39 protein-coding genes and 3 tRNA genes are annotated in these 54,663 nt (G+C 46.2%); 19 read left to right on the top strand and 23 right to left on the bottom strand.

Annotated elements, in window-relative coordinates:
• Positions 1-159: 159 nt before the first annotated feature.
• From QME03_RS04625 to QME03_RS04615, 3 genes are all read right to left on the bottom strand, one after another.
• On the bottom strand, positions 160-1,134 hold the full coding sequence (locus tag QME03_RS04625; protein WP_025815819.1) for a glycoside hydrolase family 130 protein: 975 nt from the start codon (positions 1,132-1,134) through the stop codon (positions 160-162).
• A gap of 249 nt (positions 1,135-1,383) precedes the next feature.
• Entirely contained in the window at positions 1,384-2,706 is a 1,323-nt protein-coding gene (locus tag QME03_RS04620) for an MFS transporter (RefSeq protein ID WP_281723621.1), read from the bottom strand.
• A 335-nt stretch (positions 2,707-3,041) separates the two neighbouring features.
• Positions 3,042-4,910, bottom strand: a complete 1,869-nt coding sequence (locus QME03_RS04615; RefSeq protein ID WP_281723620.1) for an alpha-L-fucosidase — start codon at positions 4,908-4,910, stop codon at positions 3,042-3,044.
• Positions 4,911-6,287: 1,377 nt separating this feature from the next.
• Here QME03_RS04615 and QME03_RS04610 point away from each other — a divergent pair.
• The 6 genes from QME03_RS04610 to tig all read left to right on the top strand — a co-directional run bounded on the left by QME03_RS04610 (position 6,288) and on the right by tig (position 12,658).
• Positions 6,288-6,524 carry a hypothetical protein gene (locus QME03_RS04610; protein WP_273147553.1) on the top strand — a complete coding sequence of 79 codons (237 nt, stop codon included), beginning with the start codon at positions 6,288-6,290 and terminating at the stop codon, positions 6,522-6,524.
• Positions 6,525-6,543: 19 nt separating this feature from the next.
• Positions 6,544-6,771 (top strand): hypothetical protein, encoded by a 228-nt coding sequence (locus QME03_RS04605; RefSeq protein ID WP_273147555.1) that lies wholly within the window; start codon positions 6,544-6,546, stop codon positions 6,769-6,771.
• Positions 6,772-6,820: 49 nt separating this feature from the next.
• Entirely contained in the window at positions 6,821-7,642 is an 822-nt protein-coding gene (locus tag QME03_RS04600) for a GLPGLI family protein (RefSeq protein ID WP_281723619.1), read from the top strand.
• Positions 7,643-7,649: 7 nt separating this feature from the next.
• Positions 7,650-10,205 carry a TonB-dependent receptor gene (locus QME03_RS04595; protein ID WP_281723618.1) on the top strand — a complete coding sequence of 852 codons (2,556 nt, stop codon included), beginning with the start codon at positions 7,650-7,652 and terminating at the stop codon, positions 10,203-10,205.
• Between the two features lie 181 nt (positions 10,206-10,386).
• Entirely contained in the window at positions 10,387-10,968 is a 582-nt protein-coding gene (locus QME03_RS04590; RefSeq protein ID WP_274947510.1) for a DUF3267 domain-containing protein, read from the top strand.
• Positions 10,969-11,296: 328 nt separating this feature from the next.
• Entirely contained in the window at positions 11,297-12,658 is a 1,362-nt protein-coding gene (gene tig, locus QME03_RS04585) for a trigger factor (RefSeq protein ID WP_281723617.1), read from the top strand.
• 301 nt (positions 12,659-12,959) lie between these two features.
• Here the strand turns inward: tig and QME03_RS04580 are convergent, their stop codons facing one another.
• From QME03_RS04580 to prmC, 5 genes are all read right to left on the bottom strand, one after another.
• Positions 12,960-13,817, bottom strand: coding sequence for a hypothetical protein (locus QME03_RS04580; protein WP_281723616.1), 858 nt, complete (start codon positions 13,815-13,817; stop codon positions 12,960-12,962).
• Positions 13,818-13,917: 100 nt separating this feature from the next.
• Positions 13,918-14,841 carry a restriction endonuclease subunit S domain-containing protein gene (locus QME03_RS04575; RefSeq protein ID WP_281723615.1) on the bottom strand — a complete coding sequence of 308 codons (924 nt, stop codon included), beginning with the start codon at positions 14,839-14,841 and terminating at the stop codon, positions 13,918-13,920.
• Between the two features lie 763 nt (positions 14,842-15,604).
• Complete coding sequence (locus tag QME03_RS04570; RefSeq protein WP_273112852.1) at positions 15,605-16,321, bottom strand: ComF family protein; 717 nt, start codon at positions 16,319-16,321, stop codon at positions 15,605-15,607.
• A complete protein-coding gene (locus tag QME03_RS04565; RefSeq protein ID WP_025815810.1) occupies positions 16,296-16,784 on the bottom strand; it encodes a regulatory protein RecX in 489 nt (162 codons plus the stop codon). Before QME03_RS04565 ends, QME03_RS04570 begins: the two co-directional genes overlap by 26 nt.
• Before the next feature lie 125 nt (positions 16,785-16,909).
• Entirely contained in the window at positions 16,910-17,758 is an 849-nt protein-coding gene (prmC, locus tag QME03_RS04560) for a peptide chain release factor N(5)-glutamine methyltransferase (protein WP_281723614.1), read from the bottom strand.
• Positions 17,759-17,780: 22 nt separating this feature from the next.
• Between prmC and ribD the strand changes: the two genes are divergently transcribed.
• The 5 genes from ribD to QME03_RS04535 all read left to right on the top strand — a co-directional run bounded on the left by ribD (position 17,781) and on the right by QME03_RS04535 (position 25,183).
• Positions 17,781-18,818 carry a bifunctional diaminohydroxyphosphoribosylaminopyrimidine deaminase/5-amino-6-(5-phosphoribosylamino)uracil reductase RibD gene (gene ribD, locus QME03_RS04555; protein ID WP_281723613.1) on the top strand — a complete coding sequence of 346 codons (1,038 nt, stop codon included), beginning with the start codon at positions 17,781-17,783 and terminating at the stop codon, positions 18,816-18,818.
• 1,198 nt (positions 18,819-20,016) lie between these two features.
• The gene (locus tag QME03_RS04550) at positions 20,017-20,520 is read left to right on the top strand and encodes a flagellar biosynthesis protein FliQ (protein ID WP_281723612.1); all 504 of its coding nucleotides are present in this window, start codon (positions 20,017-20,019) and stop codon (positions 20,518-20,520) included.
• Positions 20,521-20,828: 308 nt separating this feature from the next.
• Positions 20,829-22,187, top strand: coding sequence for a dipeptidase (locus QME03_RS04545; protein WP_281723611.1), 1,359 nt, complete (start codon positions 20,829-20,831; stop codon positions 22,185-22,187).
• Between the two features lie 137 nt (positions 22,188-22,324).
• Positions 22,325-24,403 carry a GDSL-type esterase/lipase family protein gene (locus QME03_RS04540; protein WP_281723610.1) on the top strand — a complete coding sequence of 693 codons (2,079 nt, stop codon included), beginning with the start codon at positions 22,325-22,327 and terminating at the stop codon, positions 24,401-24,403.
• Positions 24,404-24,565: 162 nt separating this feature from the next.
• The gene (locus tag QME03_RS04535; RefSeq protein ID WP_462675813.1) at positions 24,566-25,183 is read left to right on the top strand and encodes a methylated-DNA--[protein]-cysteine S-methyltransferase; all 618 of its coding nucleotides are present in this window, start codon (positions 24,566-24,568) and stop codon (positions 25,181-25,183) included.
• Between the two features lie 171 nt (positions 25,184-25,354).
• Here QME03_RS04535 and QME03_RS04530 read toward each other — a convergent pair.
• From QME03_RS04530 to pyrE, 5 genes are all read right to left on the bottom strand, one after another.
• Positions 25,355-25,426 (bottom strand) — tRNA-Arg (locus QME03_RS04530).
• Positions 25,427-25,513: 87 nt separating this feature from the next.
• Positions 25,514-25,867, bottom strand: a complete 354-nt coding sequence (locus QME03_RS04525; protein ID WP_281723609.1) for a hypothetical protein — start codon at positions 25,865-25,867, stop codon at positions 25,514-25,516.
• Between the two features lie 122 nt (positions 25,868-25,989).
• Entirely contained in the window at positions 25,990-26,589 is a 600-nt protein-coding gene (locus tag QME03_RS04520) for a hypothetical protein (protein WP_281723608.1), read from the bottom strand.
• A 122-nt stretch (positions 26,590-26,711) separates the two neighbouring features.
• The gene (locus tag QME03_RS04515) at positions 26,712-27,125 is read right to left on the bottom strand and encodes an SRPBCC family protein (protein WP_025815804.1); all 414 of its coding nucleotides are present in this window, start codon (positions 27,123-27,125) and stop codon (positions 26,712-26,714) included.
• Positions 27,126-27,422: 297 nt separating this feature from the next.
• Positions 27,423-28,061, bottom strand: a complete 639-nt coding sequence (gene pyrE / locus QME03_RS04510) for an orotate phosphoribosyltransferase (RefSeq protein ID WP_025815803.1) — start codon at positions 28,059-28,061, stop codon at positions 27,423-27,425.
• A 275-nt stretch (positions 28,062-28,336) separates the two neighbouring features.
• On the opposite strand from pyrE, the gene QME03_RS04505 reads away from it, so the two are divergent.
• The 5 genes from QME03_RS04505 to QME03_RS04485 all read left to right on the top strand — a co-directional run bounded on the left by QME03_RS04505 (position 28,337) and on the right by QME03_RS04485 (position 35,636).
• Positions 28,337-31,006 carry a carboxypeptidase-like regulatory domain-containing protein gene (locus QME03_RS04505; protein ID WP_281723607.1) on the top strand — a complete coding sequence of 890 codons (2,670 nt, stop codon included), beginning with the start codon at positions 28,337-28,339 and terminating at the stop codon, positions 31,004-31,006.
• A gap of 48 nt (positions 31,007-31,054) precedes the next feature.
• The gene (locus QME03_RS04500; protein WP_281723606.1) at positions 31,055-31,768 is read left to right on the top strand and encodes a GLPGLI family protein; all 714 of its coding nucleotides are present in this window, start codon (positions 31,055-31,057) and stop codon (positions 31,766-31,768) included.
• A 219-nt stretch (positions 31,769-31,987) separates the two neighbouring features.
• Positions 31,988-33,805, top strand: a complete 1,818-nt coding sequence (gene argS / locus QME03_RS04495) for an arginine--tRNA ligase (RefSeq protein ID WP_281723605.1) — start codon at positions 31,988-31,990, stop codon at positions 33,803-33,805.
• A gap of 2 nt (positions 33,806-33,807) precedes the next feature.
• A complete protein-coding gene (locus QME03_RS04490; RefSeq protein ID WP_281723604.1) occupies positions 33,808-34,278 on the top strand; it encodes an RNase H family protein in 471 nt (156 codons plus the stop codon).
• Positions 34,279-34,382: 104 nt separating this feature from the next.
• Positions 34,383-35,636 (top strand): alginate export family protein, encoded by a 1,254-nt coding sequence (locus tag QME03_RS04485; protein ID WP_273112886.1) that lies wholly within the window; start codon positions 34,383-34,385, stop codon positions 35,634-35,636.
• 531 nt (positions 35,637-36,167) lie between these two features.
• Here QME03_RS04485 and QME03_RS04480 read toward each other — a convergent pair.
• From QME03_RS04480 to QME03_RS04455, 6 genes are all read right to left on the bottom strand, one after another.
• The gene (locus QME03_RS04480; RefSeq protein ID WP_281723603.1) at positions 36,168-37,715 is read right to left on the bottom strand and encodes a YifB family Mg chelatase-like AAA ATPase; all 1,548 of its coding nucleotides are present in this window, start codon (positions 37,713-37,715) and stop codon (positions 36,168-36,170) included.
• 14 nt (positions 37,716-37,729) lie between these two features.
• A complete protein-coding gene (locus tag QME03_RS04475) occupies positions 37,730-38,815 on the bottom strand; it encodes a DUF4369 domain-containing protein (RefSeq protein ID WP_273112891.1) in 1,086 nt (361 codons plus the stop codon).
• Positions 38,816-38,880: 65 nt separating this feature from the next.
• Entirely contained in the window at positions 38,881-40,557 is a 1,677-nt protein-coding gene (locus QME03_RS04470) for a tetratricopeptide repeat protein (protein WP_273112894.1), read from the bottom strand.
• A gap of 24 nt (positions 40,558-40,581) precedes the next feature.
• Positions 40,582-40,667: transfer RNA gene (locus tag QME03_RS04465), tRNA-Leu, on the bottom strand.
• A gap of 26 nt (positions 40,668-40,693) precedes the next feature.
• Positions 40,694-40,766 (bottom strand) — tRNA-Gly (locus QME03_RS04460).
• A 645-nt stretch (positions 40,767-41,411) separates the two neighbouring features.
• Entirely contained in the window at positions 41,412-43,079 is a 1,668-nt protein-coding gene (locus QME03_RS04455) for a formate--tetrahydrofolate ligase (RefSeq protein WP_273112896.1), read from the bottom strand.
• A gap of 309 nt (positions 43,080-43,388) precedes the next feature.
• Between QME03_RS04455 and miaB the strand changes: the two genes are divergently transcribed.
• Together miaB and QME03_RS04445 are read left to right on the top strand one after the other, a co-directional pair.
• Positions 43,389-44,711 carry a tRNA (N6-isopentenyl adenosine(37)-C2)-methylthiotransferase MiaB gene (miaB, locus tag QME03_RS04450; protein ID WP_281723602.1) on the top strand — a complete coding sequence of 441 codons (1,323 nt, stop codon included), beginning with the start codon at positions 43,389-43,391 and terminating at the stop codon, positions 44,709-44,711.
• 1,363 nt (positions 44,712-46,074) lie between these two features.
• Positions 46,075-46,599, top strand: coding sequence for a hypothetical protein (locus QME03_RS04445; RefSeq protein ID WP_281723601.1), 525 nt, complete (start codon positions 46,075-46,077; stop codon positions 46,597-46,599).
• A gap of 419 nt (positions 46,600-47,018) precedes the next feature.
• Here the strand turns inward: QME03_RS04445 and QME03_RS04440 are convergent, their stop codons facing one another.
• From QME03_RS04440 to QME03_RS04430, 3 genes are all read right to left on the bottom strand, one after another.
• Positions 47,019-48,368 (bottom strand): TolC family protein, encoded by a 1,350-nt coding sequence (locus QME03_RS04440; RefSeq protein WP_281723600.1) that lies wholly within the window; start codon positions 48,366-48,368, stop codon positions 47,019-47,021.
• A gap of 135 nt (positions 48,369-48,503) precedes the next feature.
• Entirely contained in the window at positions 48,504-51,614 is a 3,111-nt protein-coding gene (locus tag QME03_RS04435; RefSeq protein ID WP_281723599.1) for an efflux RND transporter permease subunit, read from the bottom strand.
• A 289-nt stretch (positions 51,615-51,903) separates the two neighbouring features.
• Positions 51,904-52,917 carry an efflux RND transporter periplasmic adaptor subunit gene (locus QME03_RS04430; RefSeq protein WP_273263109.1) on the bottom strand — a complete coding sequence of 338 codons (1,014 nt, stop codon included), beginning with the start codon at positions 52,915-52,917 and terminating at the stop codon, positions 51,904-51,906.
• Between the two features lie 248 nt (positions 52,918-53,165).
• Here QME03_RS04430 and QME03_RS04425 point away from each other — a divergent pair, with 248 nt between their 5' ends.
• Entirely contained in the window at positions 53,166-54,044 is an 879-nt protein-coding gene (locus tag QME03_RS04425) for a helix-turn-helix domain-containing protein (RefSeq protein WP_281723598.1), read from the top strand.
• A gap of 271 nt (positions 54,045-54,315) precedes the next feature.
• Here the strand turns inward: QME03_RS04425 and QME03_RS11835 are convergent, their stop codons facing one another.
• Entirely contained in the window at positions 54,316-54,477 is a 162-nt protein-coding gene (locus tag QME03_RS11835) for a CPBP family glutamic-type intramembrane protease (protein WP_410521754.1), read from the bottom strand.
• Between the last annotated feature and the right edge of the window lie 186 nt (positions 54,478-54,663).

Here is a 54,663-nt window from a genome sequence, read left to right as displayed (position 1 = left end):
CTTACTACTTTACTACTTACTACTTTACTACTTACTACTTTACTACTTACTACTTTACTACTTTACTACTTACTCCTTTACTACTTACTCCTTTACTACTTACTACTTTACTACTTACTACTTTACTACTTACTACTTTACTACTTACTCCTTTACTCCTTACACAATTGAGTTATTCTTCACAAATTCGATAATCTCTTTTACGTATCCAAAGGCCATTCCCACCACGGTATCGGCAGCGCCATAGTACACAGCCACGCGTTCGCCGTCGCTAAGTGCAGCACAAGGGAACACCACGTTGGGTACATCGCCTTGCAATTCGTAGGGAGCAGCAGGCGCAAGCAGATAAGGACGAGTGCGATAAAGCACACGTTCGGGATTATCTTTATCAAGTAATACGGCACCCATCGAGTAACGGAAACCGTTGCATGTGGTAATAACGCCGTGGTAGAACATCAGCCAACCCTCTTCGGTGAGGAAAGGCACAGAGCCTGCACCAATCTTAGTGCATTGCCATGCGCTTTCGGGGAAAGGAGTTACTTTCATCACGCAACGATGTTCGCCCCAGTACTTCATATCAGGACTATAGCTTAGATAGATGTCGCCAAAAGGCGTATGTCCGTTGTCGCTAGGGCGCGAAAGCATAGCAAACTTGCCGTTAATCTTCTGCGGGAAGAGCACGCCATTGCGGTTAAAGGGCAAGAAAGCGTTCTCGCACTGGTAGAAACGCTTGAAGTCGAAGGTGTAAGCGATGCCGATTGTAGGACCATGATAGCCGTTGCACCAGGTAATCCAATAACGGTCGTCAATCCAAGTAACGCGTGGGTCGTACTTATATTCCGACTCTATCATTTGCGTGTTACCAGCTTCGAACACGATGGGTTCGTGATTGATATCCCAGTTGATACCATCCTTACTAAATCCGGCAAAGATATTCATCTGCACGGCCTTGTTATCGCAGCGGAAAACGCCAGCAAATCCGTCTTCAAAGGGTACTACGGCACTGTTGAAGATGCTGTTTGATGTGGGGATGTGGTAACGTCCGATAACGGGATTCTTTGAATAACGCCACATTACATCGGCGCAACCAGTGGGACGTTCTTCCCAGGGCATGATGTCTTTTAGTTCTTTCATATCTTTATGTTGCCTCTCTTCGCTCCTTGGTTTGCGGCTGTGGCGCGACAAGAGGACTTGGGAATTATGGGTAATTTATTTTACGGCCTCACCCTCAGCCCCTCTCCAAGGAGAACGGGGAGTGATATGCCTTGTTGTTGCTTTGTATATGGTTGCTGTATGGCTTTGCAAATGTTATTATATTGTTTTGTTGTAACCCTGCATATTACTCCCCTCTCCCCTTGGAGAGGGGCTGGGGGTGAGGCTTTTTTATTTCTTATCCTCGTACGTAAACGGCACAAAATAGGTGATGAGGAATGCGGGAATGGTAGCCACGAGGGTGAAAATGAAGAAATATTTGTAGCCCAGCCAATCGCTAAACGCACCACTGGCCATACCAGGCAACATCACACCAAGGTTCATAATGCCCGATGCAAAGGCGTAATGTGCCATTTGATGCTTGCCTGGTGCTATCTGTTGCATCATGAAAAGGGTTAATCCCACGAAGCCAAAACCATAACCGAAGTATTCTAAAATAATGGCTTCGCCTATGAATATGCCGTTTTCGGGTTGATACCACGACAGCAATGTGTAGGCCACAAAGGGTAAGTTGAACACGCAACACAGCGAAAACAGCGTGCGTTTTAGTCCGAAGTGCGAGATGTAATAGCCTGCCAATATCGAACCAAGCACGAAGGCGGCCGCGCCAAACGTGCCATAATACAGCCCTATTTCTTCTTCACTCAGGCCTAAACCGCCCACTTCGCGACCAGCTTTGAGGAATAGTGGCACCACTTTCATCACAAATCCCTCGGCAAAACGATAGAGAATGATGAAAGCGATATAATAAAAGATGTGGCGCTTTTTGAAGAAATCGCCCAGCACACGCACCAGTTCGTTGAGTGTTTCGGCGGCTGTCATGCTTTTTTCGGTACGCTTTCCGCCTTGAGGAAGCATGCGCATGTGGTAGAAACCCAAAAGAAGCATCAGCACACCAAGGGCCACCATCACCACCATCCAGGCTTGTGCAGCGGCGTGATGCATCACGTCTTCTGGTGCGCCTTTCACGCCTCCGTAGTGTTTGAGTAGCCAACCGGCCAACCAAACCAATCCACCCGAAGCCACAATCTTGGCTATATTGTAGAATGCACCTTGCCAACCAATAAAGCGGGCTTGGTCTTCTTTGCTCAATTCGGCCATGTAAACGCCGTCTGTGGCAATATCGTGGGTGGCTCCGCTAAAAGCGATGAGGGCCATTAGGGCGATACACACGGTGAAATAATGGGGTAAATTGAGTGCAAGACCCACAAGCGCGAAACCTGCCCCCGTAACCAACTGGGTGGTTACGACGAAGAATTTCTTGCTCCGATAGAGTTCCAAGAATGGACTCCATAAGAATTTGAAAGTCCAGGGCATCATGATGAGCGATGTCCAAAAGGTTATTTGACTGTCTTTAACACCCAAACCTTTAAACATTAGTACTGCCACCATGTTAAGAACCACGAATGGCAAACCCATGGCAAAGTACACCGAGGGCACCCATGTTATGGGGTTTTGCCTACTAACGTTGGTTTCTGAATTTGTTTGTTGCATGTTCTTATTTAATTAAGGAGTATCACTCATAACTGGCCTCACCCCCAACCCCTCTCCAAGGGGAGAGGGGAGTGGTATGCCTTGTTGGGTTGAGTTGTTGCTTTTATATTTGCTTTGTTAAGACATTCGTTGTTATCTTTATGGCCTTGCTAAGCCATTCGTTGTCGGCCTTATGCCTTTGTTAAGACATTCGTTGTTGCCTTTGTTTGCCTTGCTGTCGCATTGCATATTACGCCCCTCTCCCCTTGGAGAGGGGTTGGGGGTGAGGCCGATTGGGGTTGGGGGTGAGGCCAGTTGGTACTGAGGCTGGTTAGGGATTGGCTCTAAGGCTGTTCCTATCTAACAATAATCTGTTGCCACGCCATCTTGTCGCCTTTAAGCAAGCGAGTGGCCACCAGTTTGAGATAACGTGTTTTGATTGCGGGCAACTTCACGGTCTGGGCCACGGGGTTATTCTCGATGTTAGAGAACTCTCCACCCAACCAACGCTTCCACGTAACGAGGTCGTCTGATGCATATATCTCATAGTTAAGCACCAATCCGTCTTTCGTACCCTCTTTGGGAACATAGGTAAGACTATGGTACACGCGCGCTTCTTGCAGGTCGATGTCCACAGCTTTCGGTCCATCTTCGCCCAAAGCCAAGGTAACGGGTTCGGGTTCCACTTGCTTTTCGTTAGCCTGTGCAAGCACCGAGGCAGGCAGTTGCACAGCATCTTCGGGCAATGCAGGTGCGCAATACACGCCAATGTTGCTAATCAGCGGACAAGCTTTTGCGCTATTGATGGTGAAACGCAGACTTGTAGCCTTCACCGTGGGGAAACAAACAATGCGCTTATAGCCAATGGTGGTTAAGCCCGTTTTACCTTCGGGCGCACGTTGGTCGCGCAGTTGCACCCATTTGCCATTCACCAATGCTTCGAGCGAGAAGCTTTTCACACGTTGTCCCAGTGCGATATACTCTTGCGCCATAAAGCGATTGATGTCTGTTGGGCGTTTAAAGTTGAGCGTTAGCGATGCACGTGTAACGCCATCGTTGGTGGCCCAGTAGGTTTCGGTGCTGTTGTCGATGGCCTTTTTTGCATTATATTTGGCACTACCACCGCGCACTTGCGAAGCCTTTATGCTTGCTTTAGTGGCAAGGTTGTCTTTCAATTCGGCCTTGATAACGCGCGCCATGGCCACAGCATGAGCCGAGTCGATGGGATGTATGCGACCTTCGCGCGTAATGGGGAAGTTAAGTAGCAACGATGCATTACGACCCACCGACTCGTAATAGGTGTCTACCAGCTTGCGAAGGCTCTTTACTTTCGAGTCTTCGTTGTCGTGATAGAACCATCCCGGACGAATAGACGTGTCGCACTCTCCTGGCGACCAGTGCTTACCATTCTCCTGTCCGTGCATCAAAGTGTCTTGCGGCATATTAAACGCGTAGTCTATCGTACACCAGTTTGTCAATCCGGCGTAACCCTTCTCCGTACCAATCCAGCGCAGCTCAGCACGGTCGCCCCAGATGGCCAGTTTGGGTTGCCACTGGTGTATCATCTCAAACGTTTTGGGCCAATCATAATATGTGGCGCCATCAATCTTGCGAGCCTCGTTTGCTCCACCATAATATCCAGTACCACCATTAGCTCCGTCGAACCACACTTCGAACATTTCGCCATATTGGGTGAGCAGTTCTTCGAGTTGATTACGGAAATAAGTAACATATTCGGGGCGTCCATATTCAGGGTGGTTGCGGTCCCAGGGCGAGAGATACACGGCGAATTTCAGGCCATACTCTTTACAAGCATCGGCCAATTCGCGCACCACATCGCCCTTACCGTTTTTCCACGGCGCATTTTTCACCGAGAACTCGGTGTATTTAGAAGGCCACAAACAGAAACCACAATGGTGCTTAGCCGTAAGGATAATACCTTTCATGCCAGCCTCTTTACATGTTCGTGCCCATTGACGTGCATCTAAGTCAGACGGATTGAATAAATTCGTGTCTTCATCGCCAAATCCCCACTCTTGATCGGTGTAGGTATTAAGCGAATAATGTAAGAAAGCATACGTTTCGAGTTTATGCCAGCGCAATTGGTTGGCGTTAGGCACTGGTCCACAAGGTGCTGGCGCACTCACTTTTCGTTGTGCGCTTGCCCCACAAGTCATCGCCAAAGCCAAAGCTATGGCTGCAAATTTGTTTTTTCCCTTTAGCATTAATAAGAAGTTTAGGCAATTACGGGTTAAAGTTACAACCTTTTTTCGTAATACACCATATATTTTTGCATTGTTTAATAAAAATGAGATGTTTCTGCGCTTTTAGAACAGACCTTTAGTACTTATAGTTGTTAACGCCAGCACACACCAAGTCCCTTAAACACTATAAACCGAAAGCTAACGGGCCATTGCCTGCACCACTAAACCGCCTGTCGCGCGCTACATATTTCCCCCTCTCACCCACCGTATCAGTTTACTATCCTACTTAGTAGTCGCCACAACACATCCCCTTCTCCAGGTTAACGCCACCCACTTTAACGCCTATTGCACTAAAAAAAAGTAAGAAGCATGATGATTGAAAGACCAAACACGCCAAGAACAAGTTACTCTCCCATACACCTTATATATATAATACGCGCGCGTACGCGCGAGAGAAATACTCGAACTACGGCGGTATATCTTGAACGTTTCTTCCGAAATCTGCTATTAGGGGGAAGTGGGACCCTCGCAATCGATTTCTGCACATCAACACCTCTGACGAATGGAAGGTGCAGCCGAACCTTGCATACGCAACAAGTACGCCAGTTCGGGATAAAGATTCACTTAGAATATCTATCCGCCTTGGCTCTTTAGGTAAGCGAGTGACAGATACCATAACGATGAAACAAGTACTTGCGCCCGCCCCCTTGTCAATCGTTGTGTATTGTTGGTAAACCTCTTGCAAATACGGGCATAAGACCAATTCTCTGTTAAAATAACACAAATACCCCCCCCTAAAACGTTATTCAATGTCAAATTGCCTCCTTTTCATTAGGTTATGTAAAATAAAAGTTGTAAAATTGCAAATGTAAGTGGACAATTAAAATATTGCCATGAACAATGTGATGTAGACACAATGATATAACCAAATTTGAATCGCATGAGTAGGATAATTTTCACCATTAAGAGAAATAGACTTGTAAAAGTTACTCTAATATAGGCATTACTTACATTACCACCATGCGCTTTCAGCTTTTTGATGCGCCCATGTCAGCTTGTCACGCAAGCTTTGAGTATCACGCAAGCGAAAAAAACATTATTCACTAAACACCAACTTCGGCAGACAAAAATATCACGAAATTATTGTTAAGAGATAGGTATCTCTCAGCGGTCGAAATAAAGACTGACAATTTCAATCTGCCAATTTAATAAAACTTTAATGCGTTTGCTGATTGTCTTACTTAAAATAAGCCCAGCCAGCTTAGAAGACAAACGCGAACAGCAACAAACTTAACACAGATACCAGCTTAAATCAATCACCATTTACGGCCGAAATAATTGGCCACACACTATTAAGACTTTTAAAAACCTGCACATTTAAATCAACCAAAAAAGAAAATGAAAAAGTTATTTATTATATTTGCACTTGTTGCAACAGGTCTATCCTCACCGTTAACAGCAAAAGCTGCACATGGTGACGCACCTTTTCAGGTTGTTATTTTTAGTGATGGTCGTCGAGGATATCTACCTGCTGATTGGCCACAAGAATTCGTAAACTGGTATATCGATACTTACGAGAATTATCTTGATGCTAAGAGAATCTATGATTCAACTCCTAAGCCTTACTATTGTTAAACCCCAAAACAGAAAACGAATGAAAAGATTTATTATTATCTTAGGTTTGTTCCTTTCATTGTTTGCTGCACCCTCTTACGCCCTCAATTGGCAAGTAGTAATAACATCGGATGGTAAACTTCATAAACTCCCAGCAGATATTTCCCAAGAACTGGTTAATGCATACATAGACATTTATGAGGACATGTTAGAAATGAAAAGCAAACTTGAAGAACAAGACTCATTGCGTAAGCATAGAGAATGCTAAACAACAGGTTGCCCAAATAAAATTGGGCAACCATTAAAACCAAACAGACATGAAAACTAAGGTATTTATCATGGCTCTTACGAGCATCGTCTGTGCTACAACCGCCTGTGCACAGACCGAAAAGGGCGTATCTATCACCTATCGACTTAGCTATCAACACTATCAAGAAATAAAAGACAAGTCGCAAACGCTTTGCATTTTAGATATCGCAGGCCAAAGTTCGCGATTTTACAATCGTGATTTTGAACGAGCACAAGAGATAACGGACAGCATGCAACAGCGCGGACACAACGCCTATGAGATACGTGCAGAAAAGAAAAAGGAAGGGTTAACAGGTTTGGGAGAAAGCACCAGCGTACTTAAAAACTTCCCCGACAAAGGCAAAGTAACAGTGACCGAACAGGTTGTTGAAACGCTTTTGTATGAAGAAAACATGCCCAAATTCAGCTGGAAACTCACTAACAAAGATACCACCATACTGGGCTATAAATGTTTCGAGGCCACTACCACTTATCGTGGACGAACATGGCGCGCATTTTATACGCCCGACATTCCCATTAGCGAAGGGCCATGGAAACTTTGCGGACTGCCTGGACTGATTTTGTTCGCCGCCGATAGCCTTAATCAATTCTGCTATGAAGGTGTAGGGATGACGAACGATGTAAAACATCCCATCGCTCTCAAAACGAAGAAATACAGGAAATGCAGCGCGAAAGAAATGGCCAATATGCTTTCGTTGTTGAGCAAAGACTTGGATGAGTTTTTCTATCGACTGACGGGTGCAAAGCCGCAACATTTCGATGCTAGTGGAAAACCAACGAAACTCGACACGTCTTTTACTGCATGTTTGAAAGAAGAGTTTGACAAATAAAAGCTTCATGATGCACTTGCGAAAAATATTTGCACTTATATTCTTAACGGTGTTTTGTCTTAACGCCACGGCGCAGACAATAGGCGGACGGGTGGTTAACAACAAGGGCATCACCCTTGAAGGCGTGTCGGTAACGCTGAGAACCAGCGACGACAGGCCCGTTGCCTTTTGCAACACCAACGAAGACGGCACGTTCTCCATTGAATGGCCACAAGCCGAAACGCCAGAACGCGTGGTGTTTAGCATGATAGGCTATGCTAAAAGGTGTATTGCACTGAACAACTTTAAGCAAGGACAGGATGTTGTGCTGGAGAACGATGCCTTTATGCTGAAAGAAGTGAAGGTGAAAGCCGAAAAAATAAGGCGAAGTGGCGATACGCTTACTTACAGCGTGGCTGCATTTATGCAGAAACAAGACCGCAGCATTGCCGACGTTATCGCCAAAATGCCTGGCTTGTCGGTCTCGCCGTCTGGGCAAATTAAGTATCAAGGCAAGGCCATCAACAAGTTCTACATCGAAGGTGCCGACCTGCTTGGCGGCAAGTACGCATTGGCCAGCGAGAACATCAAGGCCAACCAAGTGAAGAATGTGCAAGTGCTGGAAGACCACCAGCCCATAAAAGCATTGAAGAAGGTGAAGTTTTCCGACCAGGCCGCACTCAACATCGTGCTGAAAGATGATGCCAAGAACGTGTGGCAAGGTGTTGTGGAAGCAGGTTTGGGCACTTCTTTACAAGGCAAGGCACAGCTGTTACGCGACGCCCAACTGTTGGAAATGCTGTTTTCGAAAAGCAAACAGAGTATCTCGATGTACAAAACCAACAACACAGGCAAAGACATTGGCCACGAAACCATCGACTACACCGCTGCAAAAGCATCGCTAAATGCGGATAATCCGCTGATTGAGAGCGTAACAATAAGCACGCCTTCAATCTCAGACCAACGTTATAACTTTAACGATACGCACGTTTTCGCTACCAACTGGCTGTTTAAAACCGCCAAAGACAACGACCTGCGGTTGCAGGTTAATGGCCTAATAGACAAAACCAACGTGACAGGACACACGCGCAAGACCTATCTCGATGCAGGAACAACGGGGGTTAGCGTTACAGAAGACGAGGCGTTGAACGAAAAAACCAACGAATGGTCTGCCGAACTAACCTATAAAGTAAACAAAGACAATCATTATTTCGCCAACGTTGCCAAGGGCTATATCGGCTTTAACCGTTCGAGGGGAGAGGCCATGCTGAACCACGCCCCCATACTTCAAAGGGCAAACAGAGACAAGAAAGTGCTTTCAGACAACTTCGAATGGATTAAAACCCTGTCCAACAACAACACATTCTCCATCAAGTCGCGTTTCCTCTACAACGAGCTGCCCTCTTCGTTGCTGCTCGTCAACGGCAGTACGGAGCGCATATCGCAGCAAAAAATAGAATGGGATGCCAGCACAGGATTTAGGCATAAGCTGCTTGGAATGTACATAACCTACAACATAGGGGCGGCCTATAAGCGCCAAAAGATGAGGCTAGACAACTTCTACACCAGCCTTAACGCCACATATACGCAAGCGCAAGTTTACGTAATGCCCTCACTTAGCTACATCAGCCCTAGCTTAAAGCTTAACGCAGGGCTAAGTGGCGAACTGCTATATCGAAAATACGGGGACGAAAGCAAGCCCACATTCCATCTCGAACCCTTTGTGTTTGCCAACTATCGGCTAACAAGCAGGTGGAGCGCGGACATGCTTTTCAGTCATGCACTGTCGCCCAACGCCTTCTCTTCATATATCGAGGCTCCTGTATTTACCAACTATTATTCGCTTATACAGGGAAAGGCGCAGCTCAACACCACCACAACCAACATGCTAAGTAACACGTGGAAGTACAACGATGTTATACGGGGCTTGTTTGGCAACCTCGGCCTTTCGTACAGTCGCACAAGCAATCTGCCGCTTTACGAAAGCGTTTTCGAAGACGGATTTTATAAAAGCAGAGCCTCGCAACACACAAGCCACAACACCAGCACCAGCATCAGCGGTGGCATCGGCAAGTCTATTGGTTGGGGTAAAGCGTCTATCGAACTTAACGCCTCGGCATCCAACACCAAATACCAATTGCTAATTGCCAAAGAGGTGGTAGACTTTACAAGGCGCGACCTGTCTACGGGTATCGCCATTGCTTACCATCCGTGGGAGGTTTTCTCTATTGAACACAAGAGTTCGTATAACACGAGCGCGCGAAAAGGCAAAAACCACGTCCTATTCAACAACCGGCAAAGCTTTCTTCACCATCGGCTTAGGCTCTATTTCTTACCTGGGAAATGGCAGATGGAACTGTCAAACGAGTTGTTCCAGAGCCAAGACAAGAGCATAAGCAACAGCTTTTTCACCGACCTGTCTGTGTCTTATCGCCAAAAACGCTGGGAGGCAACACTCATATACAACAATGTATGGGGAACAACAAGCTTGGAACAAACCTACAATGCCAACGCACAACAGATATATCTGCAAACACGCTTGCGCCCAAGCGAGTTGCTTTTTAAACTCTCTTTTTCGTTGTAAAACCTGTTCGCGGTGATATTGCACACCTTTCGTGCAAAATAACTGCACGAAAATGTTTTTGTAGACAATATATTTGTTTGGTTAGATGATATTGAGTACTTTTGAAAAGCCAAGCAACAACGCTGCCCCCTGACAGACAACTTCAAAACAAATAACATAAAAGCATCTATCTATTTAGCTTATGAAACAGCGAAAGGTCACCATCAATCTCGCTTGGGCAAACGTTTTTGCCCTAATTTTCTTTGCCTTTGTGGCATTAATCAGTTCGGCTACATGGTATGTTCTGTGGGGTACGCCCTCATTTGGAGATTTTGAGGGCAGCCTTTTAAAGGATGTAAACCCCTTGGGAGCAGCTGTGTTGGTGCTCGTTATGCTCGTTGCTGGCATTGTTGCTCACGAGCTTATTCACGGCATCACATGGGCATGTTTTGCAAAGCACGGATTTAGGAGTATTCGCTTTGGCGTGATTTGGGCAATGCTAACCCCATATTGTCATTGCAAAGAGCCGCTAACCATGCAACATTATAGGATTGGTGGGCTTATGCCTTTGATTATTCTTGGCATACTCCCCTTATTGCTTGCCTATCCTTTGAGAAGTGTGTCGTTGTTGTTGTGGGGAATAATTTTCATTACATCAGCAGCAGGCGACATACTCATGATATGGAAGTTACGTAAAGAACCCGCTTCTCTGCTAGTTCAAGACCATCCAAAAGAAGCTGGATGTATGATTTTCGAAGCAGAAATGGAGGATGATGCGACATAAGAATTAGTAAGTTAAGGCAGGTTCTAAAAATTACCTTTACTGTATTTTTAGAGCCTGCCTTAACAGAAAAATCTTTGCTTTTGATTCGTTCAACCACTCTCTGGGAAGCCTACAAAAATCATTTTTCATCATATATATTAGGTAATTACGGCAATAATAAGTAATTTTGCACTTCATTGTGGGCATGCAAATACAACTAAGGCAACTTCTGCGAGTAACAAACCGGCTATAACACCAATACAGCAGGTTGCTTAACGCCTTAGCTAAAAAGATGTTAGTAACTGCCAAACATAAACATTAAGATAACAAAACAATAAATATATAGAAGATGAAGATTTCATTTGAAAACGCCGACAAGGTGAATGGCCTGCTTACCATCACCGTTGAAGAGGCCGACTACAACGAGAAAGTGGAGAAAGCACTAAAAGATTACCGCAAAAAAGCAAACCTACCTGGCTTCCGTCCCGGTCAAGCTCCCCTAGCGCTCATTAAGAAACAAATTGGCGAACAGGTGAAGATGGAAGAGATACAAAAGTTTGTTGGCGATAACCTTTTTGGCTATCTTAAAGACAATAACATTCATTTCTTGGGCGAACCCATGCCTTCGGACAAACAAGAAGCTCAAGATTTGGCTAAACCTGCCCCCTATACCTTCGTCTTCGACATTGCTGTTGCTCCCGAATTCGAACTCGAACTGTCTGACAAAGATAAGCTCGACTATTACGAAATCACGGTTGACGACAAACTGATTGACGAACAAGTTGACGTGTTTGCTTCGCGCGCTGGTAAGTACGAACAGGTGGAAGACTACCAACCCAAAGATATGCTGAAGGGCGACATGAAGGAATTGAACGCCGACGGTAGCGAAAAAGAAGGCGGTATCGTGAAAGAAGGCGCTACGCTAATGCCCGAATACATTAAGGTTGAAGACCAAAAGAAGTTGTTCGACGGCTTGAAACGCGGTGAAGTGGTGGTGTTCAACCCCAAAAAGGCGTTCCCTGAAAGCGAGATTGAAGTATCGTCGATGCTGGGTATCAGCAAAGAAGAGGCTGCCAACGTTGATTCAGACTTTGCTTTCCACGTATTGGAGATTACTCGTTACTGCAAAGCTCCCGTTAACCAAGAATTGTTCGACGCTGTTTATGGCGAAGGCAACGTGAAAGACGAGGCCGACTTCCGCTCGAAGATTGCTGAAGGTATTGCCAACCAACTCGTTACTAACAGCGAATACAAACTGCTGATAGACCTTCGCGCTTACTGTGAGAAGAAAGTGGGCAAGCTTCAGTTCCCCGATGAGATGCTAAAACGCATCATGAAGAAGAACGTGAAAGAAGAAAAAGAGGTTGAAGAGAAGTACGAAGCTAGCGTTGAAGAACTGAAATGGCACCTTATCAAGGAGCGTTTGGTAAAAACCTACGATGTAAAGGTGAACGACGAAGACGTGTTTGAAGCTGCTCGCCTGCAAGCTCGCATTCAGTTTGCACAATATGGCATGACCAACTTGCCCGATGAAACTATTGATAACTATGTGCGCGAGATGCTGAAGAACCGCGAAACTCTCGATGGATTTGTTGACCGCGCTGTTGAAAACAAGCTGGTTGAGGTCTTGAAGAAGGTGGTTAAGTTGAAGAAGAAGAAGATTTCTCTCGACGATTTTAACAAGTTGATGGAAGAAAGCGTTAAAAAATAAGGCTTACTTTACAGGTATCGCGCCATGGCCTCCACTTTTTATAAGGTTGCCATTTAGCGAATACCAGGCTTAAATAATAAGCGGGTTTGCAGGGTTTCCCCCTACAAACCCGCTCTTTTTATTTACTCGCTTGTAGAAATAGGCAATTGCGCCAACGATTTATTGGCCATTAACTAGGCGTGCCATCCTCTTAGCATTTCAATTTTAAACCTTTATAGGCGCGCATCACGCGCATAACCAAGAACAAAGTTACCAATCTTTTGTAATCAAAACTATTTCTGCAAATAAAATGAAGCCCACATCATGGGATATAATACGCAGATTCGGTTGTTTTTTCGGGTTTAGAAAAGCCATAACCATTCCATCTGAGATAATAAAATCTCAGGTTTCCTTCGCCATAATTACGCAATCCCACATCCTTACCATTCTTTGGCAATTGGCAAGTCAAGCCCTTTATTTGTGTTAAGCATTTTTGTATGGTTACATCGGGGGTTAAAGTGCGCGTCTTAGGGTTATAATCATAGGCCACATACAAATGTGTGTTCACCTCCGAATCTTCGTAAGCCAAACTAATAATCAGCAATTTATGTCCGTCAGAGCGTGTCCATAGCGCGCTCTCTAACACCTGCCCGTTAAGGCATTCAACACGCGTCCAACCATTAGTATTATCAAAAATCACGTCGCCAGAGTTGTCATCATTAAACGCTTTGGTGGAACTTTCGAATATAACCGGTTCATCCGAATAGCCATAATTAAACTGTTTGAACTGCCCTTTTTTCTTAGCGAAATTGATAAACAGCGCTTGTGGATTGCCTTCCTTTCCGGGCCAAGCCTTGCAAAAGGCCAAAGTAAGCGTTTTAACATTATTATTCTTCAGGTCGCCAGGCAGTTCTATTCCCATATCTTTCCAGCCTTCAATCAGCTCACTGCCCCAATATCTCTCGTCAACCGTTGCTTCATCTTCCTCCTCTTCGCCACAGCAGCAGCCGTCTTGGCTCTCGTCCAAGGTATTTTTGTGCTGTTTTTGCTCATCAAAGGTATCTTTTAGACAAAGCAGCGACAAGTCTTCTCTACTGCACTTACGCTTCAATGTGCTTGCATTGGCCGTCATCACGCCTAAAAGCATCAGCACCAATGGTATTAACGATAATTTTTTCATGATAATATTCATCTCTTAATAGGTTCATTGCATGCATTTAGCAAGGCAAGAGGGCGTAAACCCGCCAGCAACAAATGCCCGCTAAGCCACATGCACAGGTTTATTTCTTGGGCAATTCGTCAAGTTTTTTGGTCACGTCCAGCATACTAACCACATACGTTTGGGCGTTTTTCTCAACTCTAATTCTCCCCACGCGTCGGTCCACCTTCACCACCTTGCAATCGGGTTGAAACGTATGACCAATCTTAGCAAATACCGAGTCGCCCTCGTTATAGTTCAATTCAATGGGTAGCAACTTGCATTTCGACTTTTCGGCCACAGTGATATGATTACCCGCATCGGTAAGTAGCAGTTTATCGCCCTGCATATTTAGGATAATAGCACTCTTCCACAGTCCGTTATCCTCAAAAGCCACCGAGGCTCCCGATGTCCATTCGCCGTTTTTAAGCACCTTAAACGAGTTGGGTTTCAATTCTTCGTTAGCATGGTTATTAGCAAATCCCCTTCCATCCGTTCGATAATCAAGGTCAAGATAGCACACCTTTGGTGTTAGTTGTTTGGTATCGTCCACCACGATGGCGCGCTGCAAGCCCTGCCCCGACTGCCACCAGGTGAGCAATACATCACCATTTTGAGCTTTCACGTCCTTAGGAAAGGGCACCACTAAGGCTTGTGGTACGTTTATTTCGCCGTTCATCCCTTCCACTGTAAGGCTATATTTCCCCACAGCCTTAACCGTATTGCTGTATATAGGCAGCAATGCTTCAGATAACGACTCGCCCCTTTTCAATGCTCCGCCATAGAAAGCAGCAGGCGAAAGCACCGTTTGACCCACCTCCACATCCTTTAATGTGAAGTCTTGGGGAAAGTCCCACGGGAACGAATCCACTGGTTCTGCACCATTGGCACGCATTGTGGCCTCCTTATTATCAGAGCCAGCAGACGTTTTCCGCTGGTTATCGCAGGCGTTAAACAAAGTGCCAATGCCCAAAGTCAGGGCGAAAATTCCAATCATTCGTTTCATATCCTCGGTTGGTTAAGGGTTATACATCATCTTTATAGTTGGCCTTACACCAACTTTTTATCGAGTGTTTGGCTTGGTAAATAAGCCATTGTGGATAGCGGGGCGGTGTTTTCAGTTTGGGTTTAAGAATAAAAAAATCGCTGTTTGATCATACGCAGATGGCATTATCAAAGTGCACCAACAACGCAAACATTCTCAATCGATTCTACACATCTCCAATTCAAGCGTTTTTTGCTAGCCACCTCAATTTAATCCACCACTCACCACACCACGTTTGTGTTGTTGTCTTGTTCTGCAATAGCGCTAAAGCCATTGTTAAGTTTTCCCGAATAGCTTCTCACTCTTTTAATTTTAGCAAGCAAACAATGAAGGCTTTCACCCTCAATGAGCCAAACGAGCAGTCTACTTTTGAAAAGACCACTACACCTCTTTATATATAGGATCGTTCTTACCAATCCTCGTCGAAGGTTCAACCGTTGTTCCTTGTGTTGCGCTGCACAGCCTTTTCACTATTATCAAGCAGCTTTTGTTTATTCTTTCAGTCGTGTTGTTCACCATGTTTCTTCAAGAACAAAACCCAATCCACCCAGCTAAAAGCTAAAAATACAGCATTGGCATTTTTAGAAATTACCTATAATCTATTATGCAAAAATAACAATTGTTTTCCAACTTATCAAATATAAGTAAAGCATTTTTATATTTTATCTACAATATAAGGTTTATATTACGCTTAAATGCGAAATAAAATATTCAAAACATAACCTCATCTTGCATGCGCAACCCCCATACAAAGCACGCTCACCTTGATATTTTTCGCATTTTGCAAGCAGCGTATGCAGGCGCAAAGAGTGGCCCCTGTGGTTGCCACATCGTCTACAAACAGTACGTGTGTGCCCGCTTTGGGTGGTTGTTTCATCAATTTGAAGGCACTATTCACATTATCGGCTCGTTCCCATCGGTCTTTATGTGTTTGTGTTTCGGTATTCACAATGCGCCGAATAAGTTTGTTTTCCACCTTCAACCCTGTGGCCAGGGCCACACCTTGCGCCAACATCTCGCTTTGGTTATATCCCCTTTGTCTTACCCTTTGCTTGGCTAAGGGCACAGGCACAATAAAATCCACGTCTTGAAAAAAGCCTGTTGGCATCAGTTCTTTGCCCATAAGCCAGCCCAGCTCTACGCCCAAATAGGGCATATTGCCATATTTCAGTTTATAAAACAAGGCGCTGACTGGTGCTGCCGCTTGATAATGCAGCAGCGCGACACACTTTTCCACCTTCACACGTCCCCAAAACAGTTGTGCCAAAGCGTTTTCATAGGGTTCGAGAGCATAGTTGGTTCGTGGCAAATGAAGGTTGCATGGTGCACAAACAACGTTTTCATGGGGTTCTAATCGGGTGTTACACACCACGCAAGCCCTGGGAGCAAGCAAGTTAACAATACGTCTCCAAGCACTAATCATCAAACAATTCGTCAACATCGGTTAGGCATTTGCGTATGGTTTCCATGTCGAAGCCGCGACTTAAGGCAAATTTCATCAGCTTCGTATTTAGTTCGTAGGTGGTGGCAGCCTTTAATGTTTTACGTTTACTATTGAGCAATGGTCGCAAAATAGCCGTAAAGTCTTCGCCATCCACCTCGTCGAGCACGGGTTTATACACCTCGCTGGGTATGCGTTTAACCATCAAAGCCTGTTCCACCTTTCGGCGTCCCCATCGGTTATAGGTTATCTTATCACGCACAAACATGCGGCAAAAACGCTCGTCGTCAATATATTTGTTTGTCACAAGATAATTTATGATGCGCTGCTGTGCATCTTCGGGCAACCCCCAACGCCACATTTTCTCGCGCATCTCGCCTGTACAATGTTCAGCCCTGGCACAAAGCGCGGCAAGTTTAGCGCGTGCTTGTTCTTCTGTTACCATTTTTTGTTGGTGTTCCATTATTCGATTTTTAGTTTACTGGTTGTTCGTTGGTTATCGTTTTGCCTATTGGCTGTTTGCTTGTTAACCCCTAAAAGCAGCCATCAAGTCCTTTTTTAAATACGCCCTTTGGCCACGCCACTCCCTCAAGCACGCGTTGCCTTCATCATTCTTTGCTTTCCGAAACAGTCGTTGCGCGTCTCTATCGCCTGCCATCCCATTTCTTCCAGCATCTTTTGCATATTCTGGTGGCACAGGGGATTGATTTCAAAAAACAGGTGTCCACCGGGTTTTAAGGCGTGCATGGCATATCGAGCAATATGCTCGTAAAACAAAAGGGGCTGTTCGTTGGGCACAAAGAGGGCCAAATGGGGTTCGTTTTCCAACACATTGGCTTCCATCTGTTGCGCCTCGCGCTGCATGATGTAAGGCGGATTGCTCACAATCACATCCCAAACAGCATCGTGTCGAGGCAGGTCAAGGGCATTTTGTTCACTAAATTGCACCTTGGCGCACAACCGTTCGGCATTATGCTTGGCAATAGTCAATGCAGCAGGCGAAATATCTATGGCCGAAACCTGCCACAGAGGCAAGTCGAGCGCCATCGTTATGGCAATACATCCACTGCCTGTGCCCACATCTAAGAGGGTTTTTGCACCACCATCGCGGGCCATTTCGCCACAAACTTGCACCATCCAAGTACATAATTCCTCGGTTTCGGGGCGCGGAATGAGCACCCCTTTCGCCACAGAAAACGAGCGACCAGCAAAGTGCGCACAGCCAAGCACATACTGCACGGGGACACCTTGCAATAGTTTATCCATCATTTTATGCAGTTTACTAGTATCATCTTGCGATAATTGTGTAACTTTGCCTGCATAAACATCTGCCAACGACAATCCGAAGCCAACGTCAAGCACCATCCTTACGATAGCCTTGGCCTCGCCTTCATCGTAAAGAGGCAACAAACGGTGCCATAGTTCGGGGTAGGTCATGGCTGCAAAAATAAGAAAAAAAATGGATAATAGCAATGTGAACGACACGGAAAAATGGTTGCCTCAAGCCGAAAAGGTCGCTATAAACGCCACCAATACGACTCAAGCCATAACCGAAACATCACCTTGTGCTGAACAAACTGCCGACAAACGCTACATGCAAAGATGCTTACAGCTCGCTAAATGCGGACTGCTTGGTGCTAAACCCAACCCCATGGTGGGGGCAGTGATTGTTTATCGGGGTAGAATTATTGGCGAAGGCTACCACGCACACTATGGAGAAGCCCATGCAGAGGTTAACGCTTTTGAATCGGTTAAGTCTCAAGACGAAGCCCTTTTGCCACAGGCTACGCTCTATGTTAGTCTTGAACCCTGCGCACACCACGGCAAAACGCCGCCCTGTGCCGACCTCATCGTCGCCAAAGGCGTGCCCCGCGTGGTGGTGGGATGTGTCGACCCCTACGCTAAGGTGCAGGGTCGAGGCATCGAAAAACTACGACAAGCGGGCATCGAGGTTGTTGTTGGTGTGCTCGAGAAAGCGTGTTTGGCGCTTAATCGCCCGTTTATGGTGTATCAACGCCACCATCGCCCCTACGTTATCCTGAAATGGGCACAAACAGCCAACGGCTTTATCGACCATCAGCAGCAGGCGTTGGCCATCTCTTCGCCATTCACCCAAATGCTTTCGCATAAGCTTAGGGCCGAATGCGACGCCATACTGGTGGGCAAAACCACCGACGAACGCGAACATCCTGAACTCAACACGCGCCATTGGTGGGGCGAAAACCCGCGCCGACTGGTGTTGCATCGGCATCAGCCCATCAACCAATTGCTCTCTAAGCTGTATCAAGACCAGGTGCAAACGCTCATTGTTGAGGGCGGTGCTATGGTGCATCGGGCGTTTATCGAGGCCAATTGTTGCGACGAGATACACCGCGAAACGGCTCCTTTCACTGTTAACAACGGCACGAAGGCCATCGACATCCCACCACATTTTGTGCTTTCCAAACAAGAAATCTACGACGGACACGTGCTAGAAGAGTTTGTTACCGAGTTTTAACCGCCCAATCGGTCGAACAAACTCTTATAACATGTTTTATATTGTGTTTGTTGCTTCTAGCACATCTTTCGGTTGCTTGTTTTCATCTTGCCTGTATTATTCTTTTGGTGCAGTGCATTTCGCCATCAAGAATAACACAGGCAATGTGCTCAACAATACATCAACTTTAAATAGTTCTTAACGCTAACGGGGCGCACAACAACGCTCACCCACAGCACAACACAAGGATGCGAACGCCAAAGTTGTAAAACTTTTCTACTAAATTTTAACATTATGAGTGCCCTCTCTGTAAAAATTCTGGGCCTTGGCTGCAAATTCTGGCGTATTTTATAAACTTATAACCAATTGGCTTTCTGCATATTACACACAAAACAGACCTAAAACACCCCTTTTGTCGCCTATAACGAGCGCCATTCATGGCAAGTAGGTGTTTGCCCTGCATACAAGGCGCAAATTGTATTTTTATGTGTGATTGGTCGAAAAAAGGGGGTTAATACTGCGTTTTCTATGTTTTTACCTTGCGTTTTGCTGCTAAACGCACAGCTAAATGCTGCTAAATGCGAGGTTAAATGCTGCTAAATGCAGGGCTAAATACAGCAAAATGCAAGGCTAAATACAGCAAATTGCAAGGCTAGATGCATAATATTTCGTGCTGTATGCAAGAAAAAGAACCGTAAAATGCTTGTTTTGCCCTGCTCAAATTGGGCGCTTTTTTCTGAAAATAGAAACGCAAAAGCATAGTAAATGGCAAAAATGGCGCTCATTTTCTCGCAAAACGTGTTTCGAACTTCAAGCATAATTGTGCTTTTACATAGCATTTAGCAGTGTTTTTTGTCTAGAAGGAGGTGAGAAGGCGCACGCACTTTGTAAATTATTTTTACCAAGATAACCATTACGCTAGCTCTTACCCTTTACTTAAGCGTAGGGCGCTAGTGGGTTTTTGCAGGCATATTGCTACAACAGGAGTAAAAATATATTGCAATCTCCCTGTATAATCTCCAAATAATATTACCTTTGCAAGCAAATTTTGTGGTCGACACGTAAGCACAAAGCCTTGTCGCGGCTTAGCAGCACCCATTGCGCCGCTACAAACGCGCAAGCCTACAGGCAAAAACGCCACCCCCTTACACCCCCCCTTAGAGCAAAGGCCAAAGCCAAATCAAAATAGACGATTAATTTAAAAATAATACATAGAAAAATGGAAAATAACAAAAAGAAAATTGCAATTGATGTTGACCAGAATTACGACCTCATGATGGTTAGACGCCTACCGGCACCACTACGTTGGGCGCTGATGTTGCCTTTGGCCTTTCTCGGCATGTCCATCGTTCACTTGGCTTATGGTGCTTTTATGCCCCGTCTGCTCACAGGCATGCACGATGAAGGTGGCGTATCAATTGTGCTCTCCTCGCTATTTATATGGTATAAATATTACGTCTTTGTTGTTGCCATGGTGGGAACAGCCCCTGTTCAGCGAGCCAAAAAACTGGCCTTTTCGTGGGTTGCTGTGGCAATAGCCATGTGCTTGTGTGCTGGCACCACCTCCATCACCTGCATCAATGCCGACGAAATAAACACCACCATGATGGCTGCAACAGCTGCTGCATCGGTGTTAGGCGCCTTGTGGGCAGTGTGGAAAGTGCGCAAAGTAACCTCCAAACCACTCGATGCCGAACAAGAACAAGATGCAACGCAAGCCTAACCACTAGCTTTATCAGCGCATCCACTTCATCTGCATAGTGCACAGCTGGCCACGTATAGGCCTTGTTCACAAGCATATAAGGGCGCAATGCACAGCCTTAAGGGCAGCATTGCGCCCTTAAGCCGTTTTTGTTAATAAATATGTAATTAGCAAAAAACACAAATAAAAGGCGTAACTTTGAAGCAATGTGGGGGTAAGGGCGTGGCACAAGGATGCAACACAAGGCCAAACGCCACACAGCACAACAACCCACTACTTGTAAAAACAATACATAACCTAACAATATTATCCCAAAAATTAATTGTAAGATGATAAAGAAGTATATTCAAGAGAACGAAGAACGTATGCTCGATGAGCTGTTCAGCCTTATCCGCATACCCAGTGTTAGCGCACAACAAGCGCACAAACCCGACATGCTACGCTGCGCCGAAAGATGGAAAGAACTACTATTGATGGCGGGTGTAGACCGCGCCGAGGTGATGCCTTCGGATGGCAACCCCATGGTTTACGGCGAAAAGATTGTTGACCCCAATGCTAAAACAGTGCTCATCTACGGCCATTACGACGTGATGCCCGCCGAACCTTTCGAACTATGGAAGAGCGAACCCTTTGAAGCTGAGGTGCGCGACGGACATATTTGGGCGCGTGGTGCCGACGACGATAAAGGTCAATCGTTTATTCAAGCTAAGGCTTTCGAGTATGTTGTGAAAAACAACTTGCTGAAACATAACATCAAATTCATCCTTGAAGGCGAAGAAGAGGTGGGCTCACCCAGTCTGGGCGCTTTCATCGAGAAGCATAAAGAACTGCTAAAATGCGACGTTATCCTGGTGTCGGACACCAGTATGATTGGCGAAGACATTCCTACACTCACCACTGGTCTACGCGGTATTGCCTACTGGCAGATTGAAGTAACTGGCCCCAACCGCGATGTTCACTCAGGACATTATGGTGGCGCCATTGCCAACCCCATCAACGTGCTGTGCAAACTCATTGCCGACGTAACCAACGAGGATGGAAAAATTCTTTTCCCTGGCTTCTACGACAAGGTGGAAGAGGCCAGCGACGACGAACGCAAGATGCTTGCAAGCATTCCGCTCGATTTGGAAGTCTACAAGAAATCTATTGAGGTAGACGACCTATTTGGTGAGAAAGGCTACACCACGCTTGAGCGCACGGGTCTGCGTCCCTCGTTCGACGTGTGCGGTATTTGGGGTGGCTACACGGGCGATGGTGCTAAAACGGTTATCCCCTCTAAGGCTTACGCCAAACTATCGTGCCGACTGGTGCCCAATCAAGACTATCAAGAGGTGGCCCAATTGGTGGTAGACTATTTCAAACGCGTTGCCCCCAAATCGGTGAAGGTAGATATCAAGTACCTCCATGGTGGTCAGGGTTATGTTTGCCCCATCGACCTGCCTGCTTATCAAGCTGCCGAACGTGGCGTAGAAATGGTGTTTGGCAAGCGTCCGTTGGCCGTTCGCTTGGGCGGAAGCATCCCCATCATCTCTACCTTCGAACGCATTCTGGGTGTTAAAACCATCCTCATGGGCTTCGGCCTAGAGTCTAACGCCATCCACTCGCCTAACGAAAACATGCCCCTAAGCATGTTCCGCAAAGGTATCGAGGCCGTGGTGAACTTCCACTTGGAATACGATAAGATTTAAACTTTGAGTAGGAAAGGAGAAAGGAGGAAGTAGAAAGTAGAAAGTAGTAAGTAGTAAGTAGTAAGTAGTACTTTACTACTTACTACTTTACTCCTTTTTCACCCTTTCCCCTTTAAAAGTTCTTTTATTTTTAAACAATGCGAAGCCCCCTCATCACCCTTTTATTATTCGCCCTTGCCTTAGCAAGTTTCGCCGCTGAACCGCTTCGCGTGGCCTGCGTTGGCAACAGCATCACTTACGGCTACGGGCTTTCGAACCCCGCAACCGAATCTTATCCAGCCCAATTGCAAACACTATTGGGTCAAAATTATAACGTGCGCAACTTTGGGCACTCAGGTGCAACCCTCCTTTCGCGCGGACATCGCCCCTATATACAGCAAGAAGCCTACAAAAACGCACTGGCTTTCAAACCCGATATAGTGGTGATACACCTAGGCATCAACGACACCGACCCACGCAACTGGCCGTTTTTCAGAGACGACTTTACCAAAGACTACATCGCACTTATTCGCACCTTTAAAGACGCCAACCCCAATGCCAAGTTCTACATCGCCAAGATGAGCCCCATATCTCACCGCCATCACCGCTTTGTGGCTGGCACACGCGATTGGCATAAGCTCATCCAGGCTTCTATCGTGCGCGTGGCTAAAAGCACTGGCGCACATCTTATCGACTTTTACAATCCGCTGTTGCCCTATCCACAAATGCTTCCCGACGGGCTGCATCCCAACAAAGCTGGCGCTGGCGTGCTGGCACGCGTGGTTTACCAAGCACTAACAGGCAACTATGGCGGACTGAAAATGCCAATGGTGTTCTCGGATAACATGGTGGTGAGACGCGAACGCAACTTTGAAGTGTATGGCACAGCCAACGCCGGACAAGTGGTTACGGGCTCGTTTGGCAACGACAAAACCAGCACCGTGACCAAAAACGATGGCACATGGCGCTTGCTCTTTGCCGCTCCACGCATGGGAAAAACCTACACCCTCACCGTAACAAGCGAAAAACGAACACTCAAATTTAAAAATATTGTGGCCGGAGAGGTGTGGCTCTGCTCGGGACAAAGCAACATGGCCTTCCCCTTAGCCAGCGACGAACAGGGCAAAGAGGCGCTCGCAATAGCAGACGACCCCAACCTGCGCGTGCTTAACATGGTGCCAAGATGGGATACCGACAACACCGAATGGTCGCAACAAGCACTCGACTCTACCAATAACCTGCAGTATATGCGCTGCAATGGCTGGCAACAAGCCACATCTAAGAACATGGGCGGCGTGTCGGCCGTGGCTTATTATTTTGCTAAAAGCCTGCGCCAAATGCTGAACATTCCCATCGGTATTATTGTTAATGCTGTGGGCGGAAGCACTACCGAATCGTGGATTGACCGCCAAACGCTTGAAGACGAATACCCCGAACTGCTGAACGACCGCTTTAAAGACAATGTGATGGTGATGCCATGGGTGGTGCAACGCATGCGAAAAAACATCGCCAAAGCTACAGATAAGTTGCAAATGCACCCCTATCAGCCCACCTATCTCTTCGATGCTGCCATCCGACCGCTTGCCCAATACCCCATCAATGGCGTTATATGGTATCAAGGCGAGTCGAATGCCGAAAACATGGAGATACACGAACGCTTATTCTCGCTTTTGCTAAACTCGTGGCGAACCAATTGGAACAACGCCCAATTGCCTGTCTACATGGTGCAATTGTCTAGCATCAACCGCCCTTCGTGGCCGTGGTTCCGCAATAGTCAGCGACAGATGGCCAACACCCTGCCCTATGTTTACATGGCCGTGAGCAGCGATGTGGGCGACTCGCTCGATGTGCATCCACGCAAAAAATACCCTATCGGCAAACGATTGGCCAACCTCGCCCTTTATCATCAGTACGATTTCAAACAGCTTACACCCTGCGGACCCAACGTGCAACGTGCCGTTGTGCAGAATGATGGCGAGGTGTGCGTGTACTTTAATTGGGCTAACAAACTGAAAACTGCCGATGGCCAAGCGCCTCGCACATTCGAAGTGGCTGGCTACGACGAGGTGTTCTACCCTGCCGAAGCCACCATTCACAACGAAGAGGTTAGGCTGAAGTGTCCACAAGTGGCCCATCCTGCTTTTGTGCGCTATGCATGGCAGCCCTTTACACGGGCCAATTTGGTGAACGGCGACGCACTGCCTGCTTCCACTTTCAGGGTGGAAGTGGAGCATTAGGCCCTAGGTCGTGAAATCTTTACTTGCCAGAACAACTTGATTGGGGCTAAACCCAACAAGCACAATAAATAACATGGGGCTGTTTTGTGGCTATACAGCGAATGTAAAGCCACAAAACAGCCCCTAACAATTTAGAAAAAATCTTGTGGATAAACTTTACTTATGCAACACAACAGCATACAACCAACATTACAGGGCGAGCAACACCCCACAATACCCCAAAGCAACATGCAACAACAGCCCATTAACAAGGCACAAACAAGCCGATTCTATCTTGATGTGCCTTCGCCCCTAGGCACATTGCGCCTTGAAAGCGATGGCGAAGCACTCACCGCGCTGCATTTTGAAGACACAAAAGCGGTGCATACAACCACGGTGGCATGGCACGAAGCCCCCCAATTGCCCCTGTTTAAAGAAGTGCAAACGTGGCTCGCACGCTATTTTGGAGGTCAAGACCCAGGTAATCGCCCACCCCTTCGGCCTCAGGGCACAGCCTTTCAGCAAGCCGTTTGGCAACAATTGCTGGCCATACCCCACGCCCAAACCACTACCTACGGCGCTTTGGCCGCACACCTAGCCAAACAAAACGCCTCGGGGCGCATGTCGGCTCAAGCAGTGGGACAAGCAGTGGGAAGCAATCCCATCAGCATAATCATACCTTGTCACCGTGTAATAGGCGCAAATGGCGCGCTAACAGGCTATGCGGGCGGACTGAAAAAGAAAGCGTTTTTGCTCAATGTAGAGCGTGGCAGTATTTCGCCACCTAAAGCGTATGAATGAAGACACAAAGAACGGGTGTTTTCGCTACGTTGAAACAAGAAAAAACAATGCCTTGCCACCCCTTATTTGCATCAGGATGGCAAGGCATTTGGCTAATTCTCTGCTTGAAGAGAGACCAAAGGGAGAAACCTTTAGCAGAACTTCATCTTTAAAGAGTTTGCTCGCCCTTTGTACTTCCACCGGGAATCGAACCCGGATCAAAGGTTTAGGAAACCTACGTTCTATCCATTGAACTATGGAAGCCCTAAATGAATGTGGTGCAAAGGTACGTTAAAAGACGCACAATGCAAAATAAAACGCCACTTTTGTTGAGGTTTGCGCCATAAAATGCTACATATTCGACATGCCGTGCAACAGGATTACAAGGCCATAAAATGCACAATAGAGTGCAGCCAATATCAATGCGACAAGTTTTATGCGCCTACTTTTGCGATAAGGGGCAAAGGCAAACCACAAAGCAGACAAAGGAAGGAGTGCAAGTAGAAACAAGCCCTTGGCCGTGGCTATGCTTGTAGCAAACGAGAGCAAGAAAAACACCAGATAATAAGCAAAAGCAAAACCAATGGTTAGGCGCACGGCCTTATCCCCTTTGGGTTTAGACAGCAAGGCGTAAGTGGCATAGATGATGGCCAGGAGCGACACCCAAACCATGTCGCACATAAAGAAGAGGGTGAAATTGTTCATTGGTTCTGATTTTAGAGGATGACCTCGTTGTGTGATGGTCAATTAAGACAGACAAGTAGGGATAGTTAGATAAGTTCTATAGAATAATCTATAAATATGGTGGTAGCAACAGTTGGCATGCGTTAATTCACCGCCAACACGCCATAAGGGCCAGTAGTAGAGGCTCGATAACGCACCAATTTGCTACCTTGAGCACCTTCGGCCACGTTTCCACCCGTCGAAAGATTGTATTTGCGATGACAATTGGCACACGTGGCAAAGCCATTGGCCTGCACCGTTAGCGCGAAGCTACGTCGCGGAACAGCCGTTGCCGAGAAGCAATTGGGGCATTGCAGGTCGTAGGCGTAAAGGATTGGCGGGTCTGAAAGCAGGCCATAACCCACAATCAGACCATTGTTCATGCCTAGAACCATGCCTCTACTTTGGTCGGCTGCGGTGATTTTAGATGCTTGTTGCGTAGTTCCGCCATTGGCAACAAACATTAATTCAGCATAGCTATTTTGCCCTGTGTAGCGCGTTTGCATGCTCACGCTTACAAAAACATTGCTATGAGGAGTCATTGCCGAAGCCAACACAAAGTTGTTGTGCACCTGATTATCGAACACAAAATAAGCGCGACGATTAGAAAACTCGTTCTCAACCTGTCCGCACGAGCTTAATAGGGCGAAAGCCAAGGGCAAAAGCATGACCAAGAACAATGTTGGGAACGTTGGTTTAGGCATAAGCAGACGACTAAAAAGCCTCACCCCAATCTCTCTCCAAGGGGAGAGAAGAGTGGTATGCAATGCGGTTGTAAGGCTGATGGATGTAATAAACAATTGTATTATAAACTTGGATTGGCTTCTCACTCGTACTTTATCACCTGCAGCAAGTCGGCCATTTTCTCCAACCCTTCGGTCAAAGGTTTTTTCACCATACCCTTAATAAAGGGGTTGAGTTCGGCTTTGATGGTGAGTTTCATTTTACAAGCATTGTCGCCATTGGGCACAACCTGTATCCAGAGATTGAAAGGCACGGGCGAAGTGGCCGTTTCGAACTTGATACACTTGGGTGCATCGCGGTCTACGATGCGCAGTTTAATGAGTCCAACGGGGTTAACGGTTACCGAAATCGAGTCGCTGTCGAAGGTCATCTGTTCCAATTTGTCTTCTGGCAGTTTGTCTTTTACGCGCTCAATGTTCGATAAATCGCTCAGCATGTTGAACACAGCCTCTTGCTTATAGGGTATTTGTCGGATACTACTTTCGAATGTAGACATGTGTAGGGTTTAAATAATGAATGAAAAGGACTAGCAACCAACTCACAACTGACCTGTTCCACCCCACAACCGGCCTCACCCCCAGCCCCTCTCCAAGGGGAGAGGGGAGTAATATGCAGTGCTATTACAATTCAACGACACATGGGCTTTCTCCATGCGCGAATGTTAGAGATAAGAATATGCAGTGCTATTACAATGTTAGAGATAAAATTATGCAGTGTAGCGGCAACGCATTTCACTCCCCTCTCCCCTTGGAGAGGGGCTGGGGGTGAGGCCGGTTGTGGGGTGGTTGTTTGTTTATTTATTAGGATTCCACTCAGCAGGGTTCTGTCGCCAGCTGTCAAGCAGCGCCAAATCATTTTGCGAGATATATCCTGTTTCGAGTGCAACCTGCACCACGTGCTCGTAATTGGTGAGCGTAATCAGGGGTACATTGGCCTCTTCAAAAGCCTTTTCGGCCACGGGGAAGCCGTAAGTATAGGCAGCCACCATGCCCACCACTTCGCAACCAGCTTTTCGAATGGCCTCTACAGCCTTCAAGCTACTGCCACCTGTAGAGATGAGGTCTTCAACAACAACCACCTTTTGTCCGGGTTTCAATTCGCCCTCAATGAGGTTTTCCAGTCCGTGGTCTTTGGGTTTGCTTCTTACATACACAAAAGGCAACTGCAATGAGTCGGCCACCAGTGCGCCTTGAGCAATTGCTCCAGTGGCAACACCAGCCACAGCCTCCACCTCGGGGAAATGTTCTAGAATGTGATGTGTAAGTTCCACCTTAATAAAATTGCGCAATTGGGGGAACGATAGCGTACGGCGGTTGTCGCAATAGAAAGGCGATTTCCATCCCGATGCCCATGTAAAGGGTTCGTTGGGTTGCAACTTAATGGCATTAACCTGAAGCAAAAGCGCTGCAAAATCTTTCTTGATGTTGTTCATATCCTTATGGAGAGTTTGTGGTTTGGGGCTTAGGGCCATGGTGTTGGCTTGTCGTCCTTTAATGTTTTATTATATATATAATGTGCAAAGTTACGCTATTTATCCTATTGGGCAAAATTTATATGCCGTGTTCTGTAGCTGTGGCAAAACAATAGCCTGCTATGCCACATTGTTTTCAATGCGCTTTTGTTTACCATTAAGTTTTTTTTTCAAGTCTAGAATATACATCTTTGTTTTTTTTTCTAACTTTGCATAATATCTTCAAACACCTAATTATGTACAAAAAAGCAGTCTTTACTCGGTCAACAATGACGCAGTGGGTGGCACAAATTCTAGCCTCACGAATGTTTTTCGCACTGTTTACGCTGTGCTTTGTAACCACTTTGCACGCCCAAAACACACTTGAAGGAACTGTAAAAACCGATTCGCTAAGTCCGAACGCGCGCTGCACGATTGTGATTTACGACAAAGACGACAAGCCATGGCAATCATTGGCCTGCAACGAGCATGGTAAATATCGTGCAGAAAACGTGCCTAGCGGACAAGTTAGGGTTGAAGCAAAGGCCATGGGGCATGTGTCGCAATCTAAGAAAGCTTTTCTTTTTGGAACAACATTGATGCAACTAGACTTCGAATTGAAGTCGGAAGCCATCAATCTTAAAGGCATCGAGGTGAAGTCTAGCCCCATTTTGGTAAACGGAGATACCACAACTTACTTCATGGCGCGCTTTTCAACTGACCGCGAAAAAACGCTGAAAGAGGTGGTAAATAATCTGCCTGGCGTGCGCTACGATGAAAAAGAAAACACACTAACCGTTAACGGGAAACGCGTAAGCAAGGTGCTAGTGCAGGGCGAAGACCTCTATCAAGGCAATGTGTCTACGCCAATGGAAAACCTTCCAGCTGCAGGTGTGGAACATTTTAAAGTTATCGACAATTATTCGGAGTACAATGTGTTCTCGGGTTTTCAAAGCAGCAACCAAACCGTTGTTGACCTTTCAATGAACAAAAGCATGCACGGACGACTTAGAGGACAAGCCGAAGCACTAGGCGGACTGCTTAATAAGGCTAACGCAAGAGGCTCGGGCATGCGTCTTGGCAAACGAATGATGACCAATATTATTGTGGCTGGCAATAATACTGGCGAACAAACAATGAAACCAACCGATATTGTGAATATCAATGGTGGATACAACGAAATGCTTTCTACCGACGACCCCATGACGAGCATACGCAAAACCTTCGACGATTACGCCATGATGCTAGACTATCGAGAAAATATTTACCGAAGAAATAACGGACTGGCTTCGGTTAACACCGTGGCTTCGCCCATCAAAAACCTAAAAATTTTGTGGAACGGTATTGTGGGAGCCGACTGCTATCGCATTAAAAGTATCGACCAATACGAATATCTTGGCGGACTTACCTACACCGATTCTACCCACGAACAGCAAAGCAAACAACACTTCTTATCCAACATTAAGTTGAAATTTTCTAACCAAAAGAATATGGAATTGATGCTTAGCAACCGAAGCTACTTGGGTAAAACCAACGGAAACACCGACCGAATGCTGCAAGGTCTTGACATCGATGAACTCACAAAAGGCAAACTGGCCACCATCAACAATACACTTACCTGGCTTTACCGACACGGTAAAAACGTGTTTAGCTATCATGCCGACCTCAATTTATTGATTAACAACCACCTCTATCGCTTTAACACGCGCAATGCTTCGCCCCTGTTCGCACCCCACTTACGCTCAGAAATGAAGATTAACCGACTTGAGTTTGCGGGTTCGGCACAGTATGTACGCCGATTTGCACACGATTACTTCGTGCGCCTTGCCTTACGCCACAAGCTACAAACATTCTCAACCACGATTAAAGGCGACAGCTTAGGCACCAACAACCCATTTATAGAAAAGCCTCTACGCTTTAACGACAATGGCGCAGAACTGAGTTTGAACAAAGACCAGGGGAAGTTTAGGTTTGGCCTTGGTGGGGTTTTCCATCTTTTCAACATTCGTTCGTCGCAACTGTTAAAACTAAATGTGTCGCCAAAGATAGCTCTTGCACCGCTGTTTAACATCACCTATCGCGCCAGCATGATGCATTACATAGAACTAAGACTTAAAAGCACCTACCAACCCATGAATCAAAACACCTTGTTCGACGGCCCTTACATCGCCGATTTTAAACGCATGAACTTTTCGCAAATAGATAATATACTGGCACACACCACCGAACTCTCCGCCATGCAAGCCTATGGCAACTTCTTAAAGGGCATCACACTCTTTAATATGATTGCACTTAGCTACAATCACAACGCCCTTACTTACGATTACAGCATGCTAAACCCAATGATTTCGCGAGCTATTAGTCGCAACGCCAGTGGGGGTAAGGCGCTGACGGCATCTTCTATGATTGAAAAAAAGATGATAAGCATACCGCTCAACATTCGCCTTTATGGCGTTATAAGCCTAGCCCGCTCGCCCTTTTTCTATCAAGGGATGGCACAAACATCCAACAGCAACGCACTAAACCTCAATCTTCGACTTAAAACCTTCTACAAACGGGGTTTTAATGGCGAACTGTTGGCTGGTGCTGCATGGGCAAATAGCAAGAGCGATATGCTTAATTCGCGCCAAAACGACTATCTGCTGAGTGCCGAACTGGGCTACATCGCCAACAAATGGCAAGCCACAATCAGCGCAGGACAACGCTGGCGCAAGGTTAATGGCACAAACTTGGGCTACACCGCATTGCGCCTTGCAATGGAATACGACCTCAACAAACACCTGCGACTAAGACTCGTGGCACAAGATATGCTTAACCTGAAACAACGATTGATGCAAGAACGCATCGTAGATAACTATTTCACGGGCACACGCAACATACATTACATGCCTGGAAACGTTATGGTTGGCGCAATGGTTACATTCTAAACATAAATCAAACATATACTTTTATTCGTCAATTTAACAATTAAACACATGAAAAGATTGCTATTATCACTGGCCTCTTTGTTGATGGCCACCATGCCCTTGATGGTTAGTGCACAAAAACTAACCGTGGAATACGAATCGAAAATTAACGCCAACTCGCCAGATGCAATGAAAGATGCTGGTCTGCCCGATGAAATGCGACACGCACTTATCGCCGCAATGGCTAACGTAAAGGCCGTTTACATCACCTATGTAGATGGGCCACAGGTTGAAGGACGCGTGCAAACTGCTAAAGAACCTCAAACCTTTACCTTCATGGGACAAACCATAGACGGTAACGATATGGTGAAAACGCAGCTGCAAAACATCACCTATTTTAACCGAGACACTAAAAAATCAGTGAATAAGGTTGACCTGATGGGTAAAAAATACTTGTTGGTAGACCCCTTAAAAAGCGACACGTTCGACGTGAAAACCAACGAAAAGAAAGAAATTTTGGGCTACGAATGCACCAAAGCGGTAAGCAAAGACGGCAAAAACACCATCTGGTTTACTAAACACATCCCCATAGAAGCTGGGCCTCTCTATGCCAATGTGGGCGGACTTATCCTTGAAGCCGAAATGCCCGACAATGTGTTTGTAGCAAAAAAAATAACAATGGACGTGGACCATGCCATCACCGAACCCACAGGGGGCGAACAAACAACCGAAAAAGCGTTTAAAGAAATGGTTAAAAAACTGGTGGATAGAATGCGCAGATAACAAACCCTACTCGTAAAAGGCAAGGATAGGCAAAGGCTAATTCTTGCCTTTGATGCATAACAACCCTACCCTTAGCAAGCTCCAACTGGCTTGCTAAGGCGCACAATGCCTACTATTTTAACGCTTAAACCCTATGATACTAACCCCACTAACCCACTTAATACCAAAAAAAATAACTACCTTTGCATTCGCTTACAGAAAATAAAGAAATTGAACAGCATGAATATTGAAAGCGAGATAATAGCAACCGTGGTGAAAGCGGTGAAAGAATGTTATGGCCAAGACGTGCCTACAACAATGGTTCAGTTGCAAAAAACTAAGGCCGAATTTGAAGGTAACCTCACGCTAGTGGTGTTCCCCTTCCTAAAAGTGTCTAAACTAAAACCCGAAGACACTGCACAACAATTGGGCGAATATTTGGCACAACACTGCAAAGTGGTGCAAAGCTTCAACGTGGTAAAAGGGTTTCTTAACCTCTCCATCGCTCCTGCTGCATGGATTAGCTTGCTTAACCGCATTGATAGCGACCCTATATTTGGACAAAAAACAGCCAACGAACAATCACCTCTCGTGATGATTGAGTATTCTTCGCCCAATACCAACAAGCCCTTGCACCTCGGACACGTGCGCAACAACCTATTGGGGTGGTCGCTCGCTAAAATTATGGAGGCCAACGGCAACCGAGTTGTAAAAACTAATATCGTTAACGACCGTGGCATTCACATCTGTAAGTCGATGCTGGCCTGGAAAAAGTGGGGCAATGGCGCCACACCCGAAAGCACAGGAAAGAAAGGCGACCACCTTATTGGCGACTACTACGTGGCATTCGACCAACATTACCGAGCCGAATTGGCCGAACTAACAGCCAAATTCAAAGCTCAAGGCCTGAACGATGAAGAGGCTGAGAAACGAGCAAAAGAAGAATCGCCACTCATGAAAGAGGCTCACAACATGCTGGTGAGCTGGGAACAAGGCGACGAAGAGGTGCGCGCACTGTGGCAGATGATGAACAATTGGGTGTATCAAGGCTTCAACGAAACATACAAAGCCATGGGCGTGAGCTTCGATAAAATATACTACGAGTCGGACACTTACCTCGAAGGAAAAGCCAAAGTGGAAGCAGGACTAGATAAGGGACTATTCTTCCGCAAAGATGATGGCAGCGTTTGGGCCGACCTAAGCAATGAAGGACTTGACCAAAAACTGCTGCTTAGAGCCGACGGCACTAGCGTTTACATGACGCAAGACATCGGTACGGCCGACCTACGTTTTAAAGATTACCCCATCGATAAAATGATTTACGTGGTGGGTAACGAACAAAACTATCACTTCCAAGTGCTCTCTATACTGCTCGACAGACTGGGCTTTAAATGGGGAAAAGAACTCGTACACTTCTCTTACGGTATGGTGGAACTGCCAAACGGTAAGATGAAAAGCCGCGAAGGCACCGTTGTAGACGCCGACGAACTAATGGAAGAGATGATTTCGGCCGCTCGTCGCACCAGCGAAGAGTTGGGTAAGTTTGCCGATATGTCCGAAAACGAACGCAACGAGATTGCGCGCATCGTGGGACTGGGCGCTCTAAAATACTTCATTCTCAAAGTAGACGCACGCAAAAACATGCTCTTCAACCCCGAAGAAAGCATCGACTTTAACGGCAACACGGGTCCCTTTATTCAATACACCTATGCTCGCATACGCAGTATTATGCGTAAAGCCGAGGCCGAAGGCTTCGACCTTACCAACACGCTGGCCGATAACCTGCCCATCAACGAAAAAGAAGTGCAACTCATCCAAAAGCTAAACAGCTTTGAAAGCGTGGTTGAACAGGCTGGTAAAGACTATAGCCCTAGTGGCATTGCCAACTACTGCTACGAACTCACCAAAGACTTTAACCAGTTCTACCACGAATATAGCATACTCAACGCTGAAAATGCCGAAGCCAAAACACTGCGACTAACCCTCGCAAAAAATGTGGCTAAAACCATCAAAAACGGTATGCAGCTATTGGGAATTGAGGTTCCTGAGAGAATGTAATCATGGGCTCGCAACTTGTTAACCCGCCATCCAACCGCACAGACACTGTGCTGCCACTACCCCTAGAGGTAAAAGCCAACGCCTGGGCTGTGGATGCGGCTTGCTCGGGCAACCCCGGACCAATGGAATATCAAGGCGTAGACCTTCAAACGGGTTACACCGTGTTTCATTTTGGGCCTGTGCATGGCACCAACAACATCGGTGAATTTCTAGGCATCGTGCACGCTTTGGCACTAATGCAACAACGCGGAATAACCGATAAGGTGATATATTCAGACAGCTATAACGCCATCTTGTGGGTGCAAAAAAAGAAATGCAAAACCAAAATGGAACGAAATGCCAAAACAGAAGAGCTTTTTCAGGTTATCGAAAGGGCCGAACGATGGCTGCAAACACACCAGGTAAACACCCAAGTAATAAAATGGGAAACCACTAAATGGGGAGAGATACCTGCCGATTTCGGGCGAAAGTGAAAACTTTCGCCCTTTTTTATATCTCTATCAAGCATTTACTTGCAGGATCATCGGTTTTTATTTATTTTTGCCGTGAATAATAACTAAACCCAAAAAGATTGACAATGAAAACAACTTTTATCGCATTAGCATTGCTCGCTGTACCTTCTATGATGTGGGCACAAGACGAAAACGAAATTAATATCGATGCGCAAATTCGTGCAAGAGCCGAATACCGCAACGGTTATCAATCCTTAAGAGGCGAATCGGCTCAACCGGCTTCGTTTATTAACGAAAGGGCACGATTGGGTATCGGCTATCAACGTGGCGATGGATTGAGTGCCAAAATCTCAATGCAACAAGTTGGCGTGTGGGGCGCTAACCCACAGATTGACAAAGCTGGACGAATAATGATGAACGAAGCATGGGGACAACTGCGCTTTGGCGAAGGATTCTTCGCTAAACTGGGACGACAAATCCTCTCTTACGACGACGAACGCATCTTCGGAGCTTTGGATTGGAACGTGGCCGGAAGAAGTCACGACGCCTTAAAACTGGGATATGAAAAGGATATGCATAAACTGCACCTTATCTTAGCTTACAACCAAAACGACGAAAACAAACTCGGCACAAAGTTCAATACTGGCGGACAACCCTACAAATACATGCAAACCCTGTGGTACCACTATGGCAACAACGAAAACCCACTAGGACTGTCGCTCTTATTGGCCAACATCGGCTATGAAGCTGGCACAGGAGAAGGCGACACCAAATACATGCAAACCCTGGGAACTCACGTTACTTATCGCCCCGAACGATTCGACTTGCAGGCATCTGCGTATTATCAAACAGGCAAACTTGATGGTTCAACCATGAATGTGTCGGCCTGGATGGCTAGTTTTAACGCTGGTTTTATCGCCAACGACCAATGGAAATTCAACCTGGCCTACGACTATCTAAGTGGTGAAGACGGCACAGGAACTACTGCTAATGCCTTTAATCCGCTCTACGGCACACACCATAAGTTCTACGGAACAATGGATTATTTCTACGCAAGTAATCCTTCTTACAACCTCGGCTTGCACGATATTCAACTGGGTGCTACCTTTACGCCCTCTGAAAAGCTTGACTTGAAGGCTAACGCACACTACTTTATGATGGGCATTAAACAAGACGGTGTGAAGCAAGGACTGGGAACTGAAATAGACTTGCAGCTGGATTACAAAATCAAAAAAGACGTGAAACTAAGCCTTGGATACTCCACCATGCTTGGAACCGAAACAATGGAAAGAATCTTTGGCGGAAACCGCAAGAGCTGGCAAGACTGGGCTTGGGTGTCTTTGAGCATCAACCCCCGCATCTTGGCTTTCAAATGGTAAACTCATTGGCTTGCACCCACTGCCCTCTGGCCACAATTTTGTTGGCCAATACGGGGGCGCTTAGCGCAAACCATCAACTAGCCTGCCATGTCTTTGCTGTCATCACACAACGGCTAAGGACGCAAGGCCAAACCTCATAAAATTCTGTTCGGGATAAACCCACGCTCACAATGCAACGCTATGGCTGCTTGCTACGCTGAACATCTACAGCCATTGCCTGCCTAAAATGCTGTGACCGGGTTTATCCCGAATTGTTTATTGACGAGGTTCTAACACAAATCAGTTTATCAAAGCCCCCAATTCTCCAAAGAAGTACAGAAAGCTTCAGAACTAGGGGCTATTTCTATTTTATCCCAAACGCCTTTTTCTATAGGATAAAATGCATACCTAACCATCATTGCCTGGAAAAGAAACAAACCATCGTAAGTTAGATATAACCGAAGGAAATGGTTTATCTTATCACAATTTACTCCCAATAATCGCAAAATTTCGCCTTCAGAGAAGCACAATTTTCTGCCTTCATACAACAACTTACACCCCTCGCTCTGCCCAATCGCCTCTATCAAGGTTGCGATAGCTAATGGCTTCGGCAAGGTGTTGCTGTTTAACAACATCGCTTTGATCGAGGTCGGCGATGGTTCGCGCCACTTTTAAAATGCGATTATAGGCCCTAGCCGACAAGCTAAGGCGTTCCATGGCCGAACGAAGTAGTTCTATGCCCTCGGCATCTGGCTCGGCAAACTGGTGTATCATGCGTTCGCTCATTTGTGCATTGCTGTACACGCCCTTCACATCCTTAAACCGCTGTTCTTGCATTTGGCGCGCTTTAATCACACGTTCGCGTATAACGGCACTGGGTTCGCCTTGTGTGGCCTGCGAAATGTCTTTAAAGGGCACAGGCGTTATCTCTACTTGGATGTCGATGCGATCGAGAAGCGGACCGCTAATCTTGTTCATATACCGCTGAATTTGGCCTGGCATGCACACGCAATGGTGCGTGGGGTCGCCATAATAGCCACACGGACAAGGGTTCATCGAGGCCACGAACATAAAAGAACAAGGGTATTCGATGGTGTATTTGGCGCGCGAGATAGTGATTTTACGGTCTTCGAGCGGCTGGCGAAGCACTTCGAGGGTGGTTTTGTTAAACTCAGGTAGTTCGTCGGCAAACAAAACGCCATTATGAGCCAAAGAAATTTCGCCAGGCTGAGGCGTTGTGCCTCCTCCAACAAGGGCAACCTCTGAGATGGTGTGATGTGGTGCGCGAAATGGGCGCTGCGAAATAAGCGACATACCTTTGCCTAGTTTACCCGCAACACTATGAATTTGCGTGGTTTCGAGGCTCTCGCCCAGCGACAAAGGTGGCAAAATAGAGGGCAAACGCTTTGCCATCATCGACTTACCCGAACCTGGCGGACCCACCATAATAAGATTATGCGAACCAGCTGCCGCCACTTCCATGGCACGCTTAACATTCTCTTGCCCACGAACGTCGGCAAAATCGAGGTCGAAACGATATTGGTGCTCGTAAAACTCTTTGCGCGTGTCGATAACAGTGGGTTGAAATTGCGACTTACCCGAAAGAAAATTCACCACGTCGATGATGTTTTCCATACCGTAAACATCAAGATTGTTAACCACAGCAGCCTCGCGTTCGTTGGCTTTGGGCAATAAAAGGCCTTTAAACTTCTCGGCTCTGGCCCTGATGGCAATGGGCAAAGCACCCTTTATGGGCTGCAAAGTGCCGTCGAGACTGAGTTCTCCCACCATCATATATTGTTGTAAATTGTCGGTGGGCAACTGACTATCGGCTGCCAAGATAGCAATAGCAAGGGGTAAATCGAAGCTGCTGCCCTCCTTACGAAGGTCGGCAGGCGCCATGTTTACGGTGATGTCGGCCCGTGGGAAACGCATGTTATTGTATTGAATGGCCGACGAAATGCGATCGCGCCCTTCGCGTACAGCCTCATCGCCTAGGCCAGTGAAATGGTATAACATACCCTTCACGAGGTTCACCTCCACGGTAACAGTGGTAACGTTAAGTCCGTTAACCGCCGCGCAGTAGGTTTTAACAAGCATAAGAGATTAAGTTTTCAGAGCAATTTGTCGAGTTGTTCTTTCAATTGGTTGGTATCAAGGTCTTTGGCTACAATCTTTCCGTTTTTCAATAAGATATTAAACGGCACGGTGTAGATGCCTAATTTCTTGGCAACATCGCCTTCGAACATAGCACCATCACAGATATTGGGCCACGAAATGGAGTCGCGTTCAAGAATATCTTTGCATTCGCGTTGCAGTGGGTCAACACAAAGGCTCACCACTTGCAACTTACCTTTGGCTTCGCGTAGCTTTTGTTTGAGCATGCGTTGTATTTCCATGCTCTGCATGTTGGTGGTGCTCCACACGTTAAACACGGCCACAGCAGCCTTGTTGTAGGCTTGTTGGTTCACTTTTTCGCCTTTTGTGGAACGGGCTTGGAAAGCAGGAAGCGGGGCGCCCACCGAGGTTTTGGCCAGCGATGTCACAAGCGATTGCATGCGATGAAGCTCGCCATTCTTGGGCTGTTGTTGCAAAAGCAACTTCAATAGCCTGTCGGCCTCCTTATAGTTAGGTGTGGGTGTGGTGATGAAATAGCGTCTAACAAGATACACAGCCACGGGCGATGCGGGGTTGTCGGCAGCAAACATGGCCGCTGTTTTAGCTATTTGGGGTGGCGAAGCATCAAGAATGGCCTCGCGAAACTGATTCATCAGTTTGTTGTCTTTCGTTCCTTTAACGGTTAGTTCCTTCAAGTGCGAGGCGTTACCCTCCATGTCAACGCTCTTACCAGGCTGTGCAAAGATGGGTTGCTCAGAGAAATTGGGGAACACCATCACCAAAGTTCCCTCGCGTTCGCAAGGAATGTCGTAGGTAAATCGGCCCGCTTCGAGTTTCACGGTGTCGATACCATCGATTAATCCGTTGGTGCTATAGACGTAAAACTCGCCACGATTGAGGTTAAGAAACCTCCCCTCAACCCTAAATCTTTTGCTGTCTACGCCACAAGCAGCGAGCAAAAGCACAAGCGTTAGCGTAGCCAAGGTGGTGCCAGTGGCATAAAAAAGTGAAGGGTTAACAACTCGGCATTGTGCACTAGCGAGACCTTTAAGCTTGAAGCATATAGAAGATATCGTTGTCATAGCGGTAAATGCGAATTGTTAACCCTTCTTTCATCGTGGCCCTAAGGGGCTTCGACGAGTAGTTATTACTTGTTTAACTTGGCGAACTCAAGGTCAACGGCAGCGCGTTGAGCCAAGCGCGAGTCTTTAGCGGTAGCCGATTGCAGTGCAGTTGTTGCAGCAGCGTTGTTGCCTTGGCGAGCATAAGCCACAGCCATGAGGTAATCGGTAACGCCATCGGGGTTCTTCACGTTCTTCAACGTGTTGAGAGCGCCTTCATAGTTTTTGTTCATGAGTTTGGCAAGAGCCGACATATTGCTCTCGTAGTTGCTCAAAGTAGACTCAGCGAGAGAGTAGTTACCCTTAGCAATGTTAAGAGCACCAACGGTTTTGTTTACGTCGTTAGCCAATTGAGCTTTAGCAATGAGCGTTTCGGCTTCAGCAATCTTGCCTTCGTACAATGCAACCATACCCAAGTTAGCATTAGCTTCGGCAGCGTTTGGCGATGTAGCCAGCGCCTTTTGGAAGTAAGTGCGAGCCTCAGAGAGGTTACCAGCTTGCATAGCTAGCACACCCAGGTTGTTGAAAGCACGATAATCGCGATCGTAAAGTTCAGCTGTTTTCTTATAGATGTTCACCTTTTCGTTGGTGTTGTCTGTAAGAGTAGCGTTGTAAAGCAGTTCTTCAGAGCTGAGTTGCGCGGGGTCTGCAGCAAATTGTTCTTTGATTTGCTCATCGCTACGGCCAATAACTTCGTAGTTAATGGTAAGGCGTGCGCGGCGCAGTTCGGGCAAAATGCCAGTTGCTAGTTCGCGGAAACCTTCGCTCATGTTACGAATTTGGCGTTCGCGCTCTTCAGGATCCTTGTACATAGAAAGCACACGGAGGATAACATCTTTGTCTTGCAGGTTAGAAGCCTGAACCAACTTTTGGAATCCTTCCCAGTCTTGAGCGGTGTAGCGTGCGTCAACAGCACCCTCCATCTTGTTTTGTTTCAATTGTCCCTTAACATAACCTTCGCCAGTTGTTTGACGTTTAGCAGCCAGTTTATCGTTAACGGTGAAGCCACCTTCGGGCGAAGCATAGGCGTTAACCTCAACATTGCGGAGGTTAAGTTTCTCGCGATCGGCGTTAATTTGCTTCAACATCTTCACGAACTCAGTTACAGAGTTGTTCTTGAGCTCAGAGCTACGCAAGTTAGCTTGGTTGATAAGGAATTTAATGTTAGCCTCTTGTTTCTGTGCTTTTACGCGTTGGAAGCTGTCTGGAGCGATGCACAAGCCATCGTTGGCCATTGCTTCGCGGTAAAGTTGCGACGTAGCCACCACGCCATACGAAACTTTTACGGCAGGTAGGTCCACTTTTTTCTTACCCTTTCTTGCATCGAAGGTGAGGTAAAGGTCGCTCTTAATCATGTCGGGCACGTAGTTAAAGTCGGTTTTCATCGAATAGCGACCGCCCATTTTGTAAGGCACTTGCTGTCCGTTAGCCATAGCCTTCTCGCCTTGGAAGGTTGCGCCCTCGCCTGTTGCTACTTGACCACCCGCATAACGAAGTTCGGGAATGATCTTAACTACGGCTTTCTTCTTCATATACTTAGCAGGAAAGTTGGCATCAATAGTAGCTGATACCATACCGCCATTGGCTTCCAACGGGGTTGGAGTTACCTGGAAGTTGTCGGCTGTCAAAGGTCCGAGCTTCGAACACGATGTCATTGCCAACGAAGAAAGCACTGATAACGTAAGGATTAGATTCTTATTCATAATAGATAAAGTGTTTAGAAGGTGTGCCGCGAGCGGGACTCGAACCCGCACAGCCATTACTGGCCAAGGGATTTTAAGTCCCTCGTGTCTACCAATTCCACCATTGCGGCATCGTTCTTGGGTCGATTTGGGTTTGAGCGGAAAACGAGACTCGAACTCGCGACCCCAACCTTGGCAAGGTTGTGCTCTACCAACTGAGCTATTTCCGCGTAATAATGGGTGCAAAGTTAGCCGTTTAGCTTGGAACAACCAAAGGATTTTACACAATTTAATACATTAATGCATTCTGCCATTCATCATAAAAGACACAAATAGGACATTTTTTTCACCGTCTTTTTATATCATTTTATTTGACGTTGTTTTATAACAACTGCATTAAGAATGATTTATGCAAGTATTAAACAAGGTGAACAAACAAGAAATGTTTGGAAAAACAGAATAATATTGTCGCATCTCATATTTCTCGTTATTTAACATTATTATCATTCAAATCCACGAAAATAAAGAAGCAGACCTTAGGTTCGCAACATTTATTACCATCAAGTGTTTGAGCAAATTCGCTGCTATTCCGTTCATTTCTTCGCACAAAAACATCTATTAAAAAGCAAACAACGCATCGAAAACCGCACATTCCACCTTTTACCTTTGGTTTATTGATTATAGAATGCAACATCTGCACCTCTTTTCACGCCATTTACGCCACCCATGTTAAGCAAAACAGTGCCATAAGCTAGAGCATACACGCACAAGGGCACAAAAAACAGCATTAAGACAGGTGCATGGAATAAAAAATAAGCGGGTTGAGACACACCTATTTAATATAAGGTAATGCCCCAACCCGCTTTTATTTTAGTTTACGACAAACCTTCTATCACGCCGTTAACAACGTCGATGCGCTCGGCTTGTGGACTCTTTGGCAAGCCTGGCATACGCATGATGTCGCCTGCAACGGCCACAATCATTTCCGAACCCGTGTTGATAACAAAGTCGCGGATGGTGATATCAAAGTTAGTGGGCAGTCCGTAGGCCTTTGCATCCTCGGAGAACGAGTATTGTGTTTTGGCAATGCACACGGGGAAATGTTCCAAACCCAGTTCTTTAATGCGTGCGAGCTTTTTCTTTGCTGCAGGTTTCAGCACCACATCGTTAGCGCCATAGATATTTTGAGCAATCTTGCGCACCTTTGTTTCGATGTCATCGGCATCCTCGTACATCATCTTCAGAGGTTTCGAAGGGTTTTTCTCGATGGTTTCTACCACCAATCGTGCAATTTCTTCGGCACCTTTACCTCCCTCGCCAAATGCAGTATTGAGTGCAAAGCCCACGCCCTGTTCTTCGCAATGGCGACGAACAACATCCAATTCTTCGTCGGTGTCGGTAGCAAAGCGGTTCAAGCACACCACAACCGTTTGTCCAAAGGCCTGCATATTAGCGATATGTTTATCCATATTAGCCAATCCACGGCGCACACCTTCCACGTTTGGCGTTTTAATTTCCTTTTCGTTCACGCCTCCGTGCATCTTAAGTGCCTGAGCCGTAGCCACTAAAACAGTTAGTTTGGGTGCTATTCCGGCCTTGCGGCATTTAATATCGAAGAATTTTTCAGCACCTAAGTCGGCACCGAATCCGGCCTCTGTGATGGCATAGTCGCCAAAAGTCATGGCCATCTTGGTAGCCATCACGCTATTACATCCGTGCGCAATGTTAGCAAACGGACCACCATGAATGAAGGCGGGCGTGTTTTCGATGGTCTGAACCATGTTAGGATGAATGGCATCGTGCAGAATAGCCACGATGGCACCACCCACACCGAGGTCTTTAACGGTGAAGGGTTTGCCCTCAAGTGTTATGCCCAGCAGCACATTATCAATGCGTCGGCGCAAATCTTCCTCGCTAGTAGCAAGGCAGAAGATGGCCATTATCTCTGATGCGGGAGTGATATCGAAACCGCCCTCGGTAACTATTCCATCGGTTTTTCCACCCAATCCTGTTACGATGGTACGCAAATTACGGTCGTTCACGTCGAGAACACGACGCCACAACACCTCTTTCATACCAAATCCATCGTCTTGATGTTGATAGATATAATTGTCTAACAGGGCTGCAATCATATTGTTGGCCGAGGTAATAGCGTGGAAGTCGCCCGTAAAGTGCAAGTTAATTTTCTCCATAGGCAACACTTGTGCATATCCGCCACCAGCAGCACCGCCCTTCATACCAAAGCAAGGACCGAGCGAAGGTTCACGAAGAGCCACCACAGCATTCTTTCCAATGCGGTTCATACCCAGGGCCAAGCCCACGCTAACGGTTGTTTTACCGTTTCCGCTTTTGGTTGGGGTGATTGAAGTAACCAAGATAAGGTTGCATTTCTTCACCTTTTCCTCGTTGATAAGCGTATAAGGAACTTTAGCAATATGCTTGCCATAGGGTTCTAACTCCACTGCTGAGATACCTGCTTTTGCTGCAATATCGTAAATTGGTTCAAGAGTGGCCTCGCGGGCGATTTCAAAATCTGTCTTCATAAGATGTGTAAAGCTTAGTTTAGTAATACTGGGGGTAATTAAACTCGGGGTCAAATTTAGGTTATTTTTTTGCAACAGCCAAGCGTTTGGGCAAGAAAAAAAGCAACAAAAGTGGTTTTTCTTAAGCCAACGCCAACCTCTACCGCCCCACAAGGCATCGCCCACCCTGCCCCATGCTAGCTTCTGCCATTGACTTGGCCAACACTTTATCTGCCGTTCGCCACCCCTTTTCGCAAAAAATGTAGTAACTTTGCATGATGATAACAACGGTTAGGCCACGCCTAACCCACTTTTCCAATAGTAAAGGTAATGAAAAAGCTATATATTGAGACCTACGGTTGCCAGATGAATGTGGCCGATAGCGAGGTGGTGGCTTCGGTTATGCAGATGGCTGGATACGAAATGTGCCAAGACGAGGCCGAAGCCGATGCCATATTTATGAACACTTGCAGTGTGAGAGAGAATGCGGAAAACAAAATTTATAACCGACTTGACACGCTGCACGCTGAACAAAAGAAGGGCAGAAAGGTGATTCTCGGCGTACTGGGATGTATGGCCGAGCGCGTAAAAGACGATTTAATTGAGAACCATCACGCACAATTGGTGGCTGGACCCGATTCTTATCTCAACCTCCCCGATATGATAGCCCAAGCCGAAGCTGGCAATAAGGCCATCGACATCGCGCTATCTAAAACCGAAACCTATAAAGACATTGTGCCCCAACGTGTGGCTTTGGCCAAGATTAGTGGGTTTGTAAGCATTATGCGTGGCTGCGACAACTTCTGCCACTACTGCATTGTGCCTTATACTCGTGGCCGCGAGCGTTCGCGCGATGTGGATAGCATACTCAACGAGGTGCGAAACCTGCAACAACAGGGCTACAAGGAGGTTACGCTCTTGGGACAAAACGTCAACAGCTACCGATTTGTTAACGCCGAAGGGCAAACCGTTGACTTCCCTCAGCTACTTAGACTGGTGGCAGAAACGGCTCCCACAATGCGCATTCGCTTCTCTACTCCTCACCCCAAAGACATGAGCGACGCCACGCTTCGCGTTATTGCCGAGGTGCCTAACGTGTGCCGACACATCCATTTGCCCATTCAAAGCGGTAGCGACAAGGTGCTTAAGCTGATGAATCGCAAATACAACGTGGAGTGGTATCTTAGTAGAGTGAAGGCCATTCGCGAACTAGTGCCCGACTGCGGATTGTCTACCGACATCTTTGTGGGCTTCCATGGCGAGACCGAAGCCGACCATCAAGAGTCGCTTCGCATCATGCGCGAAGTGGGTTACGACTCGGCTTTCATGTTTAAATACAGCGAACGACCTGGCACTTATGCCTCAAAACATCTGCCCGACGATGTTCCTGAGGATGTTAAGATACGCCGACTCAACGAGTTGATTATGGTTCAGAACGAAAATTCGGCCATTGCCAACCGCGCTGAAGTGGGAAAAGTGCGCGAGGTACTGGTTGAAGGTCCTTCAAAACGTAGTCGCGAACAGCTGTGCGGACGAACCGAACAAAACAAAATGGTGGTGTTCGACAAAGGTAACCACCACATTGGGCAATATGTGCAGGTGCGAATAACTGGCAGCACCAGCGCCACTCTGCTGGGCGAAGCGGTAGACTAAACGGCCTGGCACAACTCTTAAACGCCACGGCAAAACACATTGCGCACCTTAGAACAACAACTTTACCACAATAAAGGGATGCTCAAAAGCATGAAAACAACGTCACTTCCCTAACACATATCGTGTGCAGCAACTTGTTGCACACGATATTTTTTTGCACCACCTCCCAACAACGATGTGCATAACTTCCGCTCACTATTGTGCATTGGCAACACGCTGCTTCATTGCAATGACGTCAACGCGTGAGGCATAATAAGGCAATCACCATAACAACGCGTCGGAATAGCAAGATGCGAAATGTAAAATATTTACACCATTTTTTAACATTATGAGTGCCATCGCCGAAAAAAATCTGGCCAATGGGCGTAAATTCGCGCGTATTTATAAAGTTTACAACAGGCTGATTTACAGATAGTTAAATAAGAAATAACCCAAAACACACCTTTTTAGGCCTTTTTTAACGACTTTAAACCCATCTACTCGCACGAACTTAAATCGATTTCTGATTTTTCGAAGCAATCATCTAACCGCCTATCAATCAAAACACTACCGCCACTCGCCACCCAATAACGATGCTATTTTCAACAACTAGTTTTGCGTTTTGCTGCATTTTACCTCGCGTTTTGCAGCATTTTACCTTGCGTTTTGCAGGAGATAGCAGTGCGTTTTGCTGCTAAATACAACGCGTTTTGCACCAAAACGCAGAATTTTAGCACCCTTTTGTCGGCATTTTTTTGTTGCTGCGAACCAAAAAAAGGCGTTATTTTCTTCAAAGAGAAATGCAAAACCATAGTAAATAACAAAAAATGGCGCAAAAACCTTGCGCTTATGTGTAGCATCTTTGTTCTATTTAGCACGTTTTATATAGGTTTTAGTAGGGTTATCGGGCTAGAATGGGGTGACAAGAGGGACGCACTTTGTAAAGTATGTTTACCAAATTAACAACTCGCCGATAATTGTTTTGCCCAACACAACCTAGACAATACTACACCATTTATAACCTCCGATGATAAAAAATGAATGAATAACGCTTTACTTTAAGTCTTTTATCAATACCAAACACCCGCAAACGTTTGACAAAAGCACAACAAACCAACATAAAAATTGGAAATTGTCTTAAAAAAAGACTAAATACGAGCCTTCCTTTAAACATAAAGCACTAACTTTGCATTGTGTAATGAAAGTACTTCGTAAATAGCAAAGTACTGAAAATGAAATAAAACACCTATTTAAGACGTAACTACCATGACAAAACAAGAAAGAACTAGCCCCAAGGGGTGGTTTTACAAGTCGTATTTTTAACATTTAAACATATACAATGAATCAAAGTAATCTTTTTATGCGTTGCACAAAAACTCTCTTCGTGCTCGCAACAGTAGTTATCGCAAGTGTGGCCGTGTGTGGTTGTTCAAGCAAACACGAAGAAACCGAGCAGCCTGTAACGCCCAACACCATTACAATAGACGGTAAGGAGAAAACCATACTACAGGCTGTTTATACAGACTTCACGCTCAGCAACGACTACCAGCTTGCGCTTATCTTATCTCAAGACCGCAACGAGAGAGTGGAAATAAACTTCAACACCACCAATCATGCTAATAAAGACATTAACCTTGCCAAAAGAGACGATGCATCTCAAGAGGGAGGAAGCTGGAAAGTGAACTACTATGACGCTGCTGGAAACCTCGTAATTAACACCTGGGGACAATCTAAAGAAAACTATAACGAGGGCGAAGCCATTTTGCCTGTGTTTATACAAGGGAGGATGCGCATTGCTCCTGGTAAGAATAATGACATCAATATCTTTCTGAAAGATGGCGAAGTAATTGGCAAAGATGGCAAAAAACACACCATCATCATCAATTACGACGGCAAAACAGAAAAATAATAGCCAATAGGTAATGCGGGGGAACGCCCTGCTAGGGATAAACACGTAAAGGATGTACACCTTGCTCTACATCCTTTGGGGTGAAAAAGCCTTAGCACATCGTTATGTATGGTGCAACCCAATGGCGTTATTGTGGCTGCAAGTGCAAGCTCAATAGGTGCACCAGCCCAGCCACAACGCATACTTTGCCATGCCATGAATGGCAAATGGCAGCACAACGCATGGCCTGGAGTAACGGCAGCAAGTTAATGCAGCCACACCAGCAACAGCTGATGGCTGTACCATTAACATTTATGGCCTTGCCACTAACAGCTTATCTCCCCATTACTAAACACATATAGCCTCGCTACAAGCAGTTAGTAGCGAGGCTATATTTTTATATTAACAGTAAAGAGAACCCTAATAGACCCAATTAATGCCTACCTAGCCGTGGCTTTGAGGTAAGCCGTGCGAGCGTTAAGATAAGCCACCACAGCCTCGCTATATTGGTTACGCGCCTTTTGGTCTTGGGTGTGTGCATCGAGCAAGTTGCTCATTGTTCCCGTGCCAGCCTCATAATAGTCTTGGTTAAGGCGAAGATTTTCGCTAGCCTGCTCAATACTTAGTTTAGCCAATTGTATTTGTTTATAGGCCGTTTCCAGGTTGTTATATGCATTTTGCATTTGTATAAGCAACAGTTGTTTGCTATCTTCCCTTTCGTCGATGGCAATTTGTTCGGCTATTTTCTGTCGTTTCAATCCACGATTTCCCCATAAGTTGCTGATGGGCACCGAGAGAGTGGCCAGTCCCACCACATTGGTGCGTCCCTTATTGGTAAAGTCGTGATACACGCCAGCAACCCCCACGGCCAGCGAAGGCAGCATTTCGCCCTGCTTAACGCGTGTTAGCAGATGGTTGGCTTCCACCTTTTTATCCAGCAATCGCACCTCAGTGCGTTGTTCAAGAGCCGAAGCATGGTTCACGGAGAGCTGTCGTGGGTCGGGCAATTCGTTGGTAAGCGTGCGGTCGATGTCGATATCTTCGTTGGGTTTACCAATATATTGCGCGAGCACCATTTTGCAAAGAGCGATGCCGTTGTTAAGCTTTAGGCGATTAACAGCCATTTCGTTTTGCTTCAGTTTCACGCTTAACACATCGTTTTTGTTGGTCACCCCAGCCTCGAAGGCGTTGTTAGCATCTTTAAGAATACTCTCCAGTTGCTTATCGGCAGCGTCAAGGATTTTCTCTTGTTCGTAAAGAGCCAGCAGTTGGTTAAAATACACCTCGGTGGTTTGTGCCACATCGTCGACACTTTGCTGCAACATCAGTTCTTTAACCTGTGTTTGCACGTCGGCCAATTTATTGGCATTGATGATGCGTCCGCCAACAAAAACGGGCTGCATAGCCACGAGCGAAGCCAGCGTTCCATGCTGTAGAGCCTGGACGGTGTAGCTAGTGGGTAGCGAAGCCAGTATAGCGGGGTTCAATCCCACGCGTTGAACGATGGCTGCAAGCTTTTGTTGTGCCTCAGCTGGCATTGAAAACTCCTCTTGCACCAAATGGTCTACGGCATGAAAATATGTTCCGTTGGCCATTACTTGTGGCAGATATTTTGCTCTAGCCTCTTTTTGTTGCTCTTTGGCAGCGGCAATTTCCAGTCGTGCTCGTTTCAGTTTCACGTTGTTTTCTTTGGCCAACGTTTTGCATTGTTCTAGCGAATATGTTGTTTGCGCATTGGCAGCGAGTGGCAAGCACAGCGCCAAGAGCAGGTGAAGTTTTTTGATGTTCATGAGTTTTTTTATTTAAGTTCATGAGTTTTTGAGTTCATGAGTTTTTGAGTTGTGGGGCGTTTGGGGGTATGAAGTTGAGGAGTTTAGGAGTTAACTCCATAACTTTTTAGTTCCTCCTTTCTCCATTACTACTTACTACTTGGTGTGTGCCACCATCTTCAGCGTTCTTTTGCGGTCTTGGATTCTGAAAATCATCCAGTAGCCAATAGGAATCATGGTGACGATGAAGAACAACGACACAATAGTACCGAAGCAAACCACCACACCCATTGGGCCCCAGAGTGGCGTATTGGCAATAACCATGGGGATAACACCCATAGAAGCGGCCGCACTAGTAAGGAAGATGGGGCGCATACGTCGCTGTGCAGCTTGCAGGGCAGCCCGTTTTGCGGACAGTCTGTGGTGCACGCGCAGTTCTTCGGCATAGTCAACCATGATGATACCATTACGCACAATGATACCCATGAGCGAGATAATACCCAGAATACCAGTGATACCCACCTCTTGTCCCATGACAAGCACGCCCGTGGCAGCGCCCAACAGCGAGAACAACAGAGCCAACATAATGAGCACCGACATGCGAATATCCTTGAAATGGAACAGCAAGATGGCGAAGATGATAACGATAGAAATGGCCAATCCGCTATAAATTTGCGGTTGCGTTTCTAGGTCTTTCTCCCTTTGTCCGCCCACAGTCATGGTTACTCCTTGAGGAAGTTCAATCTTATTCATCTCGGTTATCACCTTATCGGTAACCTCGTTAAGATTTAATCCGCGTTTAGCATCGGCTAGAACCGACATGGTTCGCACGCCATTGCGGTGGTGAATAGAGGTGTAAGTCCAGTCGGGCGATACCTTAGCCACCTGTCTTAGTGGCACATGCACCCCAGGAAGCAGTCCGCTAATGGTGGCATTCTCAAGGTCTTCGGGTGTTTGATGCCCAGCATGGTTATCCTTTAGCTTCACCGTTACGGGGTAATCGCCCTCCCAGATGGTGGTTAGAGGCACACCATCGCCGAAGCGAGTGGCGAGGTTTACCGACAGAAGACTCTTGCTGATGCCCAGTCTTGAAGCCTCGTAATCGTCTATTTGCACAGCCAAGCCCGATGTGCTACCATCAAAGTTGTTGCGTACCAGCAGCAGTTCGGGCATGTTTCGCATGCGCATTGTGGCGCTGTCTACCACCTGTTGAATGGCTTCGAGGTTGTTACCGCTAAACCTTATCTCAATAGGTGAGCTAGCATCGCTATAATCAAGCTGCTTAATTCGCACTTGTGCATCGGCAAAATAGTCGGTATAACGATTGGTGAAGCTATCTACCAGAGCCACTGTAGCCGCGTCGTTATCTGTATTAACGATAAACTGGGCATAGTTTGTGCCGCCCAATTGCGGTGCATAGGACGTTTGGAAACGTGGCGACGACATGCCGTAGAACGTAGAGATGTTACGTATTCTCTCGTCTTTTATCATCATATTGCGCAAGCTATCGGCCACGTTTGCAGTGCGTTCGATGCTTGTGCCTTGTGGAAGATAAATCTCAACAGCAAACTGATTGCGCTCTGCACGAGGCATTAGCTTCTGTGGCATGCTGGCAAACAGCAGTCCACCCACCACCACAGAGAGCACTCCCACAGCCAATGTAACAAAGGGATGAGCGAAACAACGCTCAATGAGTCGGTCGTAATAGGCTTGTATGATGTCGAGGAACGAACGTTTTTGTTTGCTATTGTCGTTGTCATCTTTCTTCAGTCCCTTACGTATAAAGGTGTATTGCATCCAAGGCACCACCAAAACGGCCACCAAGAGCGATGCACCAAGCACCACGCTGATGCCAAGTGGGAACCACTTAACAAAGTCTTTCATCATTCCCTTCATCGTAAGCAGCAGCGGGAAGAAGGTGATAGAGATAGCCAGTGTAGCACTAAAGATAGAAGAGAAGAACTCGTTGGCCGAATAGGTGGCTGCATGCCAGCGGCTCATGCCCTCGTCTATCTTCTCGATATACGAGTCGATGATAACGATAGAGTTGTCTACAATCATACCCAAGGCCACGATTAGCGATGCCAAAGTCACGGTGTTGAGTTCGATACCAAAGGCATAGAACAGTCCGAGGGTGATAAAGATGGTGATAGGAATGGTGCTAGCGGCCACACTTGCCACGCGCATGGGCAGCAAAAGCATGATAACCACCACCACCGATGCAATGGCAATAAGCAATTCTTTTAAGAAGTCCATCACCGAAGTGTTCACCACCTCGCTTTGGTCTGTAATAGTATAAGTGCTTACATCTTGTGGCAGGGTGGCTTGGAAGTCGGCCAAGATGTTCTTAACCTTATCACCAAACTGCACAATATTGCTTCCCTCGTTCATTTCGATTGAGAGAACGAGGCACTTTTGTCCATTGTTCTTCACATATTTGTCGGCATCGGGATATTCGCGTTTGATGGTAGCGATGTCTCTCAGCCTAATAACGTTTCCACGTGGGTCGCTATACACAATGCGATTAGCCACATCGTTCTCGCTATTCATTTGCGAACGTAGGTGTATGGGGCGCGTTGTTTGTCCGTCGTTCACCTTTCCGCTCATCAAAGTCATACCCTGCGACGAGAGGTTTGATAAGAGTGTAACCGAGTTTATGCCATAATCCGAGAGTTTAGCGCGATCGATATACACGCCGATTTCTTCGCCCTGTTCGCCGCTCACGCGCAAGTTAGCCAGTTCGGGAATAGTGCGCAGTCGGTCTTTCAGTGCGTTCATATACTCGTGCAGTTCGCGATAAGTCTTTGTTTTGCTCTCAAGTGTGATGAGCATAGCCGAGGTATCGCCAAAGTCGTCGTTAGCAATAAGCGCCAAAACGCCTTGCGGAAGCGTCACTTTAAACTGTTGTAGCTTAATTTTAAACTTGCTCCAAAACTCGTCTTTGTTTGTAACGTCATCGTTTAGCTCAACAAAAACATAGGTAATACCATCTTTTGTTTGCGAGCGAGTTTTCTCTTTCTTTATCTCTTTAAATCCCCAGAGGAATGTTTCCAGCGGTTTTGTTACCTGTTCTTCCACTTCGGCAGAGGTGGCACCAGGATAAACAGCGGCCACAACTCCTTGTCGAATGGTGAACGAGGGGAACTCGTTTTTGGGCATATTGATGAGTGCGAACACACCGAAACCGATGAGTACCACCATCAACAAGAGCATGATGCTGTTGTAATGCATCACACTTTCTATGATATTTCTTTTGCGTTTAGACATAAATCCGTGTGTTTATATATTGTGTTTGTGAGTGAACGGGTGGACGGGTTAACCAGTTGACGAGTTAACCAGTTGACAAGTTGACAAGTTGACGAGTTGACAAGTTTGCCAGTTTACCAGTTGATGAGTTAACAAGGCGACAAGTTAACGAGCTAACAAGACAGGTGCGCAGCCATTTTTTCACCTTTTCACTTTTTCACCTTTTCACCTTTTCACCTTTATAAGCCTTTAAGTTCACTAAGCATATCACTCCCCTCTCCCCTTGGAGAGGGGCTGGGGGTGAGGCTTTTTAAATCACTTTCACTCCTTCGCTCACCTTGTTTTGACCGTTAACAATAACCTTATCACCTTGCGACAAGCCACTACTAACCACCACGCCGCTTTGACATACACCACTCTGCGTGATGTCTCTACGATGCGCAACGCCGTTTTCTTCGACCCAAACATAAGGTTTTGAACCATCTATCAGCACTGCTTCTTGCGGCACAACGATACCTTTTGCTGCACCCGTACTGGCCAATTGCGCGCTGCACACCATGCCAGGCAATAGCTGATGGCCAGGATTGGGCAGACTAACAATAACATCGTAGGTGTGACTAAGCAAGTTGGCCTGAATGCCTTTCTCGGTAACCTTACCCTCGAAAGCCTTTCCATCGAGCGCCGAAACAGTGAAAGGCACCAACTGCCCTTTGGCAATGCCCGATATTTCGTTTTCGGGAACGGCAATTTTCATATCCACACGGTCGAGCTTCACCAATTTAAAGCAACCTATTCCAGGCGCCATGTTGTTGCCCGTATCTACCATTCGTTGCGAAATAAAGCCATCAAAAGGCGCACGCAACTCGCAATTTTGAAGTGTTTTGCGTGCAATGCGCTCGGCCGCTTCGGCTTCGGCCAGCTTCGTTTGCACATCTACGAAACGAATTTCGGGCAAACTACCCTTCTTATATAATTGTTCTAAACGCTTAAAAGCATCGCGAGCTTGCGACAAAGTACTCATAGCCATGTCGTGCGCGCTTTGCGCAGAAGTTTTATCTATCACAGCCAACAATTGCCCTTTACGCACAGCTTGGCCTTCGTCTACCAACACCTGAGACACTGTTCCCAGCGTTGCAAAACTAAGCGTTGAACCATAACTCTCCTGAATAACACCCACATAGGTGCGTTTTCCATCAACACTTCCTGATTGTACAGCAATCGTTTTCACCTTAACGGGAGCAACAGTGTGGTCTTCTTTCTTACTGTTGCAACCGCTCAACACCACAGCAAGTGTTGCAATGGCCATGAATTTAATCTTTGTCATATTTCCTTACTTTACTCATTTCTTATATGATAAACGTCTAACCCTTTTATACCTAAAATCGGTTATCAAGGTGTTAAAAACCTATTGTTTATGTGTGACGATGCAAAATTAAGAATATAAAAGGACTCGTACAAGGCCAAAATTGGCTCAAATATGTTCTATATTATATATTAACACTAATTTTTAAGCACATTTACGCAATATTCTACAAATTATTTTGTACATTTGCAATGAATTAAAGCATAAATATGGAACAACGATTGCAACTCCCCTTCAGCTTAAGAAGCTTCCAAGCTACAGACATTGGCACTGAATTAGACCGTCGACTGATATCCATTCACCGCACATTTGCCTTGGTGTTGTGCACTCAAGGCAGCATAAGTGTGAGCATAGACAACAAACCCTACCATATTAATAAGGGCGACACGCTGTTCGTGCCACCTGCTATTTATGCACAAATCAATAACGTTAGCAACGACTTACAGGGAATTGTATTCTTTGTGGATTACGATTTTATTATGTCTATTGTAAACAAAACGATGGACATCACCACAGGTTTGTATTTTAGCGAGCACCCTTTCCTCTCGCTATCGGTTAGCCAATACGACCGCATTCTAACCCAAATGCAAACCTTGATGGCACGCGAAAGCCACGAAAACGAACACTATGCCAACTCGCCCAACCCGCAAGTGATTACCGAACTGCTGGCTTCGATGGGCCGAACGCTTATCTATGAAATCGTGAATTGCTACATGATGAGCCACCATTTACAGGTGGGAACGTGGAACGTTACCGATAAATTAGGACAAAATTTCATTGTGGAGGTGTATAACAATTATCGTAAGCACCGCGAAGTGGCTTACTATGCCAACCTGCTTTGCGTTACACCCAGCTATTTATCAGTGGTGGTGAAGGAGAAAACGGGTAAAACGGCCCTGCAATGGATTAACGACATCGTGATGAGCGATGCACGCCAACTGCTGCTTTACAGCGATCAAAGCATCAAAGAGATTGTGGCTACACTGGGTTTCCCCAACCAATCGTTCTTCGGAAAATACTTTAAGCAACACGCTGGCAAGTCGCCTAAACGCTTTAGAATGGAAGGAAGGGGCGCAAAAAAGGATTAACACCCTAAACTTTCTTTATACAAGGATGGCCGTTTATTAATATTGTGTGAGGGCCATACATATAATATGAATGCCGTTTATCAATAACCGCGATTGCCTGCACCCGTTATAGACTTGCTTGTTTTATTGCAAGTCTCAGCCATTACTAGGCCATCGCCTATCGCAATAAAGCACAACAGAATGTAAATAGATAGTTTTACAACAGCGTTGACGCCTTTTTAAATTTGACAACAAAATAACATCGCCACGCTACTAGTCTCTTGTAGTGGCACTACAAACGGCTTGTAGCACTGTATCGCGTAAGCAATCCACGAAGAAGCACCCCTCTAAACATTGTTTCCTCTATCACTGGACCAATAAAGATGGCGCCAATACAAAGCCAAACATCTGCAACTCCTTCTGTTGGGGAGGAGAAAAGTGTGGCGAAGGGAATAACAATGAGGGTCTCAATAACAACTACTATCCCAGCCGTAAACCATAAGTAGGGTAATTCAGTTAATTCCCTCTTAGGAATCTCTGGAGACTGTCAAATGCCAGATTCTTTTCTTGAAAAGCGTTTTTGGAAGAGTACTTGATGTGCTTTGCGCGCAAAAGCTCCCAAATGTCGAGCCGTATGGGC

The organism is Hoylesella shahii, assembly GCF_937990675.1.
Lineage (GTDB): Bacteria > Bacteroidota > Bacteroidia > Bacteroidales > Bacteroidaceae > Prevotella > Prevotella shahii.
Note: the sequence above shows the minus strand (reverse complement) of the source record. Positions and strands in the feature narration are given on the sequence as shown.

Bases quoted from the DNA above. Each gene is read 5' to 3' on its own strand.
- tig (WP_281723617.1), top strand. From the start codon at position 11,297: ATGAAGATTTCATTTGAAAACGCCGACAAGGTGAATGGCCTGCTTACC.
- QME03_RS04545 (WP_281723611.1), top strand. From the start codon at position 20,829: ATGATAAAGAAGTATATTCAAGAGAACGAAGAACGTATGCTCGATGAG.
- argS (WP_281723605.1), top strand. From the start codon at position 31,988: ATGAATATTGAAAGCGAGATAATAGCAACCGTGGTGAAAGCGGTGAAA.
- QME03_RS04435 (WP_281723599.1), bottom strand. From the start codon at position 51,614: ATGTCTAAACGCAAAAGAAATATCATAGAAAGTGTGATGCATTACAAC.
- QME03_RS04505 (WP_281723607.1), top strand. From the start codon at position 28,337: ATGTACAAAAAAGCAGTCTTTACTCGGTCAACAATGACGCAGTGGGTG.
- QME03_RS04520 (WP_281723608.1), bottom strand. From the start codon at position 26,589: ATGCCTAAACCAACGTTCCCAACATTGTTCTTGGTCATGCTTTTGCCC.
- QME03_RS04500 (WP_281723606.1), top strand. From the start codon at position 31,055: ATGAAAAGATTGCTATTATCACTGGCCTCTTTGTTGATGGCCACCATG.
- QME03_RS04455 (WP_273112896.1), bottom strand. From the start codon at position 43,079: ATGAAGACAGATTTTGAAATCGCCCGCGAGGCCACTCTTGAACCAATT.
- QME03_RS04610 (WP_273147553.1), top strand. From the start codon at position 6,288: ATGAAAAAGTTATTTATTATATTTGCACTTGTTGCAACAGGTCTATCC.
- QME03_RS04525 (WP_281723609.1), bottom strand. From the start codon at position 25,867: ATGAACAATTTCACCCTCTTCTTTATGTGCGACATGGTTTGGGTGTCG.
- QME03_RS04550 (WP_281723612.1), top strand. From the start codon at position 20,017: ATGGAAAATAACAAAAAGAAAATTGCAATTGATGTTGACCAGAATTAC.
- QME03_RS04475 (WP_273112891.1), bottom strand. From the start codon at position 38,815: ATGACAACGATATCTTCTATATGCTTCAAGCTTAAAGGTCTCGCTAGT.
- QME03_RS04565 (WP_025815810.1), bottom strand. From the start codon at position 16,784: ATGGAACACCAACAAAAAATGGTAACAGAAGAACAAGCACGCGCTAAA.
- prmC (WP_281723614.1), bottom strand. From the start codon at position 17,758: ATGACCTACCCCGAACTATGGCACCGTTTGTTGCCTCTTTACGATGAA.
- QME03_RS04480 (WP_281723603.1), bottom strand. From the start codon at position 37,715: ATGCTTGTTAAAACCTACTGCGCGGCGGTTAACGGACTTAACGTTACC.
- QME03_RS04430 (WP_273263109.1), bottom strand. From the start codon at position 52,917: ATGACAAAGATTAAATTCATGGCCATTGCAACACTTGCTGTGGTGTTG.
- pyrE (WP_025815803.1), bottom strand. From the start codon at position 28,061: ATGAACAACATCAAGAAAGATTTTGCAGCGCTTTTGCTTCAGGTTAAT.
- QME03_RS04580 (WP_281723616.1), bottom strand. From the start codon at position 13,817: ATGAAAAAATTATCGTTAATACCATTGGTGCTGATGCTTTTAGGCGTG.
- QME03_RS04575 (WP_281723615.1), bottom strand. From the start codon at position 14,841: ATGAAACGAATGATTGGAATTTTCGCCCTGACTTTGGGCATTGGCACT.
- QME03_RS04595 (WP_281723618.1), top strand. From the start codon at position 7,650: ATGATGCACTTGCGAAAAATATTTGCACTTATATTCTTAACGGTGTTT.
- QME03_RS04600 (WP_281723619.1), top strand. From the start codon at position 6,821: ATGAAAACTAAGGTATTTATCATGGCTCTTACGAGCATCGTCTGTGCT.
- QME03_RS04485 (WP_273112886.1), top strand. From the start codon at position 34,383: ATGAAAACAACTTTTATCGCATTAGCATTGCTCGCTGTACCTTCTATG.
- ribD (WP_281723613.1), top strand. From the start codon at position 17,781: ATGGATAATAGCAATGTGAACGACACGGAAAAATGGTTGCCTCAAGCC.
- QME03_RS04570 (WP_273112852.1), bottom strand. From the start codon at position 16,321: ATGTTGACGAATTGTTTGATGATTAGTGCTTGGAGACGTATTGTTAAC.
- QME03_RS04490 (WP_281723604.1), top strand. From the start codon at position 33,808: ATGGGCTCGCAACTTGTTAACCCGCCATCCAACCGCACAGACACTGTG.
- QME03_RS04590 (WP_274947510.1), top strand. From the start codon at position 10,387: ATGAAACAGCGAAAGGTCACCATCAATCTCGCTTGGGCAAACGTTTTT.
- QME03_RS04605 (WP_273147555.1), top strand. From the start codon at position 6,544: ATGAAAAGATTTATTATTATCTTAGGTTTGTTCCTTTCATTGTTTGCT.
- miaB (WP_281723602.1), top strand. From the start codon at position 43,389: ATGAAAAAGCTATATATTGAGACCTACGGTTGCCAGATGAATGTGGCC.
- QME03_RS04425 (WP_281723598.1), top strand. From the start codon at position 53,166: ATGGAACAACGATTGCAACTCCCCTTCAGCTTAAGAAGCTTCCAAGCT.
- QME03_RS04620 (WP_281723621.1), bottom strand. From the start codon at position 2,706: ATGCAACAAACAAATTCAGAAACCAACGTTAGTAGGCAAAACCCCATA.
- QME03_RS04470 (WP_273112894.1), bottom strand. From the start codon at position 40,557: ATGAATAAGAATCTAATCCTTACGTTATCAGTGCTTTCTTCGTTGGCA.
- QME03_RS04615 (WP_281723620.1), bottom strand. From the start codon at position 4,910: ATGCTAAAGGGAAAAAACAAATTTGCAGCCATAGCTTTGGCTTTGGCG.
- QME03_RS04625 (WP_025815819.1), bottom strand. From the start codon at position 1,134: ATGAAAGAACTAAAAGACATCATGCCCTGGGAAGAACGTCCCACTGGT.
- QME03_RS04515 (WP_025815804.1), bottom strand. From the start codon at position 27,125: ATGTCTACATTCGAAAGTAGTATCCGACAAATACCCTATAAGCAAGAG.
- QME03_RS04440 (WP_281723600.1), bottom strand. From the start codon at position 48,368: ATGAACATCAAAAAACTTCACCTGCTCTTGGCGCTGTGCTTGCCACTC.
- QME03_RS04535 (WP_462675813.1), top strand. From the start codon at position 24,566: ATGCAACACAACAGCATACAACCAACATTACAGGGCGAGCAACACCCC.
- QME03_RS04540 (WP_281723610.1), top strand. From the start codon at position 22,325: ATGCGAAGCCCCCTCATCACCCTTTTATTATTCGCCCTTGCCTTAGCA.